Below are 57,671 nucleotides of genomic sequence, written 5' to 3'. Positions count from 1 at the left end.
GGCGGCCCAGGTGGAGTAGTCGAGTGCGGCGCGGAGGTTGTTGATGACGTCGCCGAGTAGGGCGCTGAACGCCAGGGGCAGCGGCGCGGTGGCCTTGGTCACCGCCCATTCAACCCACACGATCGGGTTGGTCTCGTCGCCGCGTGCATTGTCGCGGCGCGCGTACTGGCGGCCCTCGCGGAGTTCCGCTTGCATGGCCTGGAGGTGCTCCAGCAGGTCGGCCGCCCGGGTAACTTTGGCGATGATGCCGTCGTCATACTCGTCCGTCATCACATGGCAGATGCCAGCCACCGCGAGGGCTCGGAACCGTCGGAATTGGAGGTTTCACTCGGACGCGGGCGGCGTGTCGGTGGGGCGTCCTAGCCTGACCTCTGCCGGATAGAACGGGTGTTGAGGGGGGACGTGCCGGAGCAGGCGAGGCGCCATCACGTCGTGTCGAAGTTCTATCTGCGGTACTTCGCCGACGAGCGTGAGCGGGTCGCAACGGTCATGTTGCCGGGTGACCGCACCTTCACCCAGAACATCGCGAACGCCTCGGTGCAGACCAACTTCTATACGGTCATCGACAACGACGGGCACGAGTCCGGCCTCGCGGAACAGGCCCTCTCCCAGATCGAGACACTCGCCGCCGACGCGTGGCGCGAACTCGCCGCCGGGGTGTGGCCGCTCCCCGAGGAGCACCGGGTCGCCATGGCCGCGTGGTTGGCGCTGCAACTCCTGCGCGGTGGCGGGGTGCGGAACTCCATGAGCGAGATCGCAACCCACGCGCTCCTCCTCGAAACGATCATAGGCGGACGCCGACGGGTGCGCGAGGCCCTCGCCGCCTCAGGCGAACCGGCCGACGACGACACCGTCGACCGCGAATGGGTCGACCTCTTCAAGAACCCGCTCCGCGCGCGGGTCCACGCGAACCACCACGTGCGGCACCTGGCGCAGTTGCTGCCTCGCGTCACGCAGTCACTCCTAGACCGCTCCTGGATGCTCACCGTGTTCCAGCGGAAGGCCCTCGCGACCAGCGACCATCCCGTGTTTGTCGTCCCGAACGCCGACGCGACCCGGATGGGCATGGGGACCGGTGTTGAGAACGCGACCGTCCTCCATGCGCCACTGACCCGCCGCCACTCGCTGGCGATGTACCTACCATCCGCCGTGCCGCCCGAGATCTCGCCCCACGGGCGTGACGTCCGTGTTGCCGGGGTCGCCGCAGTGGCGCTATACAGCAACTCGTGCACGGTCAACAGCGCCCGCCGGTTCCTGTTCCACCACCCGGAGGACACGCCCCTCACCGGGTTCGATCTTCCGCACCCCCGCGACCGTGAGGTCGCCGTGACCGCCCAGTTGTGGGGCTGGATCCCGGAGGATGACCGGCAGGTGTTGCTCGATGCCGGGTTCGGGCCCGAGGACCTCGACACCCTCCTTGAATAGAGAGTGTCTCCAGTTGGCCGACGCCTCCCATGGCGAACTGTACGACTGGTGTTCTTCCCAGCGGCGGACGCGACGGTGCACGATACCTGGCACACGGCGGGACTGCGGCCGAACGTGTCACACGAGTGGGAGGTCGCCGGGAGGCGCTGGCCGACCTGGTCGTCGCGAGCATGCCGTCCACGCTCACCGGCAGCAGCGCCGCCGTCCACGACGTTTCCCCGTACCGCAGCACCAGGTGGTACATGTGCTTGTAGCTGATCACTGCGGCGATTCCGGCCACCACGATGACGCTGGCCGCGGAGGCCCACCGGATCACCCGGTCTATGAGGGGAAACTCTGCCCTGGCCACCGCGATCAGCCCTCTGCCTCATCGACCAGAGCTGCGGTGTTTAGTGGTACTTCGCCCAGCGGCGCCGTGTTGACGGCCGACTGGGCCAAGTACTCCGTCTGGTTGCGGAGACCGGCTATCTCCTGGCTTGAGATCCTCTGCCCCTGCGGAGCACTCTCCAACGCGGCGCCGGAACCGTCGAGCGAGGGCCTTCTTGTGCGGTCGGTGCAGGATGGCGGGCGCCGGGTGGGCTGCCAATAGGCTCCTCGGGGATGAGGATCGGCAGACGTACTCGGGAGGCAGGAGCTGAGGCCCACGTGCGACGCTTCGCGGACTCGGTTGCGCAGTGACGCGGCGCGCAACCGCCGGCGGTTGCTGGACGCCGCCGGGAGGTTCTGCGCACCGACCCGGAGAATGTGTCCGTGCCCGTCATCGCGAAGCAGGCGGGATTGTCGCCCGCGACGGCCTATCGGTACTTCTCGTCACTTGAGGAACTGCTCAAGATCTATCTGCACGACGTCATCGTCGCTCTGCGGGACTGCAGCCATGACTGCCCCTAAGACCGGGAAGGCGCTGTTCGAGGACGTCGTGCGCGAGTGGGGACGGCTGCTGACGGTTTACGGCACCGCGACGATCCATCTCCGGTCCCGCCAGGGCTTCCTGGAGCGGCCGCGCGGTGGCGACGAGGTGATCGGCGCGGTCAGGGACGCGTGGGAGCGTCCGGTGCGCAGCGTGATGCGGGCGCTGGACGTCCCCGATGACCAGTTCGACTACGCCCTGTTCCTCAACAACATCATCTTCGATCCCCGTGAGGTGCTCGACCTCACGGCGGTGGGGTCCATCGCGCGGCGCCCGAAGCCGACCAGGTCTGGGAATCCGGGGTGCGCGCTGATCCCGATGCCGCGCTGGGCGCAGGCGGCCACGGTCGCGTCCATCACTTGGGGATCACCGGGCTTGATGGACTTCGAGACCTGGCTGGAGAGGGAAGGCGCCGCCCGGTTCTCCACGTCCTGAGCGGACGGGGACGGCGGCCTCATGTGCCGTCGTTCCGGGAGCACGTCCTACGCGTCCGAGCATGGCGTGGTGGTCACCAGTTTGACCTTCGGTGGGAGGCGAATCGGCGTCCCGACCGTCGGAGTCTTCTTCAGGCAGGGCCGGTAATGCTCGCGATCTCCTCGCCTTGGCTCCGAAGGGGATTGGTCCAGGAGTGCGGTGACCAGGGGCGCGCGCAGCTCGTGCGGGGTCAGGTCCGCGGCCGACGTCGGCGGGGCAGCCGGACGGCCACAGAAGGCCAGGTGGGAACGTTCCATATGCGAGGTCCACCGGACCTGTCCTACCGTCTTGGGCAGCGGGCCCGCGTCCATCGTTCTTCCACACAAAGAGGTTCTCCATGACCATCCTGGTGACCGGAGCGACTGGCACCGTGGGCAGGCATGTGGTCGATCGGCTCGTCGCGGCCGGACGGCCCGTCCTGGCGCTCACCCGCAACCCCGAGGCCGCCGGGCTGCCCGGCGGCGTCGACGTTGTGCAGGGTGATGTGAACCGTCCGGGCGACCTGTCGTTCGACGGGGTGCAGGGGGTGTTCCTCATCCCCGGCATCTTCGACCCAGAGCACGCGACCGATCTCGCGGAAGCCTTCGTCAGCCGCGCCGTGGCGGCCGGGGTCGCCCGGATCGTGTCCCTGACCAGCTCTGGCGTCACGACACGGCGGGCCGACTTCTATGAGGTGCTGCACGCGGTGGAACAGGTCGTCGAGAAGTCCGGGGCGGACTGGACCCACGTGCGGCCCGGCGAGTTCGCCGTCAACAAGCTCGACTTCTGGGGCGAGTCCATCCGCAAGGAGGGCGTGGTCCGCAACGCCTACCCCGACGGCGTCGGGGTGCCGATCCACGAGGCCGACATCGCCGAGATCGTGACGATCGCCCTGCTGCAGGACGGTCACGCGGGTCAGGCGTACTCGTTGACCGGGCCGCAGGCGCTCACCCACCGGCAGCAGGCGGAGGCGATCGGCACCGGGCTCGGCCGTGCGATCGCGTTCGAAGCGCTGACCTACGGGCAGGCCCGCCATGCCTACATCCAGGCCGGGCTCCCACCGCAGATCGCCGAGTTCATCCTGGGCTACCAGGCCGAGTACGCCGAGGAACCCCCCGCGGTCTCACCCACGTTCGAGCAGGTGACCGGAAGGAAGGGCCGCACGCTCGCGCGGTGGGCGGCCGACCACGCCGCTGAGTTGGCCCCGGCCACCTGACCGCCGACGACATGCGGCGGGGCGGTGTTGTGGGCCTCGGCCCGCAACACCGCCCCGCCCACGCTGCTCTGCTAGCACTCGCGCTCCGCGAGCATGTGGCGCGTCCCGCGTCGTTGCCTACCGGGGTGCGGCCCCTGGCGGAGCCGAGAGACACTGCGGCGGAGACCAGGATGTCCGCCTCTGCGCTGAAGTCCAGCGTTGGTGGGGCCTGCTGGGCCTGCGCGATGACGGCGGCGACGAGGTCTTCCAGTGGGTGCTGGTCGTGGAGGAACACCGCCGCGGCCTGACTTCCGGCGATGCCATCACCACTTCCCGCTCGTGGGCGCCGGGCTCATCCTGGGAGGTCGCTCGTCTCGGTGTCGGGACGGTCGACGTCGAGTGTGTCGGCGAGGAGCCCGCGGGTGTAGGCGTGCTGCGGTGAGGTGAGCACCGACTCGACCGCTCCCGACTCCACGACGCGCCCCTGGCTCAGGACGACGACGCGGTCGCCGATGCTGCGCACCACGGCGAGGTTGTGGGTGATGAAGATCATGCTCAGCCCGTCGTCCTGCAGCGTGCGGAGCAGTTCGACGACGGATGCCTGGACGGAGACGTCGAGACCCGAGGTGACCTCGTCGCAGATCAGCAGCGAAGGGTTGCAGGCAAGGGCACGGGCGATGGCCACCCGCTGGCGTTGGCCGCCCGACAGCTCGGCGGGGTAGCGGTCCGCGAGCCGCCACGGGATCTCCACGCGCTCAAGGGCCTCCTTGGCCCTGTTGCGGGCGGCCTTGCCCCGTTCTCCGTAGAAGTGCTTCAGCGGTACCACCACCGCGGTCGCGACGGTCTCGCGGGGGTTCAGCGAACCGTAGGGGTTCTGGAAGACGTACTGGAGCTGCTGTTTGACGGCCTTGCTCCGGTCCCGCAACCGTGGCGGAAGCGGCTTCCCATTCATCTCGAAGCTGCCGGACTGCTCCTCGTGGAGCCCGATCAGGCAGCGGGACATGGTCGTCTTGCCGCTGCCCGATTCGCCCACGACCCCTAGGCACTCGCCGGGAGCGACGGTGAAGGAGATGTCGAACAAGACCTGGGTTCGGTCGTAGGAGGCGTTCAGATCCCGGACGCTGAGGACGGACGCGCTGTCCTCCCCTCTGCTCTCGACACGTCGCAGGGGCTCCTTGACCAGGCACGTCTGGTTCTGCCGAACGTGGTCGACACGGACGCAGCGTGCCGCGCTTCCCGTGGACGTGACGAGTAGCGGGGGCGCGGAGTCACGGCAGCGGTCCTCGACGAACGCGCAGCGGTCGGCGAACACGCAGCCGTCGAACTCGGCTCCGGCCGCCGGCGCCCGACCGGGGATGGAGACGAGCGGCAACCGCTGACGTGTCGACGGGACCGATTCGAGCAGCGCGATGGAGTAGGGGTGTGCGGCGGAGAGCAGGACCTCCTCGCGCGATCCGGTCTCCAGGATCTGCCCGCCGTACATCACGGTCACCAGGTCGCCGACGGCGCCGACGACCGCGAGGTCGTGCGAGACGAAGACGGCGGCCATGCCGTTGTCCGCGCAGAGACGGGCGACCATCTCCAGGACCCTCGCCTGGGTGGAGACGTCCAGGCCGGTCGTGGGCTCGTCGAAGACGATCAGCTTCGGTCCCTTGCCCACGGCCATGGCGATCGCCACTCGCTGCTGCTGGCCGCCCGAGAGCTCTTGGGGGTGGCGTCGCAGGAAGGCGTCGTCCGAGGGCAGGCCGACGGTTTCGAGGACTTGGCGGATCCTCGGCAGGTTCTCCTTCTTGGTACCGGGCATTCCCTCGGTCAGCTGGGTGCCGATCCTCATCGCCGGGTTGAGCGCCGTCGCGGGGTCCTGGGGCACGAAGCCGATGAGCTTCTGGCGCGCTTCGCGCAACTCGTTCGGTGCGAGCGCGAGCAGGTCGACACCGCCCACCACGACCTTGCCGCCGGTGATGTTCGCACCGGCCTTGGCGAAGCCGAGCAGTGCGAGCGCGACCGTGCTCTTTCCCGAGCCCGACTCGCCGACGAGACCCATGACCTGGCCGCTCTCCAGGCCGAAGGACACGTCGTCGGCGATCACGCTGCCGTCGTCGAGGGCAACGGTGAGTCCGGTGACTTCGACCGCCTTCATGAACGCGTCCCTTCAGTGCGGCCGATCACGCGTGCGGCGCCTTCGGCGAAGAGATTGCCCCCGATCGTGAACAGGGCGAGGCAGGCGGCGGGAATGAAGACCGCGAGCGGCTGGGTGGCGAGGCCGTCCTTGTTCTCGCTGACCATGAGCCCCCAGTCGGAGGCGGGTGGCTGGACGCCGAAGCCGAGGAAGCTCAGCGAGGCGAGGCCGACGACCGACCACATGAGCCTGAGCCCGATCTCCACCATGAGCGGGGAGGTCACGCTCGGCAGCACCTCCCGCATGAGGATGTGGCGGGACGAGAGCCCGATCGTCCGCGCCCACATGACGTGCTCACGTCTGATCACCGGACGCGCCGCGCCGCGCATCACGCGCGACATCCCGGGCGTCAGGCCGATCGCGACCAGGACCACCAGGATCACCCGGCTCGGCCCGACCATCGAGATGAACAGGATCGCCATGATGATCGTCGGGAACGTCAGCATCACGTCGATGATCCGCATGAGGATCGTGTCGACGATCCCGCCCGCGAAGGCCGCGATCAGCCCGATGGCGGTGCCGAGCGTCACGCCGCCGAACGTGGCGACGATGGCCATCCAGGTCAGGTTGGCTCCGCCGCTGAGGATGCGCGAGACGATGTCCCTGCCCAGCGAGTCGGCGCCGAGCAGCAGGCCGTCGCCGGGCGGTGCGTACGGCTTCGCGAGGACCGCGGTCGGCGAGTGCGGCGCGAAGAAGGGGCCGATGATCGCGAAGAGGATCATGGCGAGCAGCATGATCAGACCGAGCCGGGTCTGACGGGAGGTCAGGACGCGGCGGGTGAGATTCCTGGGCGGAGCCTGGACCACCTGCTCCCTGGGTCGCGTTCGGATCATGGCCGCACGCTCCTTCGTCTGTTAGCGAGACTTGTTCAGGGTTCCGAGCACGTCGGCGAGTTGGTTGAAGCAGAAGAACGCGACCGCCATGAGCATGATGATGGCTTGGATCATCGGCAGGTCGTGGCCGGCGACGGCGTCCACGAGCGCCGAGCCGATGCCCGGGTACGCGAACAGGTACTCGATCACGACCGAGCCCGCGATGGTGTAGGCGGCCATGATGCTCGCCGCCGGGATGCTGGGTGCGAGTGCGTTCGGCAGCGCGTGCCGGAACAGGATCCGCCGCATCGACAGGCCCTTGATGATCGCGAGTTGCACGTACTCGCTCTCCAGCACGTCGATGAAGGAGACGCGCACGAGGCGCGAGAGGTAGGTGACCCCGACGAGCACCATGACGGCGAGCGGCATCACGAGCTGCCGCGGATGCTGCCAGGGCGCGTCGCCCGGGGGGATCAGCGAGACCGGGGGAAGGACCTTGAAGACGACGGTGCCGAACAGGGCGATCACGAGGCTGCCGATGACGAAGTCGGGGGTCGCCGTCACGACGAGCGAGGTGCCCAGGTAGGACCGGTCGAACAGCTTGTCGCGGAAGACGGCCGCGAGCAGGCCGATCACGAGGGACAGCGGGATGATGAAGACCATCGCTATCGCGGTCAGCGTCGCGGAGTTGAAGACCCGTTCGGAGAGGAGCTCGGACACGGGTTGGCCGCTGACCAGGGAGTCGCCCATGTTGCCGGTGAGGACGTTCCTCAGCCATTCCCAGTACTGGCTGAGCAGCGGTTGGTCGAGGCCCAGGTTCTGATTCAGCTGGGCCACCTGGTCGGTGGACGCCCCGGGCCCGAGGATGATGTGCGCGACATCGCCGGGCATCGCCTGTGTCGCCATGAAGACGATGACGGAGATGCACCACAAGGTCACCACGCCCGTCAGGGCACGCCGGCCGATGGGCCACGCGAGGGCGGCCCGCCGGGGGCGGCTCGTGGGCGGGGCGGCCTCGACCGCGTTGCCGGTCGTTGTCTCAATAGCCATTGCAACAATCCCGTTCAACGTGTCCGGTCGTCGTTTGGGCTAGGGGGGTGTCTGCTCATGACTGTCCGGTCCGAGGGCAGCCACTGGCTCGGAACGCCATGAGCAGACGCTCCCTGGCCACGACTCCGCGGTGGCGGAACGCGGAGATGCCCCCTCGCCTCCGAGGAGGGCGAACTCCGGTTCGCGACACCGCCCTACCTGCTCATTAGTCGATGGTGACCTTGGTGAAGTCGTACAGGTTCCCCGAGGGGAATTCAGGGATGAGGCCTTGCACCTTCGAGGAGTACACGCTCACCGTGGGGTTCGTGGCGGCGAGGATGCTCGCGCCCCGCTCGTATTCGATCTTCTTCATCTTCTTCTGGATGTCGCATTGCTGCTGCGCGTCGGAGGTGGCGTAGAGCTTCTTGGCCAGCGACTCGAACTCCGGGTCGTGCCAGTGCGTGTGGTTGAGCGTGTCGTCGTTGCTGATCATTTCGGGCACGCCCTCCAGGTAAGGACGCGTGTCGTACCCGGTGTAGAACGTCCGCTTACCCCACTTCTCCAGGTAGGCGCCCAGTTCCATCTTCTGCACCTTGATGGTCACGCCGATCTTCTTGGCGTCCTCGGCCAGGATCTGGACCAGCTGGAGCATGCCGGGCTTGTTCGCCGCGGTCTCCAGGTTGATGCTGAGGTTCGACTTCCCCGCGTCCGCGAGCAGCTTCTTGGCCTGGGGGAGATCCTGGTCCCGCGGGGGGACGTCCGGCAGGCAGCGGTCGAAGCCCGAGTGGTCGTTCGCCACCTCCCCGAGGCCGTCGAAGGCGTTGGAGAGCGCGAGCTTGCGGTTGATGATCAGCCGCATCGCCTGGCGGACGCGCACGTCGTTGAAGGGCGGGGTGTCGGCGCGCATGCCGATGCTGACCTTCAGGTTCACGTCGCTCTTCATGACCTTCAGGCCAGGCGTCTTCTCGATCGTCGGGAGCGAGGTCTGGAGGATGTTGGAGCTCGCGTCGATCTGGCGGCCGATCAGCGCGTTGGTCGACGCCTCCGCGGTCTTGAAGCTGATGAGCTTGACCCTGTCGACCTTGGGCTTCGGCCCCCAGTAGTTGTCGAACCTCTTGACGACCGTCTCCCGCCCGGCGGTGAACGAGACGAGGCTGAACGGACCCGTCCCCATCGCCTGCGCGGGCTTGGATCCCTTCTTATAGAAGATGATGTTGCTGTTGGAGACGGCGAACTCGAACGGCCCGAACGGTTTGGGCAGCTTGAACCGCACCGTCAGGTCGTCCACCTTCTCGATGCCCTTCGGATCGATGAAGTCGACGTAGTTGCGCTCGATGAGCGCGTTCTTCTTGTCGAGGATCCGGTTGAAGACCGCGATGACGTCGTCCGCGCCGAACGTGCTCCCGTCGTGGAACTTGACGTTCGGACGGAGCTTGACCGTCCACTCGGTGTTGTCCTTGTTGTGCGTGATGCCGGTGGCGAGCGCCCACTGGAAACCGCCGTCCTTCGTGCGGTGGGCGAGCGGCTCGTACAGCGTGGCGTTGCGGACGTAGAAGTCCTGGGATCTCAGGTTGGAGTAAGCGTCGTTGGTGGAGATCGTGCTGGCGACCACGCCGACACGGAGCATGCCCCCGGACGCACCCCCCTGTCCCTCCGACGAGCCCGTGGAGCATGCGGCCGCGGGGCTGACGACCATGGCGAAGGCCGCAACGGGTGCGAGCACCCGGGGACCTCTCCTGTGCCCCTTGCCGACCGATCGACTCAACATCCTTCCTCCTTAGGAAGACGCTGGTGCGGGTGGGATGGGAGCTGTTGGCCGGAGCAAGGTCGGTGGGTGTCCTTGGGTGCCGTGCTCCGCGAACGTGCGGTGAACAGGAGGTCACCCTGTCCGACCGTGGTGTTTGTATGACGTACCAAATCAGACGTACTAGGCCGCGTCAACAGTGGAGAGCGCACAAGATCTGCCGAGAAGATGGCATTGTCGCTGTTCATCGGCGGTTGAGGTGCACCGTGACCGTGCCGGTGCACTAGGTGCACCGGAGGTTGATCCCGTCCCGAAGGTATGACTATATTACGTCATACAAAGTGAGGAGATGGCATGCCAGAGACCGGACCGGACCTGCGGATCGACCGCCCTGCGGAGACCGTTCCGCAACTCGTCGTGCGCAGGGTCCGGCAGGCCATCCTCGAAGGCACGCTGCTGCCGGGGCGCCGGCTCACCGAGCGTGAGCTCATGGAGCTCACCGGCGTGAGCAGGACCTCGATTCGCGAGGCGGTCCGCCATCTCCAAGCGCTGGGCCTCGTCGAGATGTCGGGCAGAAAGGGCGTGCGGGTGGCGGTGCTCGGCAGCGACGACGTCCGCCAGCTCTACGAGGTGCGTGCGGCGCTGGAGTCCGAAGCCGTGTCGCTCTTCGTCCAGCGCGCCACGGACAGCGAGGTCCTGGAACTGGTCAAGCTCACGCGGCCGGGCAAGAGCGACGACGACCAGCTCTCCGCGATCTACCATTTCGACGAGCTGTTGCTGGCGGGGGCGAGGAACGCCCTGCTGGAGTCCACCCTCGCACCGCTGCACGCCCGCATCCACGCGCTGCGCCGGCTGTCGCTCAGCGTTCCCGGACGCCGGGAGAGATCCGACCAGGAGTACCGCGACCTCGTCGCGGCGATCACGGACCGGGACGCCGAACGCGCCGTCCAACTCGCCCGGTACCACGTGGAGGCCGCGAAGGAGTCGGCGCTGGCGGCCGTCGCGAAGCTGGAAGAAGAACGAGCCTCGGGAGCCTGACCGCCCTGGGCGGGTGCCGGTTCGCCGCGTGCCCGGCCTGACCGCGCGGCGGCGCACCCCGAGAAGTCGTGCCCGACTCGGTCGGGCAAGCAATGGCCAACCGACCGGAGAGACGCATGCAGCATGAGCTAGCTGATATCGCGATCGTGGGCGTAGGGCAGTCGGACTTCCGCGCGCTCTACGCCCCCACGGATCGCCCCCGGGACGCCTACGCCCTGGCGGCCGGCGCCCTCCGGGAGGCGATCGAGGACTGCGGGATCGACAAGGACGAGATCGACGGCCTGCTCTCCTGTCGCGTGGGGTACGAGCGGCTGGCCACCGTGGCCGGCCTCAAGCACCCTCGCTTCGTCCACGATCTTGAGGGGACGGGGCGGATGAGCGGCATCGCCCTGCAAGAGGCCGTCGCGCTGATCAGGAGCGGCATGGCCGACGTGGTCGCGTGCGTCTACGGCAACAACGGGCGGTCGTCGAAGGTGAGGTACGGCGGCGACGGCGGCGGCCCGACCGCCGCCTACGACGAGATGTACGGCATGACCTCGCCGGGCGCCTACGTCGCCTTGATGTACCAGCGATATCGGAACATGTACGGGGCGGGTGAGGACGCGCTGGCGCCGCTGGCGATCAACAACCGCCGGCATGCCGCGCTCAACCCGGTCGCCGTCCTCCAGCAGGAGATCACCCGCGAGGACTACCTGGGGTCCCGGTTCATCGCCGAGCCGCTGCGACTGCTCGACTACTGCCTCATCAACGACGGTGCCGTCGCCTTCATCGTCACCTCGATGGAGCGCGCGAGATCGCTTCGCAAGCCGCCGGTGCGCGTCGCCGCGACGGCGGGCATGGCGCACGTCACCAACTACTACACGGCGGAGGACTTCTTCCACTCCGCCTGCCAGGACGTGGCGAGCCGGCTGTACGAGCAGACCGGCATCGCGCCGGAGGAGGTCGACTGCTTGCAGATCTACGACAACTTCACGCCCACCATCCTGTTCACCTTGGAGGGCTTCAACCACGCGCCGCGCGGCGAAGGGTGGCGCTGGGTCGACGAGAAGAAGATCCGCCACGACGGCCCGCGCCCGCTGAACACGGCAGGCGGGCACACCAGCGAGAGCTACATGCAGGGCTGGGCGCACCACGTCGAGTCGGTGCGCCAGCTGCGCGGCGAGGCGGGTGCCAGGCAGGTGCCCGGATGCGCGACGGTGCAGTACATGTGCGCGTCGCCGATCGTCACCTCGCACATCCTCACCAACGACGAGGCGGCCGCGCGATGAGCGCCGAGAGCTACGAGCGGCTGCTGCCGGAGATCGTCCCGGCGAACCGGCCGTACTGGGACGGCCTGGCCGAGAACGAGCTGCGGCTGCAGTCCTGCGACGCGTGCGGCGAGTACCGCTTCCCCGACAGCGAGGTGTGTCCGCGCTGCCTTTCCGGCTCCTTCAGCTGGCGCGAGGTCAGCGGGAAGGGGCGGCTGTGGTCCTGGATCAGGATGCACCAGAGGTACTTCAGCGAATTCGACGAGGTCAGGCCGTACCTGGTGGCCTACATCAAGCTCGACGAGGGTCCGGCCGTCATCAGCACGCTCGTCGAGGCGCCGGAGGAGCTCGCCCTCGACCTGCCCGTCCGCGCCGTGTTCCAGCCCGGCTTCAGCGAGCGGACGATCCTCAAGTTCGCCGTCGAGCACCCGGAGGCCGCCAAGTGAGCGCGCACGCGAACGAACAGCTCGTCCTGCACGAGGACCTCGGCGACGGCGTCGCGCGAATCACCCTCAACCGGCCGGAGAAGCGCAACGCGATGAGCCGCGCCGCGAGGTCGGCGCTGCTGGACGCCCTCGACGCCTGCCACGGGACGGCGAGGGTCATCATCCTGACCGGTGCCGGCACCGCCTTCTGCTCGGGTGTCGACCTCAAGGAGGCGGGCGAGGAGGGTACCGGGGCCGACGACACGGTCGAGGGCAGGCGGACGAGCTGGCACTCGGTCCAGGAGAAGATCCGGCACCATCCCGCGGTCGTCATCGCGGCGGTCAACGGGTTCGCTCTCGGCGGGGGCGTCACGCTGGTCAACTCCTCCGACCTCGCCATCGCGGCGCACGAGGCCCAGCTCGGCATGCCGGAGCTCGGGTTCGGCCTGTACCCCGGGCTCGCCGGGCCGTCGACCCAGCTGCGTCTCTCGCCGAAGCGCGCGGCCTGGATGGTGCTGACCACCAAGCGCATCAGCGGCACCACCGCCGCTGAGTGGGGACTCGTCAACGAGGCGGTCCCGCTGGCCGAGCTCGCCGACGCCGCCGTCGAGCTCGCCCGCGGTGTCGCGCGGTTCGACCCGGTCAGCCTCGACTGGTCGAAGCGGGCGCTGCACGAGATCCCCCAGCACATCTCGGACTGGACCACGGCGCTGCACTACGGCGAGGACGTCCGCGCGCAGATCCAGGCCCGAAGCGACGTCCTCTCCGACGGCGCGGCGACCTACCGCCGGGCCGTGGGCAAGAACGGAGGGCAATGACAGCGGCACCCTTCTCCAGCAGCTTCCTGTACTGGATCTCCCTCGACTTCGCCGGCTCGGACCCGGCGGACGTCGCGCGGTTCAACCGGTTCTACGACGAGACGCACATTCCCGAGGTCCTCGCGAGGTATCCGGGCTTCGCGTCCGCGCACCGCTACGCACTCCAGAGGCAGGACGCGCGGGGTGACCTCGGCGGGGCGTACCTGGCCGCCTACGAGGTCGAGAGCGAGCAGGCGGCCACCGCATACCTCGCCCAGACGACCGCCGCCGAGGGCACCCGTCCCGCCTACAGCGACGACCCGCCGCTCTGGCCGGAGCTGCTCACCCACCGATGGCGGGTGATCTACGAGAAGGACGCGGAGACCTCGCCCTCGACGGGCACCCCGGGCGCGATCTACATCATCGGGATCGACCCGCCGGCGGACGTCGGCGACGAGCTGGCCGCATTCGACGACTTCTACACCAACGTCCACATGCCTGAGGCAACGGCCGTCGGCGGCTTCAGCCGAGGGACCAAGTACACGTTGCGGCACGCACTGGAGCACCCGGAACCCGGCTGCCCGCGCTACCTCGCCGTCTACGAGCTGGCGGGCGCCACCGACGAGCAGGTCCACGCGACGCTGCGCACATTGATAGAGGCGGACACCTGGACGCCGGGCCCCGCCTCCTGGGCCAGGCACACGACGCCGTGGCGGCTCTGGTACCGGAACGTCTCGTTCACTCCGCGGGCGCCGTCTCCGGCCGGAGCGACCGTTCGGCGACCTTGATGAGGGAGAGGCATGTTCATCCTCGACACCCAGATCCATATGTTCCTGCCCAACACCCCGGACCGGCCCTGGCCGGACATCGGCGAGACCTACACCGGGAAACCTGAGTCCACGCCGAAGCAGATCCTGCCCAGGATGGACGAACTCGGCATCGACGCCGTGGCGATCGTCCCGGCCATCTGGGCGGGGAACGACAACTCGCCGCAGCTCGCCTGGGCCGCTGAGCACCCCGGACGGTTCGGCGTGATGGGCAGGTTCGACCTCTGGGACCCGGACCGGGAGCGCATCGAGCACTGGTTCGACAACCCCTGGATGCGCGGCATCCGGATGAGCTACCCGGATTTCCGCGGACGCGACTGGATCGACGTCGACACGTTTCCGTGGTTCTGGGAGGCCGCGGAACGGCTCGGCATTCCCCTGATGCTGCTGATCTACGGCCCCGAGGTCCGCAAGGTCGCCGCGATCGCGGAGCGGCACCCCGACCTGCGGCTGATCGTCGACCACATGGGCCTGATCATCGGTGACCCGCTGACCCAGGACCTCTGGGCGCACATCGACGACATCTTCCCGCTCGTGAAGTACCCGAACGTCTACATGAAGTACTCCGCGATCCCCGACTACACGGCCGAGCCGTACCCCTATCCGTCGCTGACCCCGACGCTGCGCCGTGTCTACGACGCGTACGGGCCGCAGCGGCTCATGTGGGCCTCGGACACGACGCGGGTGCGCGGGGCGACCTGGCGGGAGAACCTCGACCACGTGCGGTACACGCTCGACTTCCTCAGCGAGGAGGACAAGGTCTGGATACTCGGCCGGACGGCGGCCACCGTGCTGAACTGGCCCCGTCCCGAGGGCGGCTGGGAGTGGGAGCGCTCCGATCCGGGCGCCACCGAGTCGGCGCGCTAGCCGATGACACGACCAGACGAGGAGCTGGACGGCGACCGGCGGCACGGCCCGGATACGGCGCTGCGGGTCGTCGAGCTCTCCAGCGGCGTGGCCGCGAAGGTCTGCGGCAGGCTCCTGGCCGGGCTGGGACACGACGTGATCCTGTGCGAGCCGCCCGGCGGGGACGCGCTGAGGACGCAGGGACCCCTGGACGAGCACGGCGTCGGCTTCGCCTTCTCCAGCCTCGACGCGGACAAGCGCAGCGTGGTCGTCGATCTGGACACGACGGACGGCCGGACGGCACTGGGCCACCTACTGGACCGTGCCGACCTCCTGCTCACCGACCTCGGCCCCGCCCGGGCACGTGCCGTCGGCCTGACCGCGCCGGAGATCCGCGGCGCCTGGCCGGGCCTCGTCGCCGTGAGCATCACGGCGGCGGGCCTGGACGACCCGCGCTCGGACCACCCCGGCGACAGCCTGCTCGCCGAGTGCTACGGCGGCCTCGCCTCGATGATCGGCGAGCCGGACCGTCCCCCGTTGAGCCTCGGCGGGGAACAGGCGGCGCACGCCGCCGCCTTCGCGGGCTTCCTCGGCGGCATGCTCGCCCTCCGCCGCCGCGCGCACGTCGCGCAGGGCGATGTCGTCGACGTCGCCCTGTGCGATGTCGCGGCGTACATCGACTGGAAGAGCGACATCGAGACCACCGTCGCCGGTACCGCGCCGACGCGCACGGGGGCCACCGCGGGGCAGTGGCGGATCGTCCGCGCGGCCGACGGCTGGGTCGGCATCATCTTCCAGCCCGAGCAGTGGGACCTGCTGATCGAACTCGCCGGCGAGTCGGCGCCGGCGTCGGCCCCCGATCAGGAGCAGGGGTGGCCGGTGATCGAGAGGTGGGCGGCACGTCTGCCCAAGCGGACGGTCTACGAGCGCGCGCAGGCGCTGGGACTCGCCGTCGGCTTCAGCGCCGACCTGGGCGACCTGCATGGCGACCGGCAGTACGGGTCGCGCAGCTTCTTCCGCGGGCCGCGCCAGGACGGGAGAACGGTCGCACCCGTCGGGCCCCCGGCTCGCGCCGAGGGACTGCCGTGGCGCTCCGGACCGCCACCAGCGCTCGGTGACGGGGGACTAGCAGCGCAGGCGTGGAAGCACGCCGGGCGGCAACCGCCGTCGACACCGACCGTCCACACGCCTGTTCCAGCCCCTCGTGAGGGGTCGTCCCCCCGGAACGGATCTGTGGCGCCGCTCGCGGGCGTGACCGTTCTCGACCTCGGGACGATCACGGCGGGCGCGGCCACCGGACGCCTTCTCGCCGACTACGGCGCCACGGTGATCAAGGTCGAGTCGGCGAGCCATCCGGACCCGTTCCGGCAATGGCCGGTGGCGGGCCAACCCCCGAGCGCGAACGGTCGGGACATCTCGCCCATGTTCGAGTCCAACAACGCGGGCAAGCTGGCTGTGGTGCTGGAGCTCAAGACCGAGGCCGGTCGCGAAATGCTGCACCGGCTGGCCGCCCGGGCGGACGTCGTGATCGAGAACTTCACCGTGGGCGTGACCAAGCGGCTGGGGGCCGACTTCGAAACCCTGCGCGCGGTCAACCCGCGGCTCGTCTACCTCTCCCTGTCCAGCCAGGGGCAGAACGGCCCCGAAGCCGGCCGCAGGTCGTACGGGTCGACGCTCGACCTCCTGTCAGGGCTGGCCTCCGTGACGGGATACCTGGGCGGCGGGCCGATGTGGTCGTCCGCCGAGGTCAACTATCCCGACCAAGCGGCATCCCTCTTCGGCGCCGGCCTGGTCGCGTACTGCCTGGAACGCGGCGTCCGCGACGTCCACCTGGACCTCTCGCAGCGCGAGCTCATCAGCTGGACCCTGGCCGACCGGATCGCCGAGCACACGGCGACGGGCGCGCTTCCCGTACCCACCGGTAACCGGCGCCCCAGCGGTACCCCCCACGACGTCTACCCCTGCGCGGGTGACGGCCAATGGGTCGCGGTCGCGTGCCGCCGTCAGGCCGAACGGGACGCGCTGGCGGGACTCGTCGCGCCCGAGGAGCTGACGGGGAGATCCGAGGAGTGGTGGTGGGAGCACGAGGCTCTCGTGGACGAGCTGATCGGGGTGTGGACCCGCGTTCGTCCGCGGGCGGAATGCGCCCGCGCCCTGACCGAGGCGGGAGTGGCCAACGCGCCGGTGCTCTCGGCGGCCGAGCGCGGGCGCGAACCACGGTTTCGTGAGCGACGGGTCTTCTTGGGCGACGGCGACTCCCGCCGCAAGGGGTTCCCGCTCACGATGCGCGGCTACGTTCCGCCGGACCCGGCTCCGGCACCGGCCCTGGGGCAAGACCAGGAGGCAGTGCTCGCGGACCCGAGCCTCACCGGCGGGAAGGAAACACCATGACGATCAACAAGGTCTATCCCTCGGCAGCGGCCCGTACCGCTCCACCACCCTGATCGAGAACTGCCAGGTCAACAGATCGAGTTCCCACCCGGCGCGAGGGCCGCGACATCGTGCTCCACTCGGAGAACGGCGTCCTCGGCTGGCAGGAGGGCCGCTTCCTCCTCGAAACCGTCGCACCCGGCTTCGGTTTCGAGGAGGTCGCGGCCCTGACCGAGCGGGACGTCGCCCTGCCCTCCGGGTAGGTCACCCCGAGTACGTCACCGGACGTCGATCGCGAGGGTCTTGACCTGGCTGAACTCGTCGATGACCCAGCGTCCGCCAAGCCGGCCCCGACCAGACCGCCGTCCGGCCGCGCCACCGAACGGCAGGCTGAACTCCCAGTAGTTGGAGGAGTCGTTGACCACGACCAGCCCGCAGTCGATGCGCTCGCCTATCTGGAAGCCCTTGGAGAGGTCGGTCGTGAACAGCGAGCCGACGAGCCCGTAATCGCCGGCGTTCGCGGCCGCGACCATGTCCTCCTCGTCGTCGAAGACCGACAGCGAGGCGACCGGGCCGAAGGTCTCTTCGGTGAAGAGGGCGGCGTCACGACCGACGGAGGTGACGACAGTGGGCGGGAAGAAGAAGCCGTCCCGGTCCTGGATCCGCTCACCCCCGGTCACGACGTCCGCACCGTGCTCCTGGGCGTCCTCGATCAACCGGTCGTACCGAGCGATGCTGGACTCCAAGTGGACCGGACCCATGGTGACCCCGGGATCCAGCGGGGACCCCAGAACCGTGTCCGCGGCGCGTTTCGCGAGCCGCCGGGTGAGCTCGTCCGCGCACGACGCCGCCACCAGCACCTTGCCGGCGGCACTGCACACCTGGCCGGCGTTCCAGAACGCCGCGTTCGAGATCGCCGCCGCGGCGACTTCGAGGTCGGCATCACCGAGAACCACGATGGGCGAGTTTCCGCCCAGCTCCAGCAGGAGCTTCTTGTCCCAGGCCGATTTGGCGATGGATTGCCCGGTCCCGCTGCCACCGGTAAAGCCGACCGCGACAATTCCCGGGTGCGTCACCAGATGGCTGGCGACCGCGACCTCGTTCGTGATCACCAACTGCAGCAATTCCTGCGGAAAATCCGCCGCGAGGAGGATTTCCCGGAACTTCGCCGCCACGACGGCCGTGGTGGGAGCCGGCTTCCACACCACGGCGTTGCCGGACGCGAGGGCCGGGCCGAGATACTCGACCGGAATGTTCACCGGGAAGTTCCACGGGGTGATGACCGCCCATACGCCCAGTCCCTCGCGGCGCACGATCGTCCGCTTGTTCGCGTCCTGCACCTGCGGCGTCTCCCCGCCCAGGGCGAGAACCGACTCCGCGGCCATCTCCAGCCCGCGGACCGCGAACAGTATCTCGCCGCGGGCCTCGGCAATCGGCTTGCCGTGTTCGGTGGAGAGCACCTCGGCGAGTTCCTCGTGCGAGGCGAGCAGCACCTGGGCGGCTGAGCGACACCATTCGGCGCGGGTGGCCGGCCGTGTGTCGCGAGTCCTGCGGAAGGCCGCCCCGGCGCTGGCGACGGCGGCATCCACGTCGCTTGTCGAGGCCGCCGCCAAGGTGGCGAACGACCGGCCCGTGGCGGGGTTGATCGCCGGGTACTGCGTGTCGCTTTCGCGCCACGATCCGTCGATCCAGGACGTGAAGAAGCCAGCAGGCGAAGGCACGGTAAATGTCACGACGATCCCTTCCTAGGTGCCTTTATTCTACCCATTCCTCGGCCAAGTGAATAGGGGCGGAGAGAATGAACTTGCCGGGACGGCGGCCGCAACGAGGGCGTCACCCAGCGGGACCCCGGCGCGCAGCACGCGGCGGCCTACCGGAAGCGGCCCACCGACCCGGCGGCGCAGAGTACGGCAGGATGCCCGCTCGCACTCAGGGCCGCGTTTCCGAGCAGCACATAATGGACGGGCGCGAGTGCAAGATCAGGCAGTTTGGAATACCATCGTCAAACAATTCAAGACAGATAGTGAGTCGAAAAAGACGAGGTTGACTCGCTTCTTGACTTCACAATATCGTCACATTACCGGTCGCGCGCTCAGCCTATGTTTCGGGGCTTCTGGAGGGGTTCTGGGTGGGCTCTGGCCTGGTGGACACGGGCGGGGACGGGGCGGTCGGGCGAGACCCCGCGAGCCGGTGGACACCGTAGGCCATCGCGACGAGGCCGCCCAGCATGAGCACCGCTCGTGGGCCCGTGACGTCGACGTGCTCCTGGAAGGCTGTCAGCCCGATGAGCAGGGCCGTCAGCGGCTCGCTCAGCGTTATCGCGGTCAGCGGGGTGGTCAGCGATCCGGTCAGGAAAGCGTTCTGGTTGAGCAGCAGGGCCACGACCGCGCAGCCGAGGTAGGCGTAGAGCGCCCAGCCCGTCACAAGCGCGACCGGGTCATCGAAGGCTCCCATACCCGCCTTGAGCACGGCGGCCGTGAGCCCGAACGCGATGCCGGTGGCGATCCCGAGCGCGGCGCCCGCCGTGTTGGGCCTCCGCCGGGCCACGGCCAGGCATCCGGCGATCGCCAGCGCGCACGCCCCGGCCACGACGCCCATCGTGGCCGCCGTGAGCGTGCCGCTGCCGGCCCCGGGCTCGGCGACGACCATGAAGACCGTCAGACCGCTCGTGGCCAGCAACGCGGCGCCGAGGGTCTGCCGGTCGGCGCGGTCGCCCCCGAGCCGGGGTTCGAGCACGACGCACAACGCCAGGCCGATGATGAGCAGCGGCTGCACGAGGGACAGCGGTGCGGCACGCAGGGCGAGGGCTTGCAGGACGACGCCGAGGACGGCGGCCAGGCGGCCGCCCAGCCACAGCGGCCGGCGCACCAGGCGGATCAGCAGCCGAGGGTCCATCGTCCGAGGTGCCAGGACGTCGTCGCGAACCTCCCGGTGCGCCGCGTGGTGCTGCAAGGCGGCGCTGAGCGCGAAGCAGCCGCCGGCCCCGACCGCGACCAGGGCGGCCCAGCCGTTCACGGGACCTCCTTCGCCGAACCCGTGGCCAGGGTGCTCGCGCCACGCCCGGTCACGGTGCTCCCGCGTGCTCGCGCCTCATATCGCACAAGCATCGCCGCGATGCCATCAGGCGGGCAGCTCCCGCACGGCGCCCGCGCGGGACCCGGCCGCACGGCCACGGGTCAGCGGCGGCAGAGCCTCCACCGGCACGGTCTGCCCCGTCTCGAACGAGCGCCGGGCGGCCAGCGCGATGTGGAGGGCCGTCCGGGCGTCCTCCACACCCGGCGAGGTCGGCGTCCCCTTGGCGACGGATGCGGCGAACGCCTCAATGGAGTTCCGGTAGGCGTCGCCGAACACGTCGAACACCGAGGCCCCGTCACGCACCGACGGCCGGACGAGCACCGCCCAGTCGCGCTCGCGGCCGAACTGCACCATGCCCTCGGTGCCGACGACCTCCATCGCGATGTCGTAGCCGTAAGAGGCGTAGCGGCTCCATTCGGTCAGCGCCATCGCGTCCTCGCCGAGGTGCAGGGCGATCGAGCAGGTGTCGATGTCGCCCTTGTCCCGCAAGCCCTTGTGCACCAGCGCCGCGCCGGTCGCGGTCACGCTCCGCACCTCGCGGCCCAGCAGGAAGCGGGCCGCGTCCAAGTCGTGGATCGCGCAGTTGAGGAACAGCCCGCCGTTGCGGTCCAGGCCCCAGTTCGCCGGATCGGAGGCGTTGGGGTCGCGCCCGTGCGTCTTGAACAGGACCGGCTCGCCGATGTCGCCGGAGTCGATGATCCGTTTGGCGCGCAGGTAGCGGGAGTCCCAGCGGCGCTGGAAGCCGATCTGGAACGGCACGTCCGCGTCCACGACCTCCTGAAGGACGAGGTCGGTGTCCCGCAGGGTCAGGCAGACCGGCTTCTCTACGAAGATCGCCTTGTTCGCACGGGCCGCGGCCAGGATGTGCCCGGCGTGCGCCGGGGTACTTGAGGCGATGACGACGCCGTCGAACGGCATGGCGAGGAACTCGTCCAGGTCGGTGGTGACCGGCACGCCGTGCTCGGCGGCGGCCCATTCGAGTGCGGCGGACTCGGTGTCGCACACCGCGGCGAGGTCCGCGCCCGGGCAGTCGGCGATGTGCCGGGCGTGGACGGCACCGAGCTTGCCGAAGCCGATCAGGCCAAGGCGCACGGACGGGGAAGCGGACGTGACCGGAACGCCGCGAGCCGCGCTCATGCGGCCTCGCAGGCAGCGGCGAATCGCTCCGCCACCAAGGTGATCTCGGCGTCCGAGGAGGCGATGTTGATACCGAAACCGGCACCGATGCCGTTGTCGACCACTCCGACGCTGATGTTGATCGCGCGGCCAAGGATGTCGTCGGTGCGCGGCAGGTCGCCGGGCTGGGCGTACCGGGCGGGCTCCGACCAGCCCGGCACGGGGGTCTTATGCTCGACGATCTGGTCCATCAGCCCGTACACGTGCCAGCCCGAGCCGGCCACCGTGCGAACGCCGAGGCGTGCCGCCACCGCTTCGGCGTGCTCCCGCTCGTCGAACAGATAGGTCAGCAGTGAGGCGCAGTCCCCGGCCGGGTCGTTGAGCACCCGCGGGCGCACACCGGGCAGGTCCGGGATGCGCGCCCGCAGTGCCGCCTTCTTCTCCCGCAGGGTCGCGACGATCCCGTCCACCTTGCGTAGCTGGGCGAGCGCGACGGCCCCCGTCAACTCGTTCATCTTGAAGTTCAGTCCGATCAGGCTGCGGGCGTGCCCCGCCATCTTGCCGCCGGCTCGCAGAGGGATGTGCCCTTGGTCGTGCAGGGCGAAGACCCTCTCGTAGAGCCGCTGGTCATCGGTGACCACGATGCCGCCGTCGCCGGTCGACATCATCTTGTACCGGTTGAACGAGAAAGCGCCGAGCGCCCCGAAGGAGCCGAGCGCGCGGCCGTCATAGCTGCCGCCGCCGGCCTGGCAGGCGTCCTCGATCAGGACGAGGTCGCGTTCCTCGACGATCTTGCGGATCTGGCGCATGTCGCACGCGTTGCCCAGCATGTGGACGACGAGCACGGCCCGGGTCCGGGGGGTGATCTTGCGGCGCAGGTCCTGGGGGTCCATCGTCAGCGACTCGTCGACCTCGACGAGCACCGGCACCGCGCGGGCATGGACGATCGCGCCCATGGTCGCGACGTAGGTGAAGCCCGGTACCAGGACCTCATCGCCGGGCCCAATGCCCGCGGCGAGCAGCGAGATGAGCAGGGCGCCGGTTCCAGAGCTTGTCGCGACCGCGTGCGCGACACCGCAGTGCGCGGCGAATTCCTGTTCGAGGGTATGCACCTTCTGAGTAAAGCCGGGATCGTCGGCGGAACCGTAGCGGGATAGGTGCCCGCTTGTGAGGACGTCCTCGACCTCGCGCCGTTCCTCATCCCCGAATACGTAAGCCCCCGGGCCTGCCATGGCGCGCCTCCGCATACTCCGAAACCTCTGACTCAGATGAGTTTACTGATAATTGAAGGGAAACGTGACGTTGCCGTGCGGCACACGACCTCCCGGCCGCCGGGGGTTACGGGCGCGTCGTAGGATCACCCTCGTGACGTCCGACGACGAGCTCGGGGCGCCGGCCAGCGCCCCGTCCATACGCTCCTGGTCGACCTGGCGGCACGCCCTGCGGCACGCGCTCGTCCTCGGCGCGCTGTGGATTGTCTACACCATCGGCCGGGCGGTGGCCGGGCGACACATCGGCCGGGCGTTCCCGAACTCCGACGACGTGTGGCATTTCGAGCGCTGGCTGCACATCCCCAGCGAGGCGTCCCTGCAGCGGTGGGCGCTGCACTGGGAGCCGGGAATCCGCGCGGCGGACCTCTACTACAAGTACGTCCATTTCACGGACTTCGTGCTGGTCACGGCCTGGCTACTGCTCTGGCACCCAGAGCATTTCCTTTGGTTTCGCCGAGTAATCGTGTCCATCACCGGTCTTGAGCTCGTGGGGCACTTCGTCTACCCGCTGGCACCGCCGCGGATGCGCCCTGATCTCGGGATGGCCGACACCGCGCAACTGTTCGGCCATGCCGTGTACGGCGGCTCGTACGAGAACCACGGCCTGTTCAATCAATACGCCGCCATGCCGTCGATGCACGTCGGCTGGTCGTTCCTGTTCGCGATCGCGGTCGTGAGGATCGCGCGGAGCCCATGGCGCTGGATCATCGTGCTTCACCCGCTGTTGATGACCTATGTCGTCGTAGTGACGGGCAACCACTACTGGCTGGACGGGATCATCGGCCTGATCCTCCTGGCCATCGGACTATGGCTCTTCCGCCGCGACAGCCCATGGCGAAAGCCGCTTGAGACGGAAGCCCACACCTGACCGAACGCTGCACCCGACTTGGGCCGCAACCGTCGACCCCTAGGCGTTTCCGTAGAGTGCGCGATGTAAAACTGATAGTAGTCGGGGGCTTTCGCGCCCCGCGCGGCGGCTCGGCGAGGAAGGGTTCCCTGCGGAGGTGGTGTTGATGACCTCGAATTCGCCCGAGTTGTCGGCGATTGTGCGGCCTGGTGACAAGCGGCACCCGGCGCTCAGCCGCGGATTCAACCAGCGATGGATAGCCGAATCCGAATATGTCCGGCTGGTCCGCTCCCCCGAGGAGGCCCGGGACGCGCTGGCCGAGGCCGTGCGGCAGACACCGAAGGACCCCGCGCGCACGGCAACTTCGGCGTGATCACCAGGTTTTGGTTCAAGGACCTGCCCGATCCGCCCAGCATGGTGTTCCGGACGTGGACCTGGGCGACCCGCAATGGAATCGCTCGAACCAGCCGTGGTCTACCCTCTATTACAAGGACGCCTATCCCCCAATTGTTGTCGCGGACGGCGATGGTGTTGGCGTCCCGGAGGGACACACCCCCGTAGAACAGCTCCCGCGGGAAGTCCGAGATGCCGGAGTGCATGCGGCGCTGGTAGGAGAGGCCGACGAAGCGCGAGCGGAAGGCCCGCGCCTGGCGGCGTGCCATGCCCTCGGTCAGCGTCGAGGGACGGGAGGTCCGCTTGGCGCCGATGCCCTCCTGGAGAACCTCCAGGATGCTCGGGAACCCGATGTCCCGCGTCTCGGTGATCGGCTGGGAGATGTCCGCCACGACCGGATACAGCCGGCGCAGGTCGCGGTCCAGCCGGTCGCGGTCGCGGGCGCCGCGGCCGTACCGCAGCTCATGCAGGCAGGTGAGCCGCCACGCGATCTCGGACGCGGCGTCATGCTCGGCGAACCAGCGCCGTTCGTGCCGCTCGGCCTGCTCGAACGTCGTGACGCCGGCCTGCCTGCGGTCCCCGTAGGGACGCGCCAGCCGCCCGGCCCGGCCCAGCAATGGATCTGCGCGACGCTCGCTACGGGGAACGGGCCCGGCCGGGTGCCGGCTCTGGCCACCACCCGCGGTCGTTCATCATGAGCAGGACCGAGAATGGGCGGGTCAGCGGCTCCCTGGAATGGCGTAAGAGCACCCACAGCGGGGCCCCACGGCGAATGCGTCGAGCTCGCCGTGAGCGGCGGGGTGCTCTGCGTGCGCGACTCCAAGGCACCCGACGGGCCCGTCCCCCCGCTGGCACGCGCTGGACGGACGGCGCTGGCCGCGGCGGTGCGCGGCTTCATCGAGCACTGAGGCCCCCCGCGGTACCGGGAGGCCGAGGCGCACGCGCCGGGGCGTCCCCTGCTCCGCCGGTCGGCGGCGCGGGGGCGGCGCCGCCCCGGTCAGCGGAGTTCGGAGGCCAGCTCCGCGAGGAGGCCGCGGGCCTCGTCGCCGAAGACCGCCATCCGCTCCAGCGCGAACCAGGTCTGCTTGTAGATGTCGATCTCGCCGGGATCGAAGAGCCTCATGCCGGCGTGGATGGCCTCGACCGTCACGAAGGTGGCGTCGGCCTCGTGCCCCTCGTAGATCACGAAGCCGTGGGAGGCGTAGGCCAGGGCCTGCCCGCCGGCCGGAAGGACGCCGATGGAGATGTTCTCCAGCGTGCTCAGCGAGGCGACGCGGTCGAGCTGGGCGGGCAGGAGCGCGGCGGCGTCCGGGCCGGGGCACCAGCGCAGCGCCTCCTCGGTGATCAGGAACTCGAAGCCCTGGTCGAGCTCGTACACCGCCAGCTGGCGCCGCATCCGGTCGGCGACCGCGGCGGCGATGTCCTCCCTGACGCTGGGCAGCGGTGACAGGCCGAACACGTGCCGGGCGTACTGCGCGGTCTGCAGCAGTCCCGGGACGCTTGAGGGCTGGAAGGTGCGGACCATCCATGCGTCAGCCTCCTGTTCGCTGATCTCGTGCTGGGCGTGTGGACTGTCTCGCAGGGGCCTCGACCAGGAATGGATCTCCGTGAAGGCACGTTCGGCCAGTTTGATCAGTGCTCTCTTCTGCTCGGGTGAGGCGCCCGTGAGATCGGCCCACCGTTCGACCTGCGGCAGCGTCGGCATCGCCTTGCCGGATTCGATCCGCGACACCTTGGACTGGCTGATCCCCCCTATCCCCGTCGCCAGCTCACGGCCGCTGACCCCCGCCTGGTCGCGCAGCTTCCGCAGCTCGGCGGCGAGCTGCTGCCGCTCCTCGGGCGGCTCGATCGGTTCGTTCATGCCCACCTCATTTCGTCCCCGATGTCGATCCGGGCACGGCGATGGGGTGGCACGGCACGGCCGGCCGGTCCCGCAGCCGGCACTCACTCATGCACATTCATTCACCGATTCAGTACGCTGCAACCCAACCACCCGCCTCTCTGACCGGTCAACCGCTTCTCGCCGATTGGGGAGTCCTCCCCATGCTGAGCACCGGTGAAGAGGGTCATTCCCCATGTGGAGCCCTCCCCAATCGGGCCCGGAGGACGGTCGGCGTCTTGAGTCGCTCCACGGCCGGACCCATACTGATTCATCATGATGCAACGACAGTGGCGGCGTCCAACCCCGTTGGACATGCCCAGGCCCCGGCCCCTCCGCCGCCGGGATCGATACCCCCTGACACCCCTCGGAGCCCGGATCGGAAGGAGCACACTCAGCGCCGTCCCCCGGCCGGGCCCGCCCCGGAGGGCATTGCTCATCGACCTTGAGAACATGCTCCACGAGCAGGGCGACCGGGTGCCCGACAGCCTCGCGTCCCGGCGACTCGAAGCGATCTTCACCGTGGCCGGCCCGGTGCAGCACACCGTCGTGGCCGCCCAGACGTGGGCACTGCGACGTCACCTGGCCCTGCTCGCCGGCCGGTGCCCCAGGGTCCTCATCGCGCCCCGGGAGCCCGACAGCGCGGACCACCTGCTGCTCGACTGCGGTCATCTCCTGGCCGCGCAGGGCTACGGTGAGTTCTTCATCGCCAGCAGGGACGGCATCTTCGCCCCGTTCGCCAAGGGTCACAGGACGACGGTCATCACGCCGAACCGCCGCACCCTGTCGCGCGAACTGCGCGAGGCCGCCGTCGCGATCATCGAGCTGCGCTGCGGCTCCCCCTCCACCTGACACCACCCAGCAGCGGGACGAGCCATGAACCACACGACGATCACTTTCAACGGCGACCACTATCTCGCCACCGAGACCGATCCGGTCACCTTCGGCCGCGACATCGGATGCACGATCTGCCTCGACCCGGAGGACACGGGCATCTCACGCCGGGCCGGAACGGTGCGCTGGGAGAACGGGATCTGGTGGCTGGTGAACGACAGCCGCAGCCGTCCCCTCATCGTGTCGGACGACCGCGCCCCCCGCAACGTGCTCCCCAGGCAACGCCGGCACCCGCTCGACGTCGTCACGCGAGTGATCGTCGACGGCCGGCCGAACCAGCACGTCGACGGCCGGCGGAACCAGCACATCCTCATCGTGACACCGCAGGGCAACTCCGATGCCCACCTTTCCGACGGCGAGCCTCCGGGCCCGCCCACCGTGTCAGGGCTCAACGTCAGGCTCAGCGACGACGACCGGCAGGCGCTGGCCGCGCTGCTTGAGAACTACATGCTGAACCCGTCCCGCATCGAGAGCATCCGCAGCTACACCGGCGCCGCCAAGCGCATCGGGCCCTACCACACCCCGGCTCAGGTGCGCCGCCGCGTCGAGCATCTGCGCGAGCGGCTCTCCAAGGCGGGCGTCGCGGAGGTCAAGGGCCCCAACGCGATGCAGCACCTGGCCGAGTACGTCATCCACAGCGGGCAGCTCACCTTCGACGACGTCCGGCGCCTGCTGCCTCCCCCCTGACCTCGGTGTCCTCGGCCTCGCCACCGCTGCCGGCGAGCGTCGTCACGGTCGGCACTCGCTTCTGAGCCACGTCCTCAGCACCCATCCCGAGCGTCCGCGACCTCGGGAGAGTGCCCGTGCACCCAGCTCGTGCCGCACCGTCCGTCCACGATGGAGGTGTGGCCGAAGGTCAGCGTGGCGACCACGGTCGTTCTTACGAGACCGGCGACCGTCGCCGCGCCCGCCGAGGCCCAGACCAGCGACGACCTGCGGCGTCTCGTTAACGGCCCCTGGACGAGCCGTTTCCCGGCGGAGGTCTGGTATCGGCGCCACTCGGATCGGTCGGCGGAGCGCTCAACCCGCCCGCGGCGCCGCCGCCCAGGGGCCGGGAGAGCTCCGCTCGGGCGTCGGCCATCAGCGCCGCAGCCGATTCGTAGCGGTCGTCCGGGGCCGACGCGAGAGCCCGTGCGAACACCTCGCGAGGCCCTGCGGTGAGCAGGGGTGCTCCGGTGCCCTTGCCCGTACGTCGCCGCGGCGCGCGGCCCTACGCCACCGTCGTTATCGCTTGAGCTGGATCCAGGAGGTGGAAGGTGGGATCGGGTGGCCGCCGAGGGTTCCGGTGAAGGTGAGCTCGTAGTCCACGCCCGGGCGGGGTCCGGCGCCTGCGGTGATGGCGTAGGGGACGCTGACGCGGCCCTGGGCGGGGACCGTGACGGTGGTGGGGGCGCCGGGTCGGATCGTCCAGCCGCTGGGGGTTCGTCCGGACACGGTGATCTTTCGCGGCCGGTGGCCGAAGTTGTAGACGTCGAGCCACATGCGTGTCGTGGTGTCCATCCGGTAGCCGAGGGGCGGTTCGGTCTCGCCGTCGTCCTTGCCGGGGGCGGCGTTGGCGGCGGAGTACCGCTGGCTGAGGACGATCTGCTCGGCAGCCGTTGGGGCGCGCCGGGGCCGCCGCTCGCCATCCGGACGGGCCGGGCGGCTTCCGGCGCGGCGCGACACGAGGTAGATCGGGTCGGGTGACGCCGTCACGCGCACGGTTCCGTCCGCGGCCCGTTCCGCCGTGCCCAGCGGCGCGCCCATGATGTCGTAGAGGTCCGCCGGGCCGGGCACCGGGACCTTGACGCGGGTGGGCTTGGCCGCCCACAACACCGTGACCGTCCTGGTGCCGCTGTCGAAGAGGTGACCGGAGGTTCCGGTGGGCAGGCCGGGCAGCCGCCGCACGAAGTCCGCCCTGCCCAGCAGCGCGGTGAGGGCGGCGTGCGCGCTGTAGGCGGGCAGCGGCTGGAAGTCGCGGCTGAACACCGAGAACGTGACCCCGTCGTCGGTCAGCGGCGGCGCGGCGAACCAGAAGTGCTTGTCCACCCCGGCCGCGAGGTCTTCGACGGCCGACCGGACCAGGTAGCGCGCCTGCTCGGACTGCCGGGCCCGGCCGGGGTCCTGGCCGGGCTCCACGGGCAGGAAGACCCCGGATTCGGTCATCCACATCGCGGTCCCGCCGCCCTGCCGGCGCCAGAGCTCGCGCTGGTCCCCGGCGGAACTCGGAACCTCGGGCTCGGGTGTTCCCGGCGGCCACGGGTAGCCGTGGAAGGACCAGATGTCGGCGTACCGGACGACGTCGCTGCGCAGCATCAGCCGCTGGTAGGGGCCCTCGTCCGCGATGCCGGGCAGCGCGATGAGCGGCCGGTCGCGGCGGGACGCGGCGCCGAGCGCGGCCGCCTTGACGTAGGCGGCCTGCTGGTCGCCGGTGCTCGCGGTGTCGTCGACGTCGGGCTCGTTCGACATCTGGACGACGTCGGGCCGGGTCCCGGGGGCCTTGCCCGCCAGGTGCCGGGCGTATCCGTAGGCGGCGCGCAGGTCGAACGGGAGCGGAACGGAGGCCGGGGTCATCGCCCACTCCGGCGGTCCTTCGATGACCTCTAGCGTCTTGAGGCCGTGGCCGTGGAGCGCGGCGGTGACGCGGTCCTGCGGGGTCGGCGCGTAGCGGCCGCGGCGCGGCTCGGTAGCGGGCCAGGACCGGCCGTCGCGCACGTACCCGGCCCCCATCTGCCGCAGCGCGCCGGCCAGCGCGTCCAGCCGGGACGACGGCACCAGCGCGCGGACCCAGTTGTTGACGCCGAACCGGTTGCCGGCACCGTGGACGGGCCGCTGCCGGGGCAGCCGCGCGAAGCGTCCGACCACCGTCGTCCCGGACAGTGTCGCGCGCGTCGTGTAGTGGCCCGGACGCAGGTCCGGCAGCGCGAGGGCCGCCGTCGTGGTCCCGGCGGGGATCGTGACGCTCCCCGAGGCGACCCGGGCGGAGCGGTAGTCGCTGATCTCGTACCGGACGGTCTGCGGGGCCGCCGCGCGCCCGTTGAGGCGGAAGCGCAGGTCCGCCCCCGATCGGTAGACGCCGAGGTTGGTGGCGGGGTCCTGGATGTGGACGCTCGACAGCGCGATCGGCACCCGGGTCAGGGTGAACGAATCGAGCAGGAACCGGTGGAGCACCGCCCCTGCCACGGCCACGGGCTCGTCGATCCTGAAGGTGATCTTGTTGATGCCCCGGCGCAGCTCGACGTCGTCCAGGCGTAGCCGGTGAAGGTCGCCCCAGGCGTGTGGGGCCCCCGCCCAGTACGCCTGCGATCGGGCGACCTGGGTGAACGGGCCGCCATTGACCGCCAGGGCGAAGTGGGAGCCGACGTCGATCTCGTCCGTCTGTTCCCCTGGGGAGGACTCCGCCTGCTCCACCGGGGAGGACAGCGTCGCCTCCAGGCGGTACGGGCCCGCGGCCGGAGCATGGACGGTGTACGTGGCGTACCAGCCCTGTCCGCTTGGCCGGTGAGCCGAGGCCAGCGCCAGGTACTTGCCCCCGGACGCTCGCCGGTCGGCCGCCCTGGGGATGTTCGTCCGGGTCGCGGACTCGCCCTCGATCTTGATCGGGGCCGTCCCGTCGCGCGCGTCCGCCCGCGCCCCGGCCACGCCGGTCAGTCCCACAGCGAGTGTCGCGGTGACCGCGGTTGCGTTGATGACGTTCATGCCGGTGAGCCCACCACCGGGATCCGGGTCGCGGCCTCGGCCGCCCGGCCACCGATCCTGGCCGGGCGGCCACGACCACCGGCCGGTCGGCCAGTGCCCGGCGGGCCGCCCGGTCTCTAGGCTCGGGTCATGCACCGGCTCCGCGAGGCCGCCCCTCTCAACGGGCACCGCCACTGGGCGGCCGACATCGCGCTGCTCGGCGGCGCGTGGCTGGTGTGGGCCGACGTCCAGCGGACCCTTCCGCAGCAGGACGGCCTGCCCGGCTGGGCGACCACGGCCGATCCCTGGCTCGGCGCGCTCGCGTGCCTGGCCCTGTGCCGGCGGAGGCGCTACCCGCTGGGGCTGGCCCTCCTGCTGGTGCCGCTGCTCGCGGTGTCGGCCGCCGCGACCGGCGCCGCCGTCGTCGCCGTGCTCACCGTGGCCGTCCACCGGGAGTGGCCGGTCGCCGCGCTGGTCACCGGGCTCCACCTGCTGGTGGTCGTGCCTTCCGGGCTGATCTTCCCGCCGCCGGGCAGCACCGGCGGGCAGAACGCGGCGGCGCTGGTCCTGATCTTCGTGGCGCCGCTCGGATGGGGCATCGCGGTACGGGCCCGACGCCGGCTGGCGGCCGCCGCGCGCCTGGAGGCCGAACGGCGGCGGCGCGAGCACGCGCTGCAGGTCGCCGACGCCCGGCGGGCCGAGCGGGCGCGGATCGCCCGCGAGATGCACGACGTGCTGGCCCACCGGGTCTCCCTGCTGGCCATGCACGCCGGGGCGCTGGCCTACCGCACGGCCCAGGCCGAGACCGGGCAGGGACCGCCGCTGGACGCCGCCGAGGTGCGGGAGGCGGTCGAGGTCATCCGCGGCAACGCCCGCCTGGCCCTCGACGAGCTCGGCGACGTGCTGGCGGTGCTGGGCCCGGGCGAGCCCGGCGCCGAGGACCCGTCCCGCGCCGGGGGTCTCGTCCCGTCCCGGCCGCAGCCGCGCATGGCCGAGATCACCGGCCTGATCGACGAGGCGCGGGCCGCCGGGCAGCGGATCGCGTTCGAGGGCGGGGACGTGCTCGAAGCACCGGCCCCGCCTCGTCCCCAGATACAGCGCACCGCCTACCGCACGGTCCAGGAGGGCCTGACCAATGCCCGCAAACACGCCCCCGGCGCCCCGGTCACCGTACGGTTCGCCGGACGGCCCGGCGACGGCCTGGAGGTGGTGGTGACCAGCGCGATGACGGACCCCGCCGCCGCGATCCTGCCCGGAACCGGACGGGGCCTGACCGGCCTTGCCGAACGGGTGGCGCTGGACGGCGGCACCCTGGAGCACGGCCCGCGCGGCGGGGCCTTCCGGCTGGCCGCCCGGCTACCGTGGCCGCCATGACCGGTGAGACGCCCGCCCCCGTCCGGGTCCTGCTCGTCGACGACGACCCGCTGGTGCGGACCGGGTTGCGGCTGATGCTGCGCGGCGCCCGCGACCTGGAGGTGGTGGGAGAGGCCGACGACGGCACCGGCGTCGTCGACGCCGTGGCCCGCCTGCTGCCCGACGTCGTCCTCATGGACGTGCGGATGCCGTACCTGGACGGCATCGCCGCGACCCGGGCCCTCACCGCCCGCGGGGACGGGGCACCGGAGGTCATCGTGCTGACGACGTTCGGCGACGACGCCAACATCGTGGCCGCGCTGCGCGCCGGGGCGGCCGGCTTCCTGCTCAAGCACGCCGGGCCGGACGAGATCGTCGACGCCGTGCGGCGCTCCGCGGCGGGCGAGCCCGTGCTCTCACCGGCCGTGGCCCGCAGGCTGATCGACCGCCTCACCGCGCCCTCGGCCGAGGGCACCCGCGCGGCCGAGGCGCGCCGGCGCCTGGCCGTGCTGTCGCAGCGCGAACGGGAGGTGGCGGCCGCCGTCGCCGAGGGGCTCCCGAACTCCGAGATCGCCGAGCGCCTCTACATGTCGGTGGGCAGCGTCAAGGCCCACATCTCCAGCGCCCTGACGAAGCTGGACATGTCCAACCGCATCCAGCTCGCCATCCTCGCCCACGACGCCGCCGACTCCTGACCCGCCCTGGGGCGCGGGCCCGGGAGCCTTTCTCTTGATCATCAGTTCCGCCGTTGGGGTCACAGGAACGGCCTCACCCAAATCCACTCTCCCTCTATGTCGAACTTGACCTTGTCGTTGTCGGCGGACGCCACCTTGATCTTGAAGCGGCCGACGCGGGTGCTCTGCCCGACGCCGATCACCGTTGGCCCGGAACCGTCGGTGGCCACGGTCATCCCCTGGCTCGAAATCCGCGAGACCGTGAGGTGGACGCCGCTCACCTCCACGGTCTGACCGGCGCCGGAGACGGTCACATGGCATCCGCGGTAATGGCAGCTGTGAGAGTGATACCGGCAGCCGCCTAGCAGCAGCGCTCCACCGAGCGCCAGGACGGCCAGGACAGGGACGGAACGCTGCATGATCTCTCTGGATGGGCGGATTTCGCGATATCAATCCACCGTACGCCTCAAGAACGTCGAAACTCATGGGCGTTACCGAATGAATGATCTTCCCCCAGGCTTCATCAGACCCGGTACCGCTCACTCCTCAGGGGCATGCACCGCGCGTTCCGTCCGGGTTCGGCGAGCAGATGGGGTGGCCGCACGCGTGGGCCAGGGTGAGGTCGTCCATGCTGCGCGGTTAGGTGTCTCGGGACCGATGGCCCGTTGCGCATGGTGGCCCTATTCTTGCAGCTTGTAATGAAGTGAACGCTTAACGTGACCTTTTGGGGTGACATGGGTGGTGGCGCGGACTGCCGGCACGCCGGGCCGGTGTCGCGATGGTGACCGGGGGACGGGAGGGGGAGGCGATGGGCCCGGCCACCGGCATATCGGCGCTCGTCCAGGGCCTCGTTCGTGATCATTCCGACGTGGCGGCGTGCGTGGTTCCCGGGCAGGAGCCCACGTCGACGACCTATGCCCAGCTGCTGGAGGAGGTGGACCACACGGCGGCGGCGCTGGAGCGGGCGGGGCTGCGTCCGGGCACCCGCACGGTGCTGCTGGTGCCGCCGCGGCAAGGGCTGCTGCCGCTGGTGCTGGCGGTGTTGCGGTTGCGTGCGGTTCCGGTGGTGGTCGATCCCGGTCTCGGGCCCGGTGCGGTGCGGACCTGCCTGCGGGAGGTGGCGCCGGAGGCGTTCATCGGGATCCCGCAGGCGCAGGCGGCCCGGCTGGTGCTGGGCTGGGCCCGCGCCGACGCCCGCATCGTCGTCACCGTGGGTCCGCGTCGGTTCTGGTTCGGCCGGACCCTGCACCGGCTGCGCGCCGCCACGCCTGCGATGGACCGCGACCGGCCGCTGCCCGCGCCCGACGAGCCGGCCGTGATCGCCTACACCTCCGGATCGACCGGGGCACCTAAGGGCGTCCCGCTGCGGTACCGGCATCTGGCAGCGCAGTTCGACCTGCTCTCGCCGCTGCGGGTGTGGCGGCCCGCGGCACCGGTGATGTCGACGTTCCCGCCGTTCATGGTGGCCTGCCTGGCGTTCGGGGCCACCGCGGTGATCCCCGACGTCGATCCGCGCCGTCCCCTGCGGGCCGATCCGGCCCGGCTCGTCCGCGACGTCCGGCGGCACCGGGTCGCGGGGCTCTTCGCTCCGCCGGCACTGCTGGACCGGCTGTCCCGGCACTGCGCCGCCCGCCGCGTGGTACTGGAATCGGTCACCGACGTGGTGACCGCCGGTGCGCCTCTGCCGCTGGCGGTGTCGGAGCGCATGCGCGGCTGCCTCACCGAGCGGGCACGGCTGCTGTCGGTGTACGGGGCCACCGAATGCATGCCGGTCGCCGCGATCGAGGCACGTGAACTCGCCGAGACCGGCCAGGCCACCGCACACGGCGCCGGAACGTGCCTGGGCGTCCCGCTGCCGGGCGTCCTCGTCCGGATCATCGGCGTCGGCGACGACCCGGTCGACGAATGGAGCGACGGCCTGGAGGTGCCGCCCGGGGCCATCGGGGAGATCACCGTCGCGTCGCCCGCGGTCAGCGACCCCTACCTCGACCGGCCCGATGCGACGCGGCTGGCCCGGATCAGCGACGGCGACCGGGTCTGGCACCGCATGGGCGACGTGGGCCGGGTCGACGAGCAGGGCCGGTTGTGGTTCGCCGGCCGCAAGTGCGAACGGGTCCGCACCGGCCACGGCGAGCTGTACACCGACCAGGTCGAGCCCGTCTTCGCGGCCGTGGCCGGAGTACGGCGGACGGCGCTGGTCGGCGTCGGCCCGGCCGGGGCGCAGCGTCCGGTACTGGTGGTCGAACCCGAACCCGGTCTCGGCCGCCGGCGGCGCACCGGCCTCGTCCACGCGGTACTGGAGGTCGCCGGTGAGCGCCTGCCCGCCGCCGGCATCACCGATGTACTGCCGCACCGGTCCTTTCCCGTGGACGTCCGGCACAACAGCAAGATCCGCCGCCACGTGCTCGCCGCCTGGGCGGCCCGCCGGCTGGGGAGGCGGGGGTGACGGCGCCGGTGACCGGGGACGGCGGCTTCCTGGCCCACCATCCTCTGAGGGGTGCGATGACCGTCCTTCCCGGCTACCCGTTCGACTCGCACTGGTACGTCCACGCCGGCCCCCCTGGCGATCGGCGCGCGCCGCACCGCCTGCGACAGCACTATCTGGACGAGGGAAGCGGGCCTCCGGTGCTGTTCGTGCACGGCAACCCGACCTGGAGCTACCTGTGGCGGCGCCCCGTGCTGGCCCTGCGCGACCGGTTCCGGTGCATCGCGCCCGACCACATCGGCATGGGGCTGTCCGACAAACCCGCCGATGACCGCTACACCTTCACGCTCGCCTCACGCATCGACGATCTGGACGCTCTCACCGATCACCTCATCACCTCCCAGGGCGTCCCCGACCGCGGCTGGACGCTGGTGATGCACGACTGGGGCGGACCGATCGGCATGGGCTGGGCGCGTCGGCATCCCGAGCGCGTGTCCCGCCTGGTCGTCCTGAACACCGCGGCCTTTCCCAATCCGCACGGCGCCCGGCCCCGGCCCGCGCTGCGGATCCCGTTCCGGGTGCTGCGCGACACCCGGCTGGGCGGGCGCCTGTTCCTGCGGCACAACGCCTTCGCCCGGCTCGCGACGCTGCCGCCGTTCGGAGTGCGGCGGCCGCTGCCACGGGCCGTCCGGGCCGCCTACCTGACCCCTTACCACCAGCCGGGCGGCCGCCTGGCCGTCCAGCGGTTCGTCCAGGACATCCCTCTGGGCCCCGGCGATCCGGCCTGGCCGCTGCTGTGCCGGATCAGCGACTCCCTGAGCCGGTTCGCCCACGTTCCCATGCTGATCGGCTGGGGACGGCACGACCCCGTCTTCGATCCCGCGTTCCTGCGCCAATGGCGAGAACGCTTCCCGAACGCCCGCGTCTGCGCCTTCCAGCGTGCCGGTCACCTCGTCGTGGAGGACGCCGGCGACGATCTCCTGATCGCGTTGCGCAGATTCCTCAGCGAATGACGCGTCCGTCACCGTGTCAACGGTCGGCGCAATTCCGGGTCCCACCACCAGGCGATAGCGGGAATGGGCAAGGGATCGGTGCTGTCGTCGGTGGGCTCGGTGGCGAAGCCGGTCGGCAGCGGCGCCGGGTCGTGCGGGGTGGTGTAGCGGCGGGAGGTGATCCCCCAGTCCTGGGCGGCGCGGATGAAGGAGCTCAGGCCGGCGAGGTACTGCCGCAGATCGCCGGTCGCCTCCGCGGAAAGCATGTCGCGCAACCGCAGGAACTGGCAGCTCACCCGATCGCGCTGAGCGACCGCCGTGACGAGAGCCTCGTCGTGCGGGACGCCTGATTCGTGGGCGAGGACTCGTACGGCGTTGAGGCAGTAGTGGCCTGCCCGCTGCTCCTTGTGGAAGGAGAGGATGTCGTTGTCCCAGGCGATGATGAAGTACGTCATCTCGGCAAGGGCGCGCACGGGACGGCTGTCTCGCACGTCGGCCGGCAACTCGTATCCGTGCCCCGCCTCCAGGAGCGGCGGTACGGCCGTGGTCGCGCCGTCATACAGCCGCATCAGGGTGTAGTCCGCCAGGCTCGGGATGGTGGCGTGCACGCGGTGCTGGGCTTCCCAGACCACCGCCAGGAAGTACTCCCGCAGCGCGTCGATCCACCGGGCCCGTTGCGTCGGCGAGGCATGAGCGTCGAGGCGACGCCGCAGGTCGCGCAGGCCCTCGGCCAGTGGATCACCCGGCAGCAGCGGAGCCTCAGGATTCTGGGCGACCCGCAGCAGCCGGGAGAGCTGCCCGGCGAGCTCCCCCGGTTCCCGGCCGAGGTCCCCTTCCTCGCAGTACCCGTCATCGACCCCGAAGAGCCAGACCACGAAGTCGCCCAGCAGTTGCACGACATCGCGGTCGCCCTCCGGCAGGATCCGCGCGGCGAACGTTCCGATGTCGTGATCCACCAGCCGGACGTTCCCGATCCCGAACGCCTCCGCCCACTCCCGGGTGCTGGCGTCGATGGCCGTGTGGGCGGGGTGGATCGCCGAGCAGAACGGTGAATACAGCGGAGGGACCACGATCCCGGCTCCGCTCATCGACGTCACGGCGCATCTCCGAACCGATGACAAGCGCCATCCCGAACACGCACTGAGATCACCTCGCTGAGCGGTTTTCCTCCTTTCCAGGGACAGTGCCGTTGAGGATGTCCGCGACCCCTGGCCACTTCGCGACGTCGATGTAGGAGTGATCCGCGTAGATCCTGCCGTCGCGGAACCGCAGGATCGCGCAAAAGTAGGTCTCCCAGGGGTGCCCGCTCTCGGGGTCGGTTCCGGTCAGGACGCACTCGACCGTGACGGTGTCGTCTTTCGCCACCGCGCGGAGGATGCGCCCCTTCCGGTCCGGGGCCTGCTGGAGGACGTACGCTTCCGCCTCGTGAAACGCCGTCTTGTCGGTGAGTTCGATGAACCCGGGCAGCCGCAGCGCGAATTCGTCGGCGTACACTTCGTCGATCATACGGTGCACGTCATTGTTGTAGAGCTCGATCCAGCGGGCGGTCGTTTGGAGGTTCCTTTCCTCAAGAACGCTCATCATTGCCCCTTCAAGACTGTCGCTGCGTTTTAGTTCAAAGCGTTTTCCGTTATCGCGAATTTCAGGGTATCGCCTCCGATGACCCGATCGGTATTGCTCCTGTCGAAGGTCTGGTGCCCGACGGCATATTGAAGGTCGAACTCCATGATCTCGGCCAGCCGGACGTCGAGTGCGGTCATCTCCGGATTCCGGGTCGACAGGATCGGCTCCGGGAGCCCGGCGCGGCGGAACATTTCCGGGTACACGGTCCCGATCTTGGTGCCGATTTTGTTGGTGATATGGAAGACTGTCGCGGTCGGGCCGAGGGTGCCGACATCCGCCAGCGCGCCGGCGGCCAGGTCCACGGGTACGAAATTGAGTTCGGTTTCGGAATCCGCTGGAACGGTGAGCTCCTCGGTGCCGGAGGTGAGATGGATGTCGCGGAAGACCTGGAGCTTGCCCAGGAGTCTGCTCACCGGCGTGCCTGACGGCGCCTTGCCGGACGTACTATGCGCGCTGATGATGCTCGGCCGCATGATCCGCCACGGCACGGCGCTTCTGGAGACGAGTGTCTCGGCTCGCGCTTTGGAGGACTCGTACAGGTTGCGCACCGGACGCGCGAGATCGGGAAGGACCTCGAATCGAACGCCGTCGCCGCGCCCGGCCACGTATGCCGTGCTGACATAGTTCAGTTGCGCGTCTGTGGCCCTGCACAGGTCCAGGGCCTGCTGGACCGAGCGGACATTGATCGTCTCAATGTCGGCCGCAGCGGTCTCGTGATATTGCAGGGTCGCCGCGCAGTGCCAGAAAAGAGCGGCGCGCGGCAACCGGCGTTCAGACAGCCCGAAGCGGGAATTCTGGATATCTCCCGGCAAAGGGTGGCAGCGGCTTTCGACAGCGCCGGCGTGCAGGTGCCGGGCCGAGCCGTAGGCGTTCGCGGCCGAGCGCAGAGCGGCTGTGATCCGCTCCATGGCCTGGTTCTCATCGCCTGCGCGGACCAGGCACCAGATGTCGGAAGTCGTTCGCTGGAGCAGCTCCAGCAGAAGCGCCGACCCCAGCAGTCCGGTGGCGCCTGTGATGACGTGCGGCCGTGTCATGGTCGGGTGGGTCATGGTCGGGTGGGTCATGGTCGCCGCGCACTTGCGGAGGCCAGTGCCAGGAGGACCTGATCGACGAAATCGTTGATCGACCAGGTGGCCTGCTGCCGGGAGAGGATCCTGACTCCGAACTCATCCTCGATACGTGCGGTCGCCCGCATCAGCTTGACCGACTCACCGCCTTCGGTACGCAAGAGCACGGTCGCCGGATCGAGCTGCTCGCCGGGGACTGAGAATTCCGCCGAGACGATGTCGGTGACCGTTGCCAGGATCCGTTCGCGGTCACCATCGGGGGAGCTCATGTTCCCTCCTTCCTGTCAGGCAGCCCTTCCTGTTAGGCCGCCGAGGTGTACTGCGAGCGCAGCAGAGCCCGTTGCCATTTACCGCTGGGGGTTCGCGGGATGCCTCCGGGTCGGCGCAGCTCGACCAGGACGCTGCCGATGCCCAGTCCCTCAAGCACCGCGGACCGGATCTGTTCCTCAAGCGCGCTCATGTTCCGTTCTCGGGTCTCTGCGATGACCATGACCTGCTCGACACCGTGCTTTCGCGCGGCGAAGGCGACGCATCTTTTCCGGTGGACGCCCGGAAGGTCGCGGACGAGCGTCTCGACGTCCTCGGGGAAGATGTTCTGACCGTTGATGATGATCACGTCTTTAAGCCGGCCGGTCACGTAGAGCTCTCCGGACAAGATGAAGCCCGCGTCCCCGGTCCGGAGCCAATCGTCATGGAACGGATCGGGTGCGTCGCGTGTTCCGGTGAGGTAGCCATGCAGCAGGCTCGGGCCCTTGAGCTCTATTTCCCCGAGGGCCCCTTCCGGAGCGGGCCGCCCTTGGCCGGTGCAGATCCGCATCGACATTCCGGCGACCGGCTTTCCGACCGACACAAAGGACACCGTCTCGGGCGTGGGGGCGGGCACCGGACGCGCGCGGCCGTGGGAGAGCTGAGCGCGGTCGACGGCCAGGGTCTTGGGTCGCGCTCCGGGATCGGGGAACGTGGCGCCCAGGGTGACCTCGGCCATGCCGTACACGGGATACATCACGGTGGCCGAAACCCCGTGCGGCGCCAGCGCTTCGGTGAAGCGTTCCACCGTATCCGGGCGCACCGGCTCTGATCCGTTGAAGGCCAGCCGCCATCGCCTCAGATCGAGGTCCGGAACAGACTCCGCGGAGACGGCGGAGGCGATCAGGTCGTACCCGAAATTGGGTCCTGCGGTCTGCGTCGCTCCGTTCGCGTCCAGGTACCGAAGGAAAGCGATGGGGTCCCGGATGAACTGGGCAGGGGACATGATGTGAACGTCCGCGCCCGCGAGAGCATGGGCGAGGGGCGTGATGAGACCCATGTCGTGATGATGGGGAATCCACTGCACATAGACGTCCTCGTGCGTCGTGGACGAGCTCACGGAGATCGCGCGCAGGCCGGCGAGGACCGCGGCGTGGGTGAGCATGACGCCCTTCGGCCTGCTGGTACTGCCGGAGGTGAACTGGAGGACCGCGAGATCGTCGTCCAGGATGCGCGGTCCTGATGTCGTCCCGGCTGGACAACGGACGAGATCCGGGTAGCAGAGCGTGGTCAGACGCGGATGGCGTCGCCGCAGGATCTGAACGATATCGCTGTAGGAGTTCTCGGTGACGATGAAGCGGATGCGGGCGGTTTCCACAATCGCGGAGACTCGGGCTGCTTCGGACTCGGGGTCGCGGTAGAACGGGTGCACTGTCAGCGGGCAGATCGCGGCGCCCGCAGCGAGTCCTCCGAGGAGTGTGCACCAGGCCCCCTTTCCAGGTGACAGGAGGATTCCGATCGGCTCGGTGGCCACGCCCTTGCCCGCGAGGCCCGCGGCCACCGTGCGCGCCTGCCGCAGCATCTCGCCGGCTCGTAGCGCCTCGCCCGTCTCTGGAAAGTGCCATGTGCTCTGCGGGAACTCGGTGGCGGCCCGGTCGAGCGCGTCTGCGATGTTCATGCGCGCGTCACCGCCGTCCGGGATTCCGCACGGACCTCAAGGCGCTCGAAGTTCCGGACCACCACGCGGTCGGCACGAATGGGCTCGGAGGCCAACCGCAGGCTGCCGAACCTCATGGCGACCTCGTGGAACGCGGCTGTGGCCGTGGCCAGTGCCAGCTCTGCGCCGACGCAATGGTGAGTACCGAGACCGAATGACATGACCTCTTTGGGGTCGGTCTTTCCCTCCAGGAACCTATCCGCCCGAAAGGTCTCGGGATCGGGGAACTGCCGCGCGTCCCGGCCGATGGCACCGAAGCAGACGAGGAGCATGGCGTCTTGGGGGATGGGGACTCCCTGGACGATGGTGTCCTCTAGGGCGATCCTGGTTCCGTACTGGACTGGCGGATCGTAGCGGACGACCTCCCAGACGAACGAACGAAGCAGCTCGCGATTGTCCTTAATAGCGTCGAGCAGGTGGGGATGGCGGCTGAGTTCGACCAATCCGCTTCCCAGGAGCGACACTGTGGTCACCGTGCCCGCACCGAACACGAAAGCGAGCAGGTCGAGCAGGCTCTGCCGGTCTTCGGATGCCCAATGTGGCCTGAGGTAGTCGATCAGGCCGTCCGGTCGCGTCCGCCCGGAATTCAGCAGGTCATCGAAGAAGGCAAGGATCTTGGGTACGTCCAGGTCGGCCTCCGCCAGGTCGTTCCCGGGCGGGTTGAATTCGTTCGCCCTGAGCACGGAGTCGAGCCAGCCGGCGAGCCGGTCCATCTCCTGGCGCGAAAGCCCGGACATCTCTCCCATGACCGCATCGGGCAGCCGAATGAACTTCTCGGTGGCGTCGACCACATCCGTGGCGTCCTGCGGTGCCAATGCCGCCGCGTACTCCTCGGCAAGGCGCTCTATCGTCGCTTGAACCGCCTGGATCCGCCTCCGGTCGAAGAACCGGACGAGCAACCGGCGGGCGGGCTGATTGTCCGGCGGGTTCTGGTACATCAGGCTGCCGTAGATCGTGACGACCGAAGGGTGTTCACGCCAGCCGGGCCAAGTGCGGTCGGCGTAGGCGCGGTCAGGCACGGCGAAGATCCGCGGATTACGAATGATTTCGACCGACTCCGGATAACCGGTAACGATCCCCCGGTGTGACCCGACCATGTATATCGGGTCGCTCTCCCGCAGGTCCTTGTAAGAGGGATACGGATTCGACCTGCCGGACGGTGAGAATAGCGTGAGGATGGATTCGGTGCTGGTCACTGGCCGCTCCCCCTCTCATATCCGGGCTACCTTCAATTGGGTCCCCGGTAGGACCGTTCTTATAGAGGAGGCACGGGTCGAAGGTGTCGCGCTTGACGCTCATGTCGCGCTTTCCCCGCCCGACCTGCATCGCGACGCCGAGGCGGCCGCCCTAGCGTGAAGCCGGGGCGAGCGAGCGTGGCGAAGACACCGTCAGGAGGCGAGGTCGGCCAGCAGCAGGGGGATCAGGCGTTCCTCCATGACGGCGCGGCCGGTCTCGTGCATGCGGGTGGCGAGGTCGGGGTCCCAGGGGCTGGGGGCGGCGGCACCGCGGAGTGGTTCGGAGTCTCCGGTGGCCAGGGCCGCCTCGTAGTCCGTGGTGGACATCCGCCAGGGCTCGGCGGCGTAGCGGGTGATCGCGGCGGCGGTGGTGCGCAGACCCGTCCAGTCGAAATCGCCGCGCCAGCGGACCGTCGCGCCGGCGTCCGCCAAGGTCTGCAGGAGCCGGCCCGCCGCCGCCGACGGGATCCCTTCGGTGCAGATCAGCGGGGCGGTGGCCGGGGCGGAGACGGCGGCGCGCAGGACGGAGGGGTTCTCGCAGACGTGGACCGTCGCGGCGTCCGGGGCGATCGGCATGGTGACGAGCTGGTGCAGGGTGATCCGGAACGGGGTGCGGCGGGCGGCGGCCTGGGTCAGCCAGCCGGCCAGGGGATGGTCGCCGTGCGCGGGCAGGCCGAGGACGAGGACCTGGCTGGACAGGTCGTCGACGATCACTCCGGCGGGCTCCCACAGGGCGCGCTCGGTCTCGGCGTCGCGCGGCGGTGCGGTGCCCGAGCGCAGGGCGAGGGCGCGCAGGACCAGGCTCGCCAGCGGGGTCCCGGACAGGGCCTTGGTGTCGCCGGTGGCGCGTTCGGCGACGACCGGCAGCGGGGTGCCCGGAGCGGGGATCAGGTCCAGCACGGCGACGGCGGCGGCGATCAGGTCGAGGTCGTCCCGGCGGATCAGCCTGGTCAGCGTCCCGTCGGCGGCCAGCCCCTCGGCCCATTTCTCGTACCAGGCGGCTCCCGCGTGCCGGCCGGCGGAAAGCCTGTCCGCCGCGGCGCCGCGCGCCGCCCGTTCGGCGGCGTCGACGCGGGCGCGGGGCGTGATCGGACCGGTCAGTGCCTCCACGGCCGACCGCAGGTCGGGAGCGATGCCGGCGTCGGCGAGGGTGGAGGCGACCCGGTCGAGCGAGATCGTGACCGAGCCGCCGCGCCCGGCCCGGCCCGAGCCGAGCAGTGCCCGGACGGCGCGGAGTTCGGCCGGGGTGGGGTGGGACAGGACCAGCGGCCCGGTCAGCGGCCGGCCCAGTTCGACCCGGCGGGCCAGCGCCGCGAGCAGCCGGGCGAGCGCAGGATCGCCGAGCGTGCGGCGCAGCCTGGGCAGGTCGCCGTTCATCACCGTCCCGCCCTCAGAACAGTCCCTCGCCGTCCGCACCCGGATCGGGCGCCGGTGGCGCGGGCGGGCGGGCCCGCGTGTCGCGTTCGACGCGGACGGGTTCGTGGCCGTCCCATTCCCAGGTGGTGACGTGGACGGCGTCGACTCCGTCGCGGCGGACCAGGTGGTGGGCGGCCAGACCGGGGACGGTGGCGTAGAAGCCCCACTCGCGTTCGGAGGTCATCACCACGTCCAGGTCGAAGGTGGTGAGCAGGCCCAGGCACTTGGCGCGGGCGTCGTCGTCCACCCCGGCGAACGCCTCGTCCAGTGCGACCATGCGCGGCGCGTGCGGGTGGGCGGATCGGTAGTGCGCCGACGCGGCGGCGAACAGCGGCAGCGATACCGTCAGCACGCGTTCGCCCCCGGACGCCGGGCCGATCGCGCTGCGCCAGCGGCCGTCCTGGTAGCGCTCGATGACGAAGTGGTGCCAGGACCGGTAGTCCAGGGCCTCGCGCAGATGCTCCTGCCAGGTGCGGTGCTCGTCCTCGGCACGGGCCCGTTCGATCTCGCGTTGCAGGAAGTCGCCGACGGCGGAGCGGTCGGCGGGTGACCACAGGTCGGCGTTCTGCCGCAGCAGGCGGGCGCGGGCCTCGGCGAGCCCGGCGGGGGCGTCCGGGCTGGGCTCCCAGCGGAGCCGCAGCCGCATGCCGGTGGAGGTGGGGCGTTCCTCCAGCTCGGCGTTCATGAACCCGACCTGCGCCTCGGCCTCGCCGATGAGCTCCTGGAGATGGCTGGCGACGTCGTTGATCAGGTGTTCCTCCAGCAGGTCGCGTTCCTTGGCGGTGAGCATGCGCTCGCGGTAGTCGATCTCACCGTCCAGCAGCTCGGTCAGTTCGCCCGGTGCGCGTTCCCGGCCCTGGAACTGAATGGTGACCACGAACCAGTCGTCCAGCCCGGCCAGCGCGTGGTGACCGTGCCTCGACAGCGCCTCGGACAGGTCGGAGTAGTAGCGGGTGATCTCGTCCTGGACGCGGCGCCACGCCTCGTCGCCGTCATCGACGTCGCGGAGCCGTTCCTCGGCGCGGCGGGCGAGCCGGACGGCGGGGTCGGGCGCCCAGGGGCCGTCACCGGTGACGGGGACCTCCACGGCGCAGGAGAGTTCGAGCAAGCCGGTGGCGGTGAAGCGCTGGAACTCGGTGACGGCGGCGTCCCGGCGGTCGCCGGCCTCGGTGAGCTGGCCGGTGAGCTGCTCCTCACGGCCCTGCGCTCTGGCGCGCAGTTCGCCGGCCCGACGGTGCTCGCCGTCCAGGCGGCGGATGGCGGCGTCGAGTTCGACCAGGCGGCGCCTGGCGTTCTGCAGCCGCTCGCGGAGCCCCTCGACGGACGCGCCGATCGACTCGCGCAACGCCTCCAGGCGCCCGCGCTCCTCGGCGGCGGAGACCTCGGCCTCGCGGGCCTCCGCGGCGGCCTCGCCCGCCGCCGCCTCGGCCACCGCGAGCTCCTCGGTCCAGGTGGTGAGCTCGGCGAGGCGGTCGGCATGGCGGCGCGCGGCGGCCAGCAGTTCCGTCGTCGCCCGCCGGTAGTCCTCCAGCGCGGAGCGGACGGCGGCGAGTCCGTCCAGGTCGGTGGGCAGGCCGACGTCGGCGGCGGCCTGGTCGCGGTCGGCGGCGGCCACGGCGTGGTCACGTTCGGCCCAGCCGGCGTCATCGGCGGCGCGCTCGACGCGGACGCGGGCCTTCTCCAGCTGGCCGGCGGCGCCGGTGACGGTGCCGTGCGCGTCGCGGAGGAGTTGGTCGGACGGTTCGCGACCGAGTTCGGCGGCGAGCACGGCGCGGCGGCGGTCGACGGCCTCGGCGGCCGAGCGCGCCTGCGCGAGGGTGTCCTCGGCGTCCTCGATCAGGCCGGTGAGCTCGGCGAGACGGCGGCGGCGCGCCTCCTCGCGGGCGCCCGCGCCGACGTAGCGGGCGGCGTCCTTGGACCAGGCGCCGTGCAGCGGTCCGAGCCGCCAGCGGCCGCCGGTCGCCACCCAGGCGGCGGTGTCCTGCTCCCCGAGACCGATTCCGGCCAGCACGGCCGTCACGGTCCGCGGCGCCAGTGCGGCGGCGCGCTCGTCGTCGGTGTCGATCGCGGCGGTCAGCGCGGCGGTCAGCGGACGGGCGGCGGGGACGCCCGCCCGGGCCATCACGTCGTGGGTGTCAGGGTCCAGCAGCGTCCCCTCCGGGGTGATCCAGGCGTCCAGCAGCCCGGAGCCCTCCAGCGCGGCCTCCAGCCCGGCCCGGTCGGCGGGACCGAGCCCGGCGGTGAAGTCGACGACCTGCCACAGCGGGGCGCCGGGACCGGTGCGGGTGTCCGCGCCGCGGGTGCGGGGCGGGGGCGGCCGGTCCACGACACCCGATTCCAGGCGGTCGCGTTCGGCGGTCAGCTCGCCCAGTTCGGCCCGTGCCGTCTCCACGCGTGCCGCGGCCTCCGCGCGCGCGGTCGCCAGGGTTTGGTGAGCCTCGCCGGCGGCGGTCCGCAGCGCGGCCAGCAGCGGGTGTGGGCCCTCCAGGCTGTCGGCCCAGCCCGCCAAGTCCAGGTCGTCAGGGTCGGGAAGGGTCAGCTCGGTGAGTGACCGGCCGTAATCCCGCCACTGCTCGACATGGCGGTCCACCTGCGCGGCGAGGGCGTCGGTCGCCTCGCCGAGCGCGTCGGCGGCCGCGTCCCGGTCGGACTCGCGTTCACCGAGGACGCGGCGGGCCTGCGCCAGATCCGCCTCAGCCTGGGCGGCCTTGCCGGCCAGGCGGGTCACGTGCGCCACGGCCTCGGCACGGCCTTCGGCCAGCCGCGCGATCTCGCGCCCGGCCGCGACCAGGGTGGCCTCGGCGGGCGGGGCGAGGGTGATCGCGGCATGCCGGTCACCGATGCCGGCGCGTCCGGCGGCGTCCGCGGCCGGGACGTGCGCGTCGGCCAGGGCGGCGGCGCTGCGCTCGGCCGCCTTGGCTGCCCCGTCCCGCCGCGCCAGGCGTTCCGCACGGGCCTGCTCGGCGCGCTCGGCGGCCCGTCTGGCGTGCGCTGCGGCCTGCTCGGCCCGCTCGGCATAGCGCTGCGCGTCGGCGAAGTTCTTCAGCCGCGGGTCGGAGCCGAGCTCCTCGCGGACCGCCGTCTGCTCGGCGTGCTCGACCCGCGCCGTCTCCAGGCGACCGGCGGCCTCGGCCTCCTCACGTTCGGTACGGTCGATCTCCTCGCGCACCCCGGCCAGCGACCGCTGCACGGCCTCGTACGCACTGTGGGCGGTGCGCAGGTCCCGGGCTTGGCGGCGCGCCGCGACCGAGGCGTACCGGCGGTAGCGGTCGAGGAAGCGGGTCACGTGGCCGCGGGTGTCGCGCAGGCCGGTGAGCTCGGCGCGCTGCTGTTCCAGGTCGTGGAACGCGGTCGCGATGTCGCTCAGCACCGCCTGGTCGAGCGGGGTGAGGGCGTCCGACAGCGCCCGTGAGAGCCGCTTCTCGTCGGGTCGTTTGGACAGCTGCGGCTGGCGGAGCTGGATCAGCAGGCTGATCAGCGCGTCGTACCGTTCCTCGCCCAGGTGGAACAGGTGCTCGTCCAGCATCCGCCGGTAGCGTTCCGCGCGCTGGGTGACCTGGCCGTGCAGCCCGATCGCCTCGGTGAGCCGGTCCCGGGTGAGCGCCGCGCCGCTCGGGCCGATGAGGAACAGGTCCTGCCCGATCCGCTGGGAGGTGATGAAGAACCATCGGTCGGCGATGCCGCGCCCGGCGACGGCCTTCAGCCCGGCCCCGACGGTGAGGTAGACGTGCTCGCCGTCCTCGGCGACCCGGCCGAACTCCAGCCAGGTGTAACCCAGCCGCTCGTCGTAGCGGCCTCCCAGCAGCAGGTTCCATTCCATCCGCTTGTTGCGGTCGCCGTCCGGCTCGACCCGGCTGGGGGTCAGGTCGCCGTCCAGCAGGAACGGCAGGGTGAGCGCCAGCACCTTGGACTTGCCGGTGCCGTTGTTGCCCCGGAACAGCGCCCGGCCGTCGCGGAACCAGAACTCCTGATGGTCGTAGTAGAAGAGATCGACGAGCCCGGTGCGCGACGGCTGCCACCGACGGGTGCGCGCCACTGGAAGTTCCGCCGCGGCGGAGCCGTCGGTGCCCGGGCCGGAACCAGGGCCACCGGGACGGGTGGTCGCCGTCATGACGGGTCCTTACTTCCGATGATGGTGGCCTCCAGGTAGCCGAACCGGGCGAGCGCCGGAAGCGGCGTGACCTCGTCGCCGTGCCACCGCACCAGCCGGAGCGCGGCCAGCCGGAGCAATGCGTGCGCGGTCAGGGTCCGTTCGGCGCCCGGGTCGCCGACGTTCTTGCGCCAGTGCGCCCTGTGCTCGCCGATGAACTCGGCCATCCGCCGCTCGGCCGCCGCGACCGGGACGATCTCCTGGCGCGCCCGCAGCCGTTCGGACAGGTACTCGGCCAGCAGCAGGGTCGCGTGCCCCTCGGTGCCCTCCTCCGGCATCCCGAAGTCGGTCGCCTCCCGGGTCGGGTCGATCAGGGCGATGCCCTCGGCGCGGACCTCGGCCATGAACCCGGTCGCCTCGGTGAGCCGCTTGAGCAGCGGGCCGCGCTGGATATCGAGATAGGTGCGCTGCTCGGCGGTCAGGTCCGCGTAGTAGAGCACCGGATCGTCCAGCAGCCGCCGGGTGATGGCGTGGCGGATCGCCCGGTTGCGGCCGTCCTCTGTGTCGGGGACCAGGTCCTCGGTCACCGCGGCGAGCCGCGCGCCATGGTCGCCCGCCGCCACGAGGGACGGGCCCCGCCGGGTGGACAGCAGCACGGCCAGCACCCGGCGGTCCACGTCGTAGAGCGCGTCGCCGCTGCGGTTGACGAACGCCTGCTCGTCGCCGGCCACCTTCACCAGCGCCCCGAGCGACAGCAGCAGCTGGGCGACCGCGACCAGGTCGCCGCGTTCGTCCCTGTCCTCCATGGTGAAGGCGATCCCGGCGCGGGTGATCTCCTCGTCGGCGGCGAACGCCACCACCCGGTCCACCAGCCAGCCCAGCGTGACCTGTGCCTCCGCGCGTTCCAGCGCGGCCAGCGCCAGGCACGCCAGCACGTAGCGGCGGCGGCTGAACGGCTGCCTGGCCCGCGCCCCGCCGTCCTTGACGCTCGCGGCACGGCTCCCGTCGCCCAGATCACCGGGGACCTTCCGGAGCCTGGCGACACCGGGATCGGCGCGCAGCGACCAGCCCGCCTCCCGCGCGAACCACTGCGCCAGATGCCCGGCATGCTTGCGCACCAGCGCGTACTCGGCGTCGCGCGGTGTGAGCAGCGGCGTGCGCAACAGCGCCCGGACGGCCCGGCGCCGCTCGGCGTCCCGCTGCTCGTCCAGCACATCGGACAGCGCCCCGGTCACGGGACCACCGCCCGGTCGGGGCTGATCAGATCGACGACGGTGATCTCGTGGTCGGGACCGCGCAGCACGCCGTCCTCGGTCACCACCTCCGCCAGACCGTCCACCGGCTCCAGCGTCACCGCCAGCGCTCCGTCGGAGGTACGGGTCCGGATCACCCCGTCGGGGCCGGGCGGGCCCGCCGCCAGCGCGTCGCCCAGCAGCCGCAGGAAAAGCCCGAACTCCTGCCGGTCCAGCTTGCCCAGATCGCTGAGCCGGGTGGGCCGTCCGGTGGCCAGGCGACGGCGGGCCGCCTCGGCCTGCTCGCGCTCGGCCGCCATCTCCCGGGCGAGCATCTCGCGTTCGGCCGCACGGTCACGGACCTGCCGGGGCGCACCGCGCCGGGCGTACCGGCCGCTGGCGCGCAACCTGGCCGACACCTCCACTCGCGGCGCGTCCAGCCAGCTGGCGGCCGCGGGCACCTCGGTGGGCGACACCCCCGGCTCTGCGGTGAGATGCCGCGAGGTGGACAGGCCGAACGCCGCCCGCCACAACCGGTGGGCGTCCTCGTCGGTGGGCGCCTGGGCGAACCAGCGCGCCAGCGCCCGGAAGTCTGCGGACCGGTCGCTGCGCCCGGCGCGCCGCTCCTGCAGCACGCTGATCGTGGCCAGCAGGTCCGGGATCGCCTTGCGAGCCCGGGTACGGAGCAGGTCGGCCTGGCAGGGGTGGCCGCGGCCACCGACGAACCAGGACCACAGGCCGGACCAGCGGCTCTCCCAGAGCGCCAGCTTCTCGGCGGCGGCCGCGCTCACCGCCGCCGCGGACGCGTCGTCCCCACCGGATCCGCCGACCCCGGCCTGAACGGCCACGGCGTCGGGAAGGGCATCGACGGCCTCCCGCTCGGCGGCCAGCGCCAGCAGCGCCGCGACCCGCTGCGGCGGCAGCGCCCGCAACGTGGTGGCGATGTCATGGTGCTTGACGACCAGTTCGGACACGAAGCGTTCGAGATAGGCGATGAGCCGGTCCTTGTAGGCCAGGAACGCCTCCTCGTCGACGTCCTGGAGGTCGATGGTGCGCTGGAGCCCGCTCATGAACGCGCTCGCGTTCGCCGCCAGGCTGTCCAGCCTGCTCATCAGCTCCAGCAGCAGGTTGTGGACGACGGCGGGATCCGGATGTCCGGGCAGATCGCGCAGTGCCCGCAACCGCACCCGGATGTCCTCCAGCGCGACCGCCTGCAACTCCCCGCGCCGCCCGATCTCCCGCTCGTACACCTCAAGGGCGCGTTCGGCCGCCTCGCCCTCGCGGCTGAGCTGGTAGAGGTAGCGAGCCCGGTAGAAGTCCTCGACGGTGGTGACCCTGCTGGTGTCGGGATCGGCGCGCAGGTTCCCCCAGTCGGCCAGGCTCTCCAGCGCCTTGTCGACCGCCTCCTGCCCGAGCGCCGGGCCGCCGTCCCGTCGAAGCACCTCGGCCACGTCCTCAGGCCGCAGGTGCACCACGAACCGGCGCTTGTTGTCGACGAAGACCCGCATGATCCGGCGATAGGTCTCCGACAACGGCGCATCAAGGTGCGCGAACGGCCTGGTGATCAGCTGCGCCACGAACCTCCTCGGACGAACCGCGTCGTCATCCCTCCTCGGACATTCTCCCGCCAACTTCGCGCCGAACAACCGCATTCGGTGACATCGCCCAAGCGGCGCGTCTCGGCCCATCCACGGCCCCCGACGCCTGCGCCCGGCCGGTGAGGGGCGGAACCGCAGGTCAGCCCGCCCGGCCGCCGTCCGGTAAGGTCAGGCCACTGTCGACGAATCCTAAGGGCGGACGTGTTCAGCAGGCTGCGCGGGGCGTCCCGGAGGGGATCGGCGACCGGTCGGTGGGACACCATCGCACCCCGGCGGGAGGTTCTGGCGGTGGCCCGGACCGTCACGTCCGCGGCCCGGCTCCTGGACGTGCTTCCGGTGTTCGACGGTGACACCCGGGTTCAGGTCACCTTCACCGTCAACGGCGGCTCGGCCTTCGGTGACGGCCTCCCGGAGTTCCTCCGCGACCTGCGGGCCCGCGTCGTGCCGTGGCGAAGCGCCGTCCGGACGCGTTTCGACCTGGCGATCTCGGCCTCGGCCAACGGCGAGCTGCACCGGTTGCGGGCACCGGTCGCCGTCTTCCCCCACGGCGTGGGCCACAATCGCCTGGTCGTGGAGTCCACCGGGCAGCCGGGCGTGGCCTCGGGCCTGGCGGCCAGGCAGCTGATACACCGGGGAAGGGTCGTTCCCGCCCTCATCGCCCTGTCTCACGAGGAGCAGCTCGAACGGCTGCGGCGGGCGTGCCCGCCCGCCGCCGAGCACGCGGTCGTCACGGGCGACCCCAGTTTCGACCGCATGGTGGACAGCCTCCCGCTCCGCGACGAGTACCGGCGGGCGCTGGGCGTCAGGCCCGGGCAGGGGCTGGTGGTCCTGACCTCGACCTGGGGCCCGCACTCGCTCCTCGGAAGGTATCCGGACCTGCCCGCCCGGTGGGTCGCCGAGCTCCCGGTCGACCACTACCGGACGGCGTTGATCATGCATCCGAACGTCGCGGCGCGGCACGGCCGGCACCGGATCGAGGGCTGGCTGGCGGAGGCCCTCAACGCCGGCCTGATGCTCATCCCGCCCGAGGAGGGCTGGCGCGCCGCACTCGTGGCCGCCGACTGGGTCGTCGGCGATCATGGGTCGGTGACCTATTACGGGGCGGCGCTGGAGCAGCCGACGGCGCTGGCCGCCTACGGCGGCGCCGAGCTGGACCCCGAATCGGCACTGGCCGCGTTCGGGCGCTCACATCCCCGGCTCGACCCCGGACGCGGCCTGCGCCGGCAACTCGACGGAATGAGGACCACCCCGATCGCGCACGAGGCGCTGGGGATGCGCGGCCGTGCGGCGGGCAACCTCAGAGCGCGCCTGTACGAGCTCATGGACCTGGACCCGCCACCGATCGCACCACGCGCCCGCCCGGTTCCCCTCCCCCGGCCGATCGGGCGCGAGGTCTCCGCTCTGCTGATCGAAGGGCGGATCGACGCCGACGTGATCGAACTGGAGCGGCGCCCGGCCGTCCTGGACCACGACGATCTTCCCGACCCCCACCTTCTGGTCGACGAACGAGAGGTGGACCGGCGCCTGCTGGAAAGTGCCGCGATCTTCGTCCGCCGGGAACCACCCGCCGATCCCGAAGCGTGGTCCGAGCAGGTGTTCGCCCGCTTCCCGGGGGCCGTCCTCACCGCGGCGGCCGCCGGCGAGGGCCGCACGCTCCTCACCATGAGGGACGGCCGTCGCCTGGAGGCGCGTGGAGCCGAGGTCGCGGTCTGCGCGTCGACGGCCTACCTTCGCCTGCTCTCCGGCCATCCCGTGGAAGGCCGGACACTGGTCGCGGCCGGACCTGACAAAAGGCACGTCGAAGTAACCCCCCCCCCGTCGGTTTTGAGGTTTAGGTACCGGTGGTGTCGACGGCGGCCCGGAGCGAGCGGGCACGCCGCCGGTACCTCTCCGCGCTGTCCGCGTCCTCGTCCTCGGTCGCGTCGGCGAGCAGCTCCAGGGCTCGCGCCTCGCGCAGCGGCATGTGCAGCGCTTCCATGATCTGCACGGCGGTGTGGAGGGCCGCCCGCGCCTCCGGGCGGCGCCCCAGGCGGAGGTAGGCGTCGCCGAGCCGGACGCCGATCTTGCCCTGGCTCAGCCGATCCTGGATCGTCACCATGATCGGCATTGCCCGGCCCAGCTCCGCGACCGCCTCGGCGTACCGTCCGGCCTCGATGAGGACGCCCGCCAGGTGATAAGCCTGCAATGCCACGCCGCGCGGATTGTCCATCTCGGCGTTGATCGCCTGTGACCGCCGGAAGAGCTCGATGGCGCCCTCGTGATCACCTTGACGCTGCCGGACGAGCCCGGCCGACTCCAGAACGGCCGACTCCACCCGCCGGTGCCCGCACCGGGCCGCGGCTTCCAGGGCTCCGGGCAGCTCCGCCGCGGCGGCGTCCAGGTCACCGGCGCGCAGCAGGGCCCGCACCACCTGATTGAGCATCCGTGTCCGCGCCGGCGCGTCGCCGAGGTCGCGGGCCGCCCTGGCCGCGAGGCGTGCCACCTCAAGTTCGTCCGCATGGTGCGCACGGTTGTCATAGAGCGCCCACAGAGCCTCGCCGAACCACCACACGAGATCGTCCCACCGGTGCTCCGCCGCCGCGCGCACGGCCGCGACCAGATTGATCCGCTCCAGGTCCAGCCATTCGATGGCCGCCGCAGATCCGGCGAAAGCCTCATCGTCCACGGTCACCTCGGCCAGGCGCAGCCGACCGCCCAGGACCGCCTGATCGGCCGCACGCGCCCGGCCCAGATACCACTCGACGATCCGGCGCCGGACGTCCAGATGCTCACCGCCGGCCTCCGCACGCTCGCGCGCATGCAGGCGCACCAGGTCGTGGAAGCGATACCGGCCGTCGCCGAGTTCCTCCAGAAGGACGGCCTCCAGCAGCGTCTCGGCCAGCCGGGCCGCCTCGTCGCGGCCAACGCCGCCGGCGACGGCCATGGCCTCCAGCGAGAACTCCGGCCCAGGATGCGCGCCGAGCCCGCGATACAACGCGGCGGCCTCCTCCGGCAGATCGGCGTAGGCGGCGTCGAAGACGGCGCTCACGCTGGACACCCCCTCGACGGCGAGGCGCGTCATCCGCCGCCGCTCGTCGGCCAGCTCCGCCGAGAACCCGGCGAGACCCACCCGGCGGCCCGCCAGACGAGCGGCGCACACGCGCAGCGCGATGGGCAACCCGCCGCACAGCCGGACCAGCTCGGCGGCGGCCTCGGGCTCGTCGTCCACCCGGCCGTCGCTGAGCATCTCGCCGATGAGCCGGACACCGTCCCCGGTGTCCAGCGGTTCGAGGTGCACCGGCCTGGCCCCCGAAACCAGGAGCCCCGTCAGCCTGCGGCGGCTCGTCACGATCACCACGCTCCCCGGCGACCCGGGCACCAGCGGGATCACCTGGGCGGGCTGATCGACGTTGTCGAGAAGCACGAAGATCTTCCTGTCGGCCACCACCGACCGGTAGAGGGAACCGCGCTCGGCCAACCCCGCCGGGATCCACTCGTCGCCCACCCCGAGAGCGCGCAGGAAGTCCGCCAGCACGTCGCCGACCTCCACCCCGCCGCCATGACGCCGCGCGCCGAGATCGGCGTACAGATGCCCGCCCTCGAACCGGCTTCCCGCCCGCGCCGCCCAGTGCACCCCGAGGCCGGTCTTGCCCACACCGCCCAGGCCGCTCACCACGACCACGCGGGGCCCGGCGTTCAGCTCGGCGAGCAACTCGTCCAGCTGGGCCATCTCGTCAGCGCGATTCACGAACCCCGGCAGCGCGGCAGGCAACTGGCGCGGGACCAGGACCGGCGGGGGCGCGTGCGCCGACAGGTTCAGCGTGCCGATCGAGCCCGCCTGCACGGCAGTGCCGATCACCTGGCTCCCGCTGAGCTCGTTACTCATCCGCGAGGGATCCGGCGGTCTCGACTGGTCCACGCACCCACCCAATGCCTCGGCTGTCAGGTACCGCTCACGCAGAATCTACGCCAGGGCGCACACGGTGTCGCGCCGCACAGCCTCATCCACCACCGTGCGCGCCCAACCGCGCGGCATTGACCGCCATCGCGGCGTGAAATCTTCACCACGTGCAGGATCCTCCGTGGCCTGGCCGCCCCCGACGGCTGCTGCCGTCCCGAGCGGCAGCAGCCGTCCCTTGCCGCATTAACGCGTGGGGTAATCCATGGGTTCGCCCCTTGCGGACCGCCGCGCACCCGTCTGGCACCGAACAAATGTCACGGCCAGGATCGGATCTCGTGACCGGTAGCTATCTCGTGGCTTCGATCAGGTCGTGTTCTCTGGAGCGCGGATCGCTGAAGCCTGTCATGCCCGGGACGAGCAGGGTCGCGAGGGCGCTGCCCATGACCAGGAGCCCGGCGGTGGTGAGGACGATTCGGGCGCCGGCGGCCTCGACCATGGGCGGGATGAGGGCGAAGCCGACGGGGCTCATCCCGTAGGAGACCAGGAAGTCCAGGGACGAGATCCGGGCCTGGAGGCGGGCGGGGACCTCGCGCTGGATCGCGGTGAACCAGGGGATGTTGAAGACCTCGATCCCCACCCCGCCGATGGCGCAGGCGGCGATGACGATCCAGCTCTGGGACGCGTAGGCCAACGACAGCGGGACCAGGCCGTAGCTCCCGAGCATGATCATGGCGGGGACGCCGACGCGGCGGGGTCTCCATCGGCTCATCAGCACGGCGCCCGCGATCGCTCCGGCCGAGTAGGCGCCGAGGGCCAGGCCGATGAGCGCGGTAGAGCCGAACCTGTCCCGGCTCACCACGGGCAGCATCACGTACTTGGCCGCCTCGCCGAGGGCGAGCCAGGCGACCAGGGCGCCGAGTCCGGCGAGGAACCAGCGGTGCCGGCGCGCCTCGTCCAGGCCCTGCCGGAACTCGGTCAACATGGTGGTGCCCGCCTCCGATCGTGGCGCGGACGGGTTCTTCGCGGGGACGGTGCCGGCGAGCAGTGCGGAGACCAGCCACAACGCGGCCGCGGCGGTGAGGCTGAGGCCCCGGCCGAACCCGGCGTAGAGGGCCACCGCGGCGGTGGGGCCGCCGACCAGCCAGATCCGGAGGCTGAGGGTGGTGGCGGCGTTGGCCTCCTGGAGCCGGTCCTCGCCGACGAGTTCGGCGACGAGGGCCTGGTAGGCGCTGCGGAAGGTGCCCTCGCCCGCGCCCGCGCAGCCGATCGCGACGCAGACGGCCAGGAGGGGCAGGCCGGCGGCGAGCCCTACCACCGCCGTCGCGCCGCCGCGGACCGCGCTGGAGACGGTCAGGACGAGCGCGCGCGGGTAGCGGTCGGCGATGACCCCGCCGGGCAGGGAGCCCAGGACGAAGCCCAGCGTCCGCGCGCCGAGGACCAGGCCGAGCGCGGACAGGCCGTGCGGGCCGTCCAGGACGGCCAGTGTCAAGGCGGTCGGCATCATTCCGGTCGCCGCGGCGGAGGCGGAGTAGCTCAGCCAAAGGCGCCGGAACGCGCGTTCGCGCAGGAGCGTCAGCATCACCTCATCTCCACTCGGAGCGGGCCAGCACGAAGGTGGGCGAGCCGAGTTCGGCGGCCAGGTCGGGCAGGTGGTTCGCGCATTCGTCGGCCGGCCGGGTCGAGTGCGGGACGAGCTGCCGCGCGCGTCGCCGCAGGCCCTCGGGGTCGGCGGCGGTGGTGAGGCCGTGGTCCTTCAGCCAGTCGTCGTTGAAGGCGGTGGCCAGGTACCGTTCCCCGCGGTCGGCGGCGAGGAAGGCCACCTGCTGCCGGGGTTTGCCCTGCATGGCCTCGGTGAGCGCGACGGTGAGGGCCGCGCCGGTCGAGACCCCGGCGAGCAGCCCTTCGGAGCGCACGAGGGTGCGGCAGGCGCGGAAGGCGTCCTGGTCGGTGACCATGTACACCTCGTCCACCAGCGACAGGTCCGCCAGGTTCGCCGGCGTCCAGCTCAGCCCTACGCCGGGGGTCAGATAGGCGTGGGGCCGGCCGCCGAACACCGTGGAACCGTGCACGTCGACGCCGATGACCTTGACGTGCGGTGCGCGTTCCTTGACGGCGCGGGCGATGCCGCCGAGCTGGCCGCCGGTGGAGACGGTGCACACGACCGCCGCCAGGTGGCGGGTCTGGGCGAGCAGCTCGCGGGCGGTGGTGCGGTAGTGCGCCTGGCCGTTGAGCGGGTTGAAGCACTGGTCGGGACGGAACGAGCCGGGCGTCTGCCGGTGGAGCCGGTTGGCGAGCTCGATCCGGGTCTTGTGGAAGGAGCCGGAGTCGTCGGGCTCGTCCACGACGATGATCTCCGCGCCGAACGCCTCCAGCAGGCCGCGGTTGGTGGCGGTGAGCTTGGGGTCGACCACGGCCACCACCCGGTAGCCGCGGGACGCGCCGATCATCGCCAGCGCGATGGAGAAGTTCCCCGACGACGACTCGATGATCGTTCCGCCCGGGCGGAGCCGTCCGGTGCGTTCGGCGTGCTCGATGATGTGCCAGGCGGGACGGTCCTTGAGGCTGCCCGCGGGATTGGCGTTCTCGAGTTTGGCGATCAGTTGCGCTTCATCGGGGGTCGTGAGGTTGCGAAGGCGTACCACGGGCGTGCGCCCGATGACGTCCAGGATTTCCGGCATGCGGATACGGCGTGCCGTCTTCATGGGTGACGATCCTTATCAGTCGTGAAACGTGGCGGGGGGCGTGTTTCCGCGCCGGCATGGCGCGCGACTGATCAGGTTCGGAAAATGCAGAGCACGGCCAAGGCGGCGGCACCGGTGCGGTACCCCGCCAGGCCCAGGCCGTATAACGCCTCTCCTGGCAATTGCAGCGGCCCACCGGCGAGGCTCGTCGCCGCGGGCACGACGAGCGCGTCCGCCGTGGACAAGGGGACGTACACGGGCAGCCCCGTCACCTGGGAGTCAGGGATCGCCGCTTCCGGCGGGGCCTCATGACAGGGCTCGGCACTGGTCGCCATCTCCGGCGAGGGAGCCTTGACCTGCGAAATAGGGGCAGATCTCAGCGACTCCGCGGCGCTGGAGACGGCATGGTCGCCGTGGCAGTGCCCCAGCGGCACACACGGCGACCCGTAGGCGAGGAAGACCGCGACGACCAGCAGGCGGCGCAGACGCGTACCAGAACGCCTGCGCCATCGCAGAGATCGTCTCGCGAGTTCCACAATCCCGGGATGCTAACCCAGGCGTTCTCTTTCATTCCAGCGAATCAAGAGAGGCGCTTTTCAATGTGAATGCCGAACCCCCGCAGAAGGCCATCGGCGCAACCGGCCCCGGCCTGCCCTAGGGCATGAGGGAGGGTGGGGCTACGGCTTGGATGCGGGATGTGTGGAAGATTCTTTCGGCGACGCGCAGGCGGCACCAGGCGATGAGGAAGGGGGCGTCGAGGCGGATCTTCTCGATGACGCGGGTGGACGGGTTTCCCTCCCCGTTGATGTAGTCGATGCAGATCGCGGTGCCCGTCTCTACCGCGTGCGCCAGGAGTCGCCGTTCGGAGGGCGACAGGTGCGGGGCGAGTTCTGCCAGGTGGGTCGCGACGGCGCCTGTTTCGGCGGGCCGCTCTACCGATGTCCCGTGCAGGCGGGTGGCCAGTTCGATCGCTGGACGGCGCCGGGGGAGTTCGTCTGCCTGGGGTCTGCGGGGTG

At 70.7% G+C, this 57,671-nt stretch carries 48 protein-coding genes (1 of these 48 running past the window's edge); 19 read left to right on the top strand and 29 right to left on the bottom strand.

Annotated elements, in window-relative coordinates; genetic code table 11:
* Positions 1–270 carry the beginning of an alpha/beta fold hydrolase gene (locus E1298_RS49310; RefSeq protein WP_207944465.1) on the bottom strand. It extends 369 nt beyond the left edge of the window, so the window shows 270 of its 639 coding nt (coding positions 1–270); it begins with the start codon at positions 268–270; its stop codon lies off the left edge, out of view.
* Positions 271–402: 132 nt separating this feature from the next.
* On the opposite strand from E1298_RS49310, the gene E1298_RS50185 reads away from it, so the two are divergent.
* A complete protein-coding gene (locus tag E1298_RS50185; RefSeq protein WP_243725411.1) occupies positions 403–1,425 on the top strand; it encodes a DUF4238 domain-containing protein in 1,023 nt (340 codons plus the stop codon).
* A 723-nt stretch (positions 1,426–2,148) separates the two neighbouring features.
* A complete protein-coding gene (locus E1298_RS49305) occupies positions 2,149–2,313 on the top strand; it encodes a helix-turn-helix domain-containing protein (RefSeq protein WP_279497820.1) in 165 nt (54 codons plus the stop codon).
* Between the two features lie 210 nt (positions 2,314–2,523).
* Here E1298_RS49305 and E1298_RS51730 read toward each other — a convergent pair whose 3' ends face one another.
* The gene (locus E1298_RS51730) at positions 2,524–2,688 is read right to left on the bottom strand and encodes a LamB/YcsF family protein (protein WP_424923069.1); all 165 of its coding nucleotides are present in this window, start codon (positions 2,686–2,688) and stop codon (positions 2,524–2,526) included.
* A 455-nt stretch (positions 2,689–3,143) separates the two neighbouring features.
* Between E1298_RS51730 and E1298_RS05770 the strand changes: the two genes are divergently transcribed.
* Positions 3,144–4,001 carry an NAD(P)H-binding protein gene (locus E1298_RS05770; protein WP_131889706.1) on the top strand — a complete coding sequence of 286 codons (858 nt, stop codon included), beginning with the start codon at positions 3,144–3,146 and terminating at the stop codon, positions 3,999–4,001.
* Between the two features lie 331 nt (positions 4,002–4,332).
* Here the strand turns inward: E1298_RS05770 and E1298_RS05760 are convergent, their stop codons facing one another.
* The 4 genes from E1298_RS05760 to E1298_RS05745 all read right to left on the bottom strand — a co-directional run bounded on the left by E1298_RS05760 (position 4,333) and on the right by E1298_RS05745 (position 9,627).
* The gene (locus E1298_RS05760) at positions 4,333–6,120 is read right to left on the bottom strand and encodes an ABC transporter ATP-binding protein (protein ID WP_131889705.1); all 1,788 of its coding nucleotides are present in this window, start codon (positions 6,118–6,120) and stop codon (positions 4,333–4,335) included.
* Complete coding sequence (locus tag E1298_RS05755; protein ID WP_131889704.1) at positions 6,117–6,992, bottom strand: ABC transporter permease; 876 nt, start codon at positions 6,990–6,992, stop codon at positions 6,117–6,119. The genes E1298_RS05760 and E1298_RS05755 overlap by 4 nt, the downstream gene beginning before the upstream one ends.
* Before the next feature lie 21 nt (positions 6,993–7,013).
* A complete protein-coding gene (locus tag E1298_RS05750; protein WP_131889703.1) occupies positions 7,014–8,021 on the bottom strand; it encodes an ABC transporter permease in 1,008 nt (335 codons plus the stop codon).
* A 205-nt stretch (positions 8,022–8,226) separates the two neighbouring features.
* A complete protein-coding gene (locus E1298_RS05745) occupies positions 8,227–9,627 on the bottom strand; it encodes an ABC transporter substrate-binding protein (RefSeq protein WP_165975321.1) in 1,401 nt (466 codons plus the stop codon).
* Positions 9,628–10,098: 471 nt separating this feature from the next.
* Here E1298_RS05745 and E1298_RS05740 point away from each other — a divergent pair, with 471 nt between their 5' ends.
* The 8 genes from E1298_RS05740 (at position 10,099) to E1298_RS51115 (ending at position 17,557) form a co-directional block, all read left to right on the top strand.
* Positions 10,099–10,782 (top strand): GntR family transcriptional regulator, encoded by a 684-nt coding sequence (locus E1298_RS05740; RefSeq protein WP_131889701.1) that lies wholly within the window; start codon positions 10,099–10,101, stop codon positions 10,780–10,782.
* Between the two features lie 116 nt (positions 10,783–10,898).
* Positions 10,899–12,050 (top strand): thiolase family protein, encoded by a 1,152-nt coding sequence (locus tag E1298_RS05735; protein ID WP_131889700.1) that lies wholly within the window; start codon positions 10,899–10,901, stop codon positions 12,048–12,050.
* Entirely contained in the window at positions 12,047–12,475 is a 429-nt protein-coding gene (locus tag E1298_RS05730; protein WP_165975320.1) for a Zn-ribbon domain-containing OB-fold protein, read from the top strand. Before E1298_RS05735 ends, E1298_RS05730 begins: the two co-directional genes overlap by 4 nt.
* Positions 12,472–13,272, top strand: a complete 801-nt coding sequence (locus tag E1298_RS05725; RefSeq protein ID WP_131889698.1) for an enoyl-CoA hydratase/isomerase family protein — start codon at positions 12,472–12,474, stop codon at positions 13,270–13,272. Before E1298_RS05730 ends, E1298_RS05725 begins: the two co-directional genes overlap by 4 nt.
* The gene (locus tag E1298_RS05720) at positions 13,269–14,039 is read left to right on the top strand and encodes a DUF4286 family protein (RefSeq protein ID WP_131889697.1); all 771 of its coding nucleotides are present in this window, start codon (positions 13,269–13,271) and stop codon (positions 14,037–14,039) included. The genes E1298_RS05725 and E1298_RS05720 overlap by 4 nt, the downstream gene beginning before the upstream one ends.
* Before the next feature lie 12 nt (positions 14,040–14,051).
* On the top strand, positions 14,052–14,945 hold the full coding sequence (locus E1298_RS05715) for an amidohydrolase family protein (RefSeq protein WP_131889696.1): 894 nt from the start codon (positions 14,052–14,054) through the stop codon (positions 14,943–14,945).
* 3 nt (positions 14,946–14,948) lie between these two features.
* Positions 14,949–17,315 carry a CoA transferase gene (locus tag E1298_RS05710; RefSeq protein ID WP_131889695.1) on the top strand — a complete coding sequence of 789 codons (2,367 nt, stop codon included), beginning with the start codon at positions 14,949–14,951 and terminating at the stop codon, positions 17,313–17,315.
* Positions 17,316–17,425: 110 nt separating this feature from the next.
* Positions 17,426–17,557, top strand: a complete 132-nt coding sequence (locus E1298_RS51115) for a hypothetical protein (protein WP_279497818.1) — start codon at positions 17,426–17,428, stop codon at positions 17,555–17,557.
* Positions 17,558–17,572: 15 nt separating this feature from the next.
* On the opposite strand, the gene E1298_RS05705 is transcribed toward E1298_RS51115, so the two are convergent.
* The 4 genes from E1298_RS05705 to E1298_RS05690 all read right to left on the bottom strand — a co-directional run bounded on the left by E1298_RS05705 (position 17,573) and on the right by E1298_RS05690 (position 22,717).
* Entirely contained in the window at positions 17,573–19,027 is a 1,455-nt protein-coding gene (locus tag E1298_RS05705) for an aldehyde dehydrogenase family protein (RefSeq protein ID WP_165975319.1), read from the bottom strand.
* 364 nt (positions 19,028–19,391) lie between these two features.
* Positions 19,392–20,309 carry a DMT family transporter gene (locus tag E1298_RS05700; protein WP_131889693.1) on the bottom strand — a complete coding sequence of 306 codons (918 nt, stop codon included), beginning with the start codon at positions 20,307–20,309 and terminating at the stop codon, positions 19,392–19,394.
* A gap of 105 nt (positions 20,310–20,414) precedes the next feature.
* Positions 20,415–21,506 (bottom strand): Gfo/Idh/MocA family protein, encoded by a 1,092-nt coding sequence (locus E1298_RS05695; protein WP_131889692.1) that lies wholly within the window; start codon positions 21,504–21,506, stop codon positions 20,415–20,417.
* Positions 21,503–22,717 (bottom strand): DegT/DnrJ/EryC1/StrS family aminotransferase, encoded by a 1,215-nt coding sequence (locus E1298_RS05690; RefSeq protein ID WP_165975318.1) that lies wholly within the window; start codon positions 22,715–22,717, stop codon positions 21,503–21,505. Before E1298_RS05690 ends, E1298_RS05695 begins: the two co-directional genes overlap by 4 nt.
* 133 nt (positions 22,718–22,850) lie before the next feature.
* Between E1298_RS05690 and E1298_RS05685 the strand changes: the two genes are divergently transcribed.
* Positions 22,851–23,624, top strand: coding sequence for a phosphatase PAP2 family protein (locus E1298_RS05685; RefSeq protein ID WP_165975317.1), 774 nt, complete (start codon positions 22,851–22,853; stop codon positions 23,622–23,624).
* 221 nt (positions 23,625–23,845) lie between these two features.
* Here E1298_RS05685 and E1298_RS47755 read toward each other — a convergent pair whose 3' ends face one another.
* A complete protein-coding gene (locus E1298_RS47755) occupies positions 23,846–24,613 on the bottom strand; it encodes an ATP-binding protein (protein ID WP_165975316.1) in 768 nt (255 codons plus the stop codon).
* Between the two features lie 93 nt (positions 24,614–24,706).
* Here E1298_RS47755 and E1298_RS51725 point away from each other — a divergent pair, with 93 nt between their 5' ends.
* Positions 24,707–24,904: a DUF397 domain-containing protein gene (locus E1298_RS51725; protein WP_424923068.1), complete on the top strand. Its 198-nt coding sequence runs from the start codon at positions 24,707–24,709 to the stop codon at positions 24,902–24,904.
* Positions 24,905–24,993: 89 nt separating this feature from the next.
* Here E1298_RS51725 and E1298_RS05665 read toward each other — a convergent pair whose 3' ends face one another.
* On the bottom strand, positions 24,994–25,857 hold the full coding sequence (locus E1298_RS05665; protein ID WP_131889688.1) for a helix-turn-helix domain-containing protein: 864 nt from the start codon (positions 25,855–25,857) through the stop codon (positions 24,994–24,996).
* A gap of 471 nt (positions 25,858–26,328) precedes the next feature.
* On the opposite strand from E1298_RS05665, the gene E1298_RS05660 reads away from it, so the two are divergent.
* The gene (locus E1298_RS05660) at positions 26,329–26,727 is read left to right on the top strand and encodes an NYN domain-containing protein (protein ID WP_131889687.1); all 399 of its coding nucleotides are present in this window, start codon (positions 26,329–26,331) and stop codon (positions 26,725–26,727) included.
* Positions 26,728–26,751: 24 nt separating this feature from the next.
* The gene (locus E1298_RS05655) at positions 26,752–27,456 is read left to right on the top strand and encodes an FHA domain-containing protein (protein WP_131889686.1); all 705 of its coding nucleotides are present in this window, start codon (positions 26,752–26,754) and stop codon (positions 27,454–27,456) included.
* A gap of 537 nt (positions 27,457–27,993) precedes the next feature.
* Here E1298_RS05655 and E1298_RS05650 read toward each other — a convergent pair.
* Complete coding sequence (locus E1298_RS05650; protein WP_131889685.1) at positions 27,994–30,447, bottom strand: hypothetical protein; 2,454 nt, start codon at positions 30,445–30,447, stop codon at positions 27,994–27,996.
* Between the two features lie 129 nt (positions 30,448–30,576).
* Here E1298_RS05650 and E1298_RS05645 point away from each other — a divergent pair, with 129 nt between their 5' ends.
* A complete protein-coding gene (locus tag E1298_RS05645) occupies positions 30,577–31,800 on the top strand; it encodes a sensor histidine kinase (RefSeq protein ID WP_131889684.1) in 1,224 nt (407 codons plus the stop codon).
* Complete coding sequence (locus E1298_RS05640) at positions 31,797–32,474, top strand: response regulator (protein ID WP_131889683.1); 678 nt, start codon at positions 31,797–31,799, stop codon at positions 32,472–32,474. Before E1298_RS05645 ends, E1298_RS05640 begins: the two co-directional genes overlap by 4 nt.
* A 59-nt stretch (positions 32,475–32,533) precedes the next feature.
* On the opposite strand, the gene E1298_RS05635 is transcribed toward E1298_RS05640, so the two are convergent.
* On the bottom strand, positions 32,534–32,872 hold the full coding sequence (locus tag E1298_RS05635) for a hypothetical protein (protein ID WP_165975315.1): 339 nt from the start codon (positions 32,870–32,872) through the stop codon (positions 32,534–32,536).
* Between the two features lie 359 nt (positions 32,873–33,231).
* On the opposite strand from E1298_RS05635, the gene E1298_RS05630 reads away from it, so the two are divergent.
* Both E1298_RS05630 and E1298_RS05625 read left to right on the top strand, forming a co-directional pair.
* Positions 33,232–34,899, top strand: a complete 1,668-nt coding sequence (locus E1298_RS05630; protein ID WP_131889681.1) for a fatty acid CoA ligase family protein — start codon at positions 33,232–33,234, stop codon at positions 34,897–34,899.
* Entirely contained in the window at positions 34,896–35,891 is a 996-nt protein-coding gene (locus E1298_RS05625; protein ID WP_207944463.1) for an alpha/beta fold hydrolase, read from the top strand. The genes E1298_RS05630 and E1298_RS05625 overlap by 4 nt, the downstream gene beginning before the upstream one ends.
* Positions 35,892–35,899: 8 nt before the next feature.
* Here E1298_RS05625 and E1298_RS05620 read toward each other — a convergent pair whose 3' ends face one another.
* The 15 genes from E1298_RS05620 to E1298_RS47750 all read right to left on the bottom strand — a co-directional run.
* On the bottom strand, positions 35,900–36,958 hold the full coding sequence (locus E1298_RS05620) for a selina-4(15),7(11)-diene synthase (RefSeq protein WP_131889712.1): 1,059 nt from the start codon (positions 36,956–36,958) through the stop codon (positions 35,900–35,902).
* 58 nt (positions 36,959–37,016) lie between these two features.
* The gene (locus E1298_RS05615; protein WP_165975314.1) at positions 37,017–37,451 is read right to left on the bottom strand and encodes a nuclear transport factor 2 family protein; all 435 of its coding nucleotides are present in this window, start codon (positions 37,449–37,451) and stop codon (positions 37,017–37,019) included.
* Positions 37,452–37,480: 29 nt separating this feature from the next.
* Positions 37,481–38,542, bottom strand: coding sequence for an SDR family oxidoreductase (locus E1298_RS05610; RefSeq protein WP_165975313.1), 1,062 nt, complete (start codon positions 38,540–38,542; stop codon positions 37,481–37,483).
* Between the two features lie 11 nt (positions 38,543–38,553).
* Complete coding sequence (locus tag E1298_RS05605) at positions 38,554–38,829, bottom strand: acyl carrier protein (RefSeq protein ID WP_131889678.1); 276 nt, start codon at positions 38,827–38,829, stop codon at positions 38,554–38,556.
* Positions 38,830–38,861: 32 nt separating this feature from the next.
* Positions 38,862–40,484 (bottom strand): AMP-binding protein, encoded by a 1,623-nt coding sequence (locus tag E1298_RS05600; protein ID WP_131889677.1) that lies wholly within the window; start codon positions 40,482–40,484, stop codon positions 38,862–38,864.
* Positions 40,481–41,719 (bottom strand): cytochrome P450, encoded by a 1,239-nt coding sequence (locus tag E1298_RS05595; protein ID WP_131889676.1) that lies wholly within the window; start codon positions 41,717–41,719, stop codon positions 40,481–40,483. Before E1298_RS05595 ends, E1298_RS05600 begins: the two co-directional genes overlap by 4 nt.
* A 192-nt stretch (positions 41,720–41,911) precedes the next feature.
* The gene (locus E1298_RS05590; protein WP_131889675.1) at positions 41,912–43,135 is read right to left on the bottom strand and encodes a TIGR02679 family protein; all 1,224 of its coding nucleotides are present in this window, start codon (positions 43,133–43,135) and stop codon (positions 41,912–41,914) included.
* 13 nt (positions 43,136–43,148) lie between these two features.
* Complete coding sequence (locus tag E1298_RS05585; protein ID WP_131889674.1) at positions 43,149–47,285, bottom strand: TIGR02680 family protein; 4,137 nt, start codon at positions 47,283–47,285, stop codon at positions 43,149–43,151.
* On the bottom strand, positions 47,282–48,499 hold the full coding sequence (locus E1298_RS05580; protein WP_131889673.1) for a TIGR02678 family protein: 1,218 nt from the start codon (positions 48,497–48,499) through the stop codon (positions 47,282–47,284). The genes E1298_RS05585 and E1298_RS05580 overlap by 4 nt, the downstream gene beginning before the upstream one ends.
* Entirely contained in the window at positions 48,496–50,073 is a 1,578-nt protein-coding gene (locus tag E1298_RS05575; RefSeq protein ID WP_243725409.1) for a TIGR02677 family protein, read from the bottom strand. The genes E1298_RS05580 and E1298_RS05575 overlap by 4 nt, the downstream gene beginning before the upstream one ends.
* Before the next feature lie 1,852 nt (positions 50,074–51,925).
* On the bottom strand, positions 51,926–53,959 hold the full coding sequence (locus E1298_RS05570) for a tetratricopeptide repeat protein (RefSeq protein ID WP_131889671.1): 2,034 nt from the start codon (positions 53,957–53,959) through the stop codon (positions 51,926–51,928).
* A gap of 361 nt (positions 53,960–54,320) precedes the next feature.
* The gene (locus E1298_RS05565) at positions 54,321–55,553 is read right to left on the bottom strand and encodes an MFS transporter (RefSeq protein ID WP_243725412.1); all 1,233 of its coding nucleotides are present in this window, start codon (positions 55,551–55,553) and stop codon (positions 54,321–54,323) included.
* 4 nt (positions 55,554–55,557) lie between these two features.
* Positions 55,558–56,676, bottom strand: a complete 1,119-nt coding sequence (locus E1298_RS05560) for a cysteine synthase family protein (RefSeq protein ID WP_207944461.1) — start codon at positions 56,674–56,676, stop codon at positions 55,558–55,560.
* Positions 56,677–56,747: 71 nt separating this feature from the next.
* Complete coding sequence (locus tag E1298_RS05555) at positions 56,748–57,191, bottom strand: hypothetical protein (RefSeq protein ID WP_131889669.1); 444 nt, start codon at positions 57,189–57,191, stop codon at positions 56,748–56,750.
* A gap of 118 nt (positions 57,192–57,309) precedes the next feature.
* A partial coding sequence (locus E1298_RS47750; protein WP_207944460.1) for a WYL domain-containing protein occupies positions 57,310–57,671 on the bottom strand: 362 nt, incomplete at its 5' end.

The organism is Actinomadura rubrisoli (genome assembly GCF_004349215.1).
In the GTDB taxonomy this organism is placed as follows: domain Bacteria; phylum Actinomycetota; class Actinomycetes; order Streptosporangiales; family Streptosporangiaceae; genus Spirillospora; species Spirillospora rubrisoli.
This window is presented reverse-complemented; position numbering and strand designations above follow the sequence as displayed.

Bases quoted from the DNA above. Each gene is read 5' to 3' on its own strand.
- E1298_RS05770 (WP_131889706.1), top strand. From the start codon at position 3,144: ATGACCATCCTGGTGACCGGAGCGACTGGCACCGTGGGCAGGCATGTG.
- E1298_RS05635 (WP_165975315.1), bottom strand. From the start codon at position 32,872: ATGCAGCGTTCCGTCCCTGTCCTGGCCGTCCTGGCGCTCGGTGGAGCG.
- E1298_RS05645 (WP_131889684.1), top strand. From the start codon at position 30,577: ATGCACCGGCTCCGCGAGGCCGCCCCTCTCAACGGGCACCGCCACTGG.
- E1298_RS05715 (WP_131889696.1), top strand. From the start codon at position 14,052: ATGTTCATCCTCGACACCCAGATCCATATGTTCCTGCCCAACACCCCG.
- E1298_RS05565 (WP_243725412.1), bottom strand. From the start codon at position 55,553: ATGCTGACGCTCCTGCGCGAACGCGCGTTCCGGCGCCTTTGGCTGAGC.
- E1298_RS05615 (WP_165975314.1), bottom strand. From the start codon at position 37,451: ATGAGCGTTCTTGAGGAAAGGAACCTCCAAACGACCGCCCGCTGGATC.
- E1298_RS05730 (WP_165975320.1), top strand. From the start codon at position 12,047: ATGAGCGCCGAGAGCTACGAGCGGCTGCTGCCGGAGATCGTCCCGGCG.
- E1298_RS05570 (WP_131889671.1), bottom strand. From the start codon at position 53,959: ATGAGTAACGAGCTCAGCGGGAGCCAGGTGATCGGCACTGCCGTGCAG.
- E1298_RS05650 (WP_131889685.1), bottom strand. From the start codon at position 30,447: ATGAACGTCATCAACGCAACCGCGGTCACCGCGACACTCGCTGTGGGA.
- E1298_RS51730 (WP_424923069.1), bottom strand. From the start codon at position 2,688: ATGGACGCGACCGTGGCCGCCTGCGCCCAGCGCGGCATCGGGATCAGC.
- E1298_RS05710 (WP_131889695.1), top strand. From the start codon at position 14,949: ATGACACGACCAGACGAGGAGCTGGACGGCGACCGGCGGCACGGCCCG.
- E1298_RS05735 (WP_131889700.1), top strand. From the start codon at position 10,899: ATGCAGCATGAGCTAGCTGATATCGCGATCGTGGGCGTAGGGCAGTCG.
- E1298_RS05630 (WP_131889681.1), top strand. From the start codon at position 33,232: ATGGTGACCGGGGGACGGGAGGGGGAGGCGATGGGCCCGGCCACCGGC.
- E1298_RS05640 (WP_131889683.1), top strand. From the start codon at position 31,797: ATGACCGGTGAGACGCCCGCCCCCGTCCGGGTCCTGCTCGTCGACGAC.
- E1298_RS05600 (WP_131889677.1), bottom strand. From the start codon at position 40,484: ATGAACATCGCAGACGCGCTCGACCGGGCCGCCACCGAGTTCCCGCAG.
- E1298_RS05740 (WP_131889701.1), top strand. From the start codon at position 10,099: ATGCCAGAGACCGGACCGGACCTGCGGATCGACCGCCCTGCGGAGACC.
- E1298_RS05585 (WP_131889674.1), bottom strand. From the start codon at position 47,285: ATGACGGCGACCACCCGTCCCGGTGGCCCTGGTTCCGGCCCGGGCACC.
- E1298_RS05745 (WP_165975321.1), bottom strand. From the start codon at position 9,627: ATGCTCCGTGTCGGCGTGGTCGCCAGCACGATCTCCACCAACGACGCT.
- E1298_RS51725 (WP_424923068.1), top strand. From the start codon at position 24,707: ATGGGCGGGTCAGCGGCTCCCTGGAATGGCGTAAGAGCACCCACAGCG.
- E1298_RS05755 (WP_131889704.1), bottom strand. From the start codon at position 6,992: ATGATCCGAACGCGACCCAGGGAGCAGGTGGTCCAGGCTCCGCCCAGG.
- E1298_RS05590 (WP_131889675.1), bottom strand. From the start codon at position 43,135: ATGAACGGCGACCTGCCCAGGCTGCGCCGCACGCTCGGCGATCCTGCG.
- E1298_RS05750 (WP_131889703.1), bottom strand. From the start codon at position 8,021: ATGGCTATTGAGACAACGACCGGCAACGCGGTCGAGGCCGCCCCGCCC.
- E1298_RS05610 (WP_165975313.1), bottom strand. From the start codon at position 38,542: ATGACCCACCCGACCATGACACGGCCGCACGTCATCACAGGCGCCACC.
- E1298_RS05720 (WP_131889697.1), top strand. From the start codon at position 13,269: ATGACAGCGGCACCCTTCTCCAGCAGCTTCCTGTACTGGATCTCCCTC.
- E1298_RS05760 (WP_131889705.1), bottom strand. From the start codon at position 6,120: ATGAAGGCGGTCGAAGTCACCGGACTCACCGTTGCCCTCGACGACGGC.
- E1298_RS05605 (WP_131889678.1), bottom strand. From the start codon at position 38,829: ATGAGCTCCCCCGATGGTGACCGCGAACGGATCCTGGCAACGGTCACC.
- E1298_RS05665 (WP_131889688.1), bottom strand. From the start codon at position 25,857: ATGAACGAACCGATCGAGCCGCCCGAGGAGCGGCAGCAGCTCGCCGCC.
- E1298_RS05655 (WP_131889686.1), top strand. From the start codon at position 26,752: ATGAACCACACGACGATCACTTTCAACGGCGACCACTATCTCGCCACC.
- E1298_RS05695 (WP_131889692.1), bottom strand. From the start codon at position 21,506: ATGAGCGCGGCTCGCGGCGTTCCGGTCACGTCCGCTTCCCCGTCCGTG.
- E1298_RS05660 (WP_131889687.1), top strand. From the start codon at position 26,329: ATGCTCCACGAGCAGGGCGACCGGGTGCCCGACAGCCTCGCGTCCCGG.
- E1298_RS05560 (WP_207944461.1), bottom strand. From the start codon at position 56,676: ATGAAGACGGCACGCCGTATCCGCATGCCGGAAATCCTGGACGTCATC.
- E1298_RS05620 (WP_131889712.1), bottom strand. From the start codon at position 36,958: ATGAGCGGAGCCGGGATCGTGGTCCCTCCGCTGTATTCACCGTTCTGC.
- E1298_RS05690 (WP_165975318.1), bottom strand. From the start codon at position 22,717: ATGGCAGGCCCGGGGGCTTACGTATTCGGGGATGAGGAACGGCGCGAG.